The organism is Microbacterium yannicii (genome assembly GCF_024055635.1).
Taxonomy (GTDB): Bacteria; Actinomycetota; Actinomycetes; order Actinomycetales; family Microbacteriaceae; genus Microbacterium; species Microbacterium yannicii.
The window spans coordinates 1-57,671 of record NZ_JAMXMB010000027.1; the positions used below are offsets into that span (position 1 = coordinate 1).

Annotated in this window: 49 protein-coding genes (1 of these 49 running past the window's edge); 20 read left to right on the plus strand and 29 right to left on the minus strand. The window is 68.3% G+C overall.

What is annotated here, in order from left to right:
- Nucleotides 1-41 precede the first annotated feature (41 nt).
- The 3 genes from katG to NCG93_RS10985 all read right to left on the minus strand — a co-directional run bounded on the left by katG (nucleotide 42) and on the right by NCG93_RS10985 (nucleotide 4,007).
- Nucleotides 42-2,351, minus strand: a complete 2,310-nt coding sequence (katG, locus tag NCG93_RS10975; RefSeq protein ID WP_206687607.1) for a catalase/peroxidase HPI — start codon at nucleotides 2,349-2,351, stop codon at nucleotides 42-44.
- A gap of 43 nt (nucleotides 2,352-2,394) precedes the next feature.
- Nucleotides 2,395-2,880 carry a Fur family transcriptional regulator gene (locus tag NCG93_RS10980; protein ID WP_194414093.1) on the minus strand — a complete coding sequence of 162 codons (486 nt, stop codon included), beginning with the start codon at nucleotides 2,878-2,880 and terminating at the stop codon, nucleotides 2,395-2,397.
- Nucleotides 2,881-3,011: 131 nt separating this feature from the next.
- A complete protein-coding gene (locus tag NCG93_RS10985; protein WP_194414094.1) occupies nucleotides 3,012-4,007 on the minus strand; it encodes a stage II sporulation protein M in 996 nt (331 codons plus the stop codon).
- 16 nt (nucleotides 4,008-4,023) lie between these two features.
- Between NCG93_RS10985 and NCG93_RS10990 the strand changes: the two genes are divergently transcribed.
- Nucleotides 4,024-4,869, plus strand: a complete 846-nt coding sequence (locus NCG93_RS10990; RefSeq protein WP_194414095.1) for an RDD family protein — start codon at nucleotides 4,024-4,026, stop codon at nucleotides 4,867-4,869.
- A 16-nt stretch (nucleotides 4,870-4,885) separates the two neighbouring features.
- Here the strand turns inward: NCG93_RS10990 and ahcY are convergent, their stop codons facing one another.
- Together ahcY and NCG93_RS11000 are read right to left on the minus strand one after the other, a co-directional pair.
- A complete protein-coding gene (gene ahcY, locus NCG93_RS10995; RefSeq protein WP_194414096.1) occupies nucleotides 4,886-6,403 on the minus strand; it encodes an adenosylhomocysteinase in 1,518 nt (505 codons plus the stop codon).
- A gap of 22 nt (nucleotides 6,404-6,425) precedes the next feature.
- Complete coding sequence (locus NCG93_RS11000) at nucleotides 6,426-6,632, minus strand: DUF3499 family protein (RefSeq protein ID WP_194414097.1); 207 nt, start codon at nucleotides 6,630-6,632, stop codon at nucleotides 6,426-6,428.
- Nucleotides 6,633-6,915: 283 nt separating this feature from the next.
- Between NCG93_RS11000 and NCG93_RS11005 the strand changes: the two genes are divergently transcribed.
- Nucleotides 6,916-7,356 carry a metallopeptidase family protein gene (locus tag NCG93_RS11005; protein WP_194414098.1) on the plus strand — a complete coding sequence of 147 codons (441 nt, stop codon included), beginning with the start codon at nucleotides 6,916-6,918 and terminating at the stop codon, nucleotides 7,354-7,356.
- 107 nt (nucleotides 7,357-7,463) lie between these two features.
- Here NCG93_RS11005 and NCG93_RS11010 read toward each other — a convergent pair whose 3' ends face one another.
- The 4 genes from NCG93_RS11010 to manA all read right to left on the minus strand — a co-directional run bounded on the left by NCG93_RS11010 (nucleotide 7,464) and on the right by manA (nucleotide 13,612).
- Nucleotides 7,464-8,897, minus strand: coding sequence for a DUF5719 family protein (locus tag NCG93_RS11010; RefSeq protein WP_194414099.1), 1,434 nt, complete (start codon nucleotides 8,895-8,897; stop codon nucleotides 7,464-7,466).
- Entirely contained in the window at nucleotides 8,894-11,749 is a 2,856-nt protein-coding gene (locus NCG93_RS11015) for a glycosyltransferase (RefSeq protein ID WP_252787516.1), read from the minus strand. Before NCG93_RS11015 ends, NCG93_RS11010 begins: the two co-directional genes overlap by 4 nt.
- A gap of 203 nt (nucleotides 11,750-11,952) precedes the next feature.
- A complete protein-coding gene (locus NCG93_RS11020; protein WP_284445015.1) occupies nucleotides 11,953-12,279 on the minus strand; it encodes a WhiB family transcriptional regulator in 327 nt (108 codons plus the stop codon).
- A gap of 184 nt (nucleotides 12,280-12,463) precedes the next feature.
- Nucleotides 12,464-13,612, minus strand: coding sequence for a mannose-6-phosphate isomerase, class I (gene manA, locus NCG93_RS11025; protein WP_194414101.1), 1,149 nt, complete (start codon nucleotides 13,610-13,612; stop codon nucleotides 12,464-12,466).
- Nucleotides 13,613-13,739: 127 nt separating this feature from the next.
- On the opposite strand from manA, the gene NCG93_RS11030 reads away from it, so the two are divergent.
- Genes NCG93_RS11030 through NCG93_RS11040 form a run of 3 tightly spaced genes read left to right on the plus strand, consistent with a single transcriptional unit; the run spans nucleotide 13,740 to nucleotide 17,676 of the window.
- Nucleotides 13,740-15,275: an O-antigen ligase family protein gene (locus NCG93_RS11030; RefSeq protein WP_194414102.1), complete on the plus strand. Its 1,536-nt coding sequence runs from the start codon at nucleotides 13,740-13,742 to the stop codon at nucleotides 15,273-15,275.
- A complete protein-coding gene (locus NCG93_RS11035; protein ID WP_194414103.1) occupies nucleotides 15,272-16,630 on the plus strand; it encodes an O-antigen ligase family protein in 1,359 nt (452 codons plus the stop codon). The genes NCG93_RS11030 and NCG93_RS11035 overlap by 4 nt, the downstream gene beginning before the upstream one ends.
- Nucleotides 16,631-16,686: 56 nt before the next feature.
- On the plus strand, nucleotides 16,687-17,676 hold the full coding sequence (locus NCG93_RS11040) for a glycosyltransferase family 2 protein (RefSeq protein ID WP_194414104.1): 990 nt from the start codon (nucleotides 16,687-16,689) through the stop codon (nucleotides 17,674-17,676).
- Between the two features lie 646 nt (nucleotides 17,677-18,322).
- On the opposite strand, the gene NCG93_RS11045 is transcribed toward NCG93_RS11040, so the two are convergent.
- The 9 genes from NCG93_RS11045 to rfbA all read right to left on the minus strand — a co-directional run bounded on the left by NCG93_RS11045 (nucleotide 18,323) and on the right by rfbA (nucleotide 28,930).
- The gene (locus NCG93_RS11045) at nucleotides 18,323-19,303 is read right to left on the minus strand and encodes a GDP-L-fucose synthase family protein (protein ID WP_252787517.1); all 981 of its coding nucleotides are present in this window, start codon (nucleotides 19,301-19,303) and stop codon (nucleotides 18,323-18,325) included.
- Nucleotides 19,300-20,346, minus strand: coding sequence for a GDP-mannose 4,6-dehydratase (gmd, locus tag NCG93_RS11050; protein WP_194414106.1), 1,047 nt, complete (start codon nucleotides 20,344-20,346; stop codon nucleotides 19,300-19,302). Before gmd ends, NCG93_RS11045 begins: the two co-directional genes overlap by 4 nt.
- 160 nt (nucleotides 20,347-20,506) lie before the next feature.
- The gene (locus tag NCG93_RS11055; protein WP_194414107.1) at nucleotides 20,507-21,256 is read right to left on the minus strand and encodes an ABC transporter ATP-binding protein; all 750 of its coding nucleotides are present in this window, start codon (nucleotides 21,254-21,256) and stop codon (nucleotides 20,507-20,509) included.
- The gene (locus NCG93_RS11060; protein WP_194414108.1) at nucleotides 21,256-22,062 is read right to left on the minus strand and encodes an ABC transporter permease; all 807 of its coding nucleotides are present in this window, start codon (nucleotides 22,060-22,062) and stop codon (nucleotides 21,256-21,258) included. The genes NCG93_RS11055 and NCG93_RS11060 overlap by 1 nt, the downstream gene beginning before the upstream one ends.
- A gap of 246 nt (nucleotides 22,063-22,308) precedes the next feature.
- A complete protein-coding gene (locus NCG93_RS11065; RefSeq protein ID WP_194414109.1) occupies nucleotides 22,309-24,426 on the minus strand; it encodes an acyltransferase family protein in 2,118 nt (705 codons plus the stop codon).
- Nucleotides 24,423-25,559, minus strand: a complete 1,137-nt coding sequence (gene glf / locus NCG93_RS11070) for a UDP-galactopyranose mutase (protein WP_194414110.1) — start codon at nucleotides 25,557-25,559, stop codon at nucleotides 24,423-24,425. The genes NCG93_RS11065 and glf overlap by 4 nt, the downstream gene beginning before the upstream one ends.
- A 91-nt stretch (nucleotides 25,560-25,650) precedes the next feature.
- On the minus strand, nucleotides 25,651-27,063 hold the full coding sequence (locus NCG93_RS11075; RefSeq protein WP_194414111.1) for a sugar nucleotide-binding protein: 1,413 nt from the start codon (nucleotides 27,061-27,063) through the stop codon (nucleotides 25,651-25,653).
- Nucleotides 27,063-28,061 carry a dTDP-glucose 4,6-dehydratase gene (rfbB, locus tag NCG93_RS11080; protein ID WP_194414112.1) on the minus strand — a complete coding sequence of 333 codons (999 nt, stop codon included), beginning with the start codon at nucleotides 28,059-28,061 and terminating at the stop codon, nucleotides 27,063-27,065. Before rfbB ends, NCG93_RS11075 begins: the two co-directional genes overlap by 1 nt.
- Complete coding sequence (gene rfbA, locus NCG93_RS11085) at nucleotides 28,061-28,930, minus strand: glucose-1-phosphate thymidylyltransferase RfbA (RefSeq protein ID WP_194414113.1); 870 nt, start codon at nucleotides 28,928-28,930, stop codon at nucleotides 28,061-28,063. Before rfbA ends, rfbB begins: the two co-directional genes overlap by 1 nt.
- 86 nt (nucleotides 28,931-29,016) lie before the next feature.
- Between rfbA and NCG93_RS11090 the strand changes: the two genes are divergently transcribed.
- The 5 genes from NCG93_RS11090 (at nucleotide 29,017) to NCG93_RS11110 (ending at nucleotide 34,113) form a co-directional block, all read left to right on the plus strand.
- The gene (locus tag NCG93_RS11090) at nucleotides 29,017-29,958 is read left to right on the plus strand and encodes a glycosyltransferase (protein WP_252787518.1); all 942 of its coding nucleotides are present in this window, start codon (nucleotides 29,017-29,019) and stop codon (nucleotides 29,956-29,958) included.
- 122 nt (nucleotides 29,959-30,080) lie between these two features.
- Nucleotides 30,081-32,003 carry a DUF6541 family protein gene (locus NCG93_RS11095; protein WP_252787519.1) on the plus strand — a complete coding sequence of 641 codons (1,923 nt, stop codon included), beginning with the start codon at nucleotides 30,081-30,083 and terminating at the stop codon, nucleotides 32,001-32,003.
- 42 nt (nucleotides 32,004-32,045) lie between these two features.
- Nucleotides 32,046-32,792, plus strand: coding sequence for a glycosyltransferase family 2 protein (locus tag NCG93_RS11100; protein ID WP_194414116.1), 747 nt, complete (start codon nucleotides 32,046-32,048; stop codon nucleotides 32,790-32,792).
- Nucleotides 32,789-33,181: a DUF2304 domain-containing protein gene (locus NCG93_RS11105; protein ID WP_194414117.1), complete on the plus strand. Its 393-nt coding sequence runs from the start codon at nucleotides 32,789-32,791 to the stop codon at nucleotides 33,179-33,181. The genes NCG93_RS11100 and NCG93_RS11105 overlap by 4 nt, the downstream gene beginning before the upstream one ends.
- 2 nt (nucleotides 33,182-33,183) lie before the next feature.
- Nucleotides 33,184-34,113 carry a glycosyltransferase gene (locus NCG93_RS11110; protein WP_194414118.1) on the plus strand — a complete coding sequence of 310 codons (930 nt, stop codon included), beginning with the start codon at nucleotides 33,184-33,186 and terminating at the stop codon, nucleotides 34,111-34,113.
- Here NCG93_RS11110 and NCG93_RS11115 read toward each other — a convergent pair whose 3' ends face one another.
- Nucleotides 34,114-35,343: a lipopolysaccharide biosynthesis protein gene (locus NCG93_RS11115; protein WP_194414119.1), complete on the minus strand. Its 1,230-nt coding sequence runs from the start codon at nucleotides 35,341-35,343 to the stop codon at nucleotides 34,114-34,116.
- Nucleotides 35,344-35,401: 58 nt separating this feature from the next.
- Here NCG93_RS11115 and NCG93_RS11120 point away from each other — a divergent pair, with 58 nt between their 5' ends.
- From NCG93_RS11120 to NCG93_RS11150, 7 genes are all read left to right on the plus strand, one after another.
- Nucleotides 35,402-36,133, plus strand: coding sequence for a glycosyltransferase (locus tag NCG93_RS11120; protein ID WP_252787520.1), 732 nt, complete (start codon nucleotides 35,402-35,404; stop codon nucleotides 36,131-36,133).
- A gap of 77 nt (nucleotides 36,134-36,210) precedes the next feature.
- On the plus strand, nucleotides 36,211-38,655 hold the full coding sequence (locus tag NCG93_RS11125) for a hypothetical protein (protein WP_194414120.1): 2,445 nt from the start codon (nucleotides 36,211-36,213) through the stop codon (nucleotides 38,653-38,655).
- A gap of 189 nt (nucleotides 38,656-38,844) precedes the next feature.
- A complete protein-coding gene (locus tag NCG93_RS11130) occupies nucleotides 38,845-39,717 on the plus strand; it encodes a glycosyltransferase family 2 protein (RefSeq protein ID WP_194414121.1) in 873 nt (290 codons plus the stop codon).
- 43 nt (nucleotides 39,718-39,760) lie between these two features.
- Nucleotides 39,761-40,675, plus strand: coding sequence for a glycosyltransferase (locus tag NCG93_RS11135; RefSeq protein WP_194414122.1), 915 nt, complete (start codon nucleotides 39,761-39,763; stop codon nucleotides 40,673-40,675).
- A gap of 74 nt (nucleotides 40,676-40,749) precedes the next feature.
- Nucleotides 40,750-41,616, plus strand: a complete 867-nt coding sequence (locus NCG93_RS11140) for an ABC transporter permease (protein ID WP_194414123.1) — start codon at nucleotides 40,750-40,752, stop codon at nucleotides 41,614-41,616.
- 16 nt (nucleotides 41,617-41,632) lie between these two features.
- Nucleotides 41,633-42,340 carry an ABC transporter ATP-binding protein gene (locus NCG93_RS11145; protein ID WP_372495983.1) on the plus strand — a complete coding sequence of 236 codons (708 nt, stop codon included), beginning with the start codon at nucleotides 41,633-41,635 and terminating at the stop codon, nucleotides 42,338-42,340.
- A gap of 60 nt (nucleotides 42,341-42,400) precedes the next feature.
- Nucleotides 42,401-43,843 (plus strand): hypothetical protein, encoded by a 1,443-nt coding sequence (locus NCG93_RS11150; protein WP_194414125.1) that lies wholly within the window; start codon nucleotides 42,401-42,403, stop codon nucleotides 43,841-43,843.
- A gap of 9 nt (nucleotides 43,844-43,852) precedes the next feature.
- Here NCG93_RS11150 and NCG93_RS11155 read toward each other — a convergent pair whose 3' ends face one another.
- The 6 genes from NCG93_RS11155 to NCG93_RS11180 form a co-directional block, all read right to left on the minus strand.
- Complete coding sequence (locus NCG93_RS11155) at nucleotides 43,853-44,980, minus strand: glycosyltransferase (protein WP_194414126.1); 1,128 nt, start codon at nucleotides 44,978-44,980, stop codon at nucleotides 43,853-43,855.
- Nucleotides 44,981-44,983: 3 nt separating this feature from the next.
- A complete protein-coding gene (locus NCG93_RS11160; protein WP_252787521.1) occupies nucleotides 44,984-46,456 on the minus strand; it encodes an LCP family protein in 1,473 nt (490 codons plus the stop codon).
- Nucleotides 46,453-46,920 (minus strand): 5-(carboxyamino)imidazole ribonucleotide mutase, encoded by a 468-nt coding sequence (purE, locus tag NCG93_RS11165; RefSeq protein ID WP_194414930.1) that lies wholly within the window; start codon nucleotides 46,918-46,920, stop codon nucleotides 46,453-46,455. Before purE ends, NCG93_RS11160 begins: the two co-directional genes overlap by 4 nt.
- Nucleotides 46,921-47,116: 196 nt before the next feature.
- Complete coding sequence (locus NCG93_RS11170) at nucleotides 47,117-48,253, minus strand: 5-(carboxyamino)imidazole ribonucleotide synthase (protein ID WP_194414127.1); 1,137 nt, start codon at nucleotides 48,251-48,253, stop codon at nucleotides 47,117-47,119.
- A gap of 66 nt (nucleotides 48,254-48,319) precedes the next feature.
- Complete coding sequence (locus tag NCG93_RS11175) at nucleotides 48,320-48,904, minus strand: PH domain-containing protein (RefSeq protein ID WP_194414128.1); 585 nt, start codon at nucleotides 48,902-48,904, stop codon at nucleotides 48,320-48,322.
- Nucleotides 48,905-49,093: 189 nt separating this feature from the next.
- Nucleotides 49,094-49,921 carry a biotin--[acetyl-CoA-carboxylase] ligase gene (locus tag NCG93_RS11180; protein WP_194414129.1) on the minus strand — a complete coding sequence of 276 codons (828 nt, stop codon included), beginning with the start codon at nucleotides 49,919-49,921 and terminating at the stop codon, nucleotides 49,094-49,096.
- A gap of 183 nt (nucleotides 49,922-50,104) precedes the next feature.
- Between NCG93_RS11180 and NCG93_RS11185 the strand changes: the two genes are divergently transcribed.
- Together NCG93_RS11185 and NCG93_RS20345 are read left to right on the plus strand one after the other, a co-directional pair.
- Nucleotides 50,105-51,694 carry an acyl-CoA carboxylase subunit beta gene (locus NCG93_RS11185; protein ID WP_372495977.1) on the plus strand — a complete coding sequence of 530 codons (1,590 nt, stop codon included), beginning with the start codon at nucleotides 50,105-50,107 and terminating at the stop codon, nucleotides 51,692-51,694.
- Complete coding sequence (locus NCG93_RS20345; protein WP_252787522.1) at nucleotides 51,691-51,987, plus strand: acyl-CoA carboxylase subunit epsilon; 297 nt, start codon at nucleotides 51,691-51,693, stop codon at nucleotides 51,985-51,987. The genes NCG93_RS11185 and NCG93_RS20345 overlap by 4 nt, the downstream gene beginning before the upstream one ends.
- Nucleotides 51,988-52,487: 500 nt before the next feature.
- On the opposite strand, the gene NCG93_RS11195 is transcribed toward NCG93_RS20345, so the two are convergent.
- From NCG93_RS11195 to NCG93_RS11205, 3 genes are read right to left on the minus strand one after another with little or no spacing between them, the layout of a single operon-like run.
- Entirely contained in the window at nucleotides 52,488-53,597 is a 1,110-nt protein-coding gene (locus tag NCG93_RS11195; RefSeq protein WP_194414131.1) for a hypothetical protein, read from the minus strand.
- Nucleotides 53,594-54,844, minus strand: a complete 1,251-nt coding sequence (locus NCG93_RS11200) for an ATP-binding protein (RefSeq protein ID WP_194414132.1) — start codon at nucleotides 54,842-54,844, stop codon at nucleotides 53,594-53,596. Before NCG93_RS11200 ends, NCG93_RS11195 begins: the two co-directional genes overlap by 4 nt.
- Nucleotides 54,834-55,511, minus strand: coding sequence for a response regulator transcription factor (locus NCG93_RS11205; RefSeq protein ID WP_194414133.1), 678 nt, complete (start codon nucleotides 55,509-55,511; stop codon nucleotides 54,834-54,836). Before NCG93_RS11205 ends, NCG93_RS11200 begins: the two co-directional genes overlap by 11 nt.
- A 68-nt stretch (nucleotides 55,512-55,579) precedes the next feature.
- On the opposite strand from NCG93_RS11205, the gene pseI reads away from it, so the two are divergent.
- Nucleotides 55,580-56,635 carry a pseudaminic acid synthase gene (gene pseI, locus NCG93_RS11210; RefSeq protein ID WP_194414134.1) on the plus strand — a complete coding sequence of 352 codons (1,056 nt, stop codon included), beginning with the start codon at nucleotides 55,580-55,582 and terminating at the stop codon, nucleotides 56,633-56,635.
- A gap of 27 nt (nucleotides 56,636-56,662) precedes the next feature.
- Here the strand turns inward: pseI and NCG93_RS11215 are convergent, their stop codons facing one another.
- Nucleotides 56,663-57,671: the 3' portion of a GNAT family N-acetyltransferase gene (locus NCG93_RS11215; RefSeq protein ID WP_194414135.1), read on the minus strand. 422 nt of this gene lie beyond the right edge of the window; 1,009 of the gene's 1,431 nt are visible here — the last part of the coding sequence; the start codon falls outside the window, past its right edge; the stop codon is at nucleotides 56,663-56,665.

Sequence of the window (57,671 nt, forward strand, 5' to 3'; positions counted from 1 at the left end):
CCGCCCCCTTTCGGGGACGGGCCGCTCTTCTGTGTGTCGGATCAGACCAGGTCGAACCGGTCGAGCTCGGTCACCTTGCCCCACGCCTTGACGAAGTCACGCACGAACTTCTCGTTCGCGTCATCCGAGGCGTACACCTCGGCGACGGCGCGCAGCTCCGAGTTCGAGGCGAACAGCAGGTCGACACGGGTGCCGATGCCGACCGGCTCGCCGGAGCCGTCCTTCGCTCCCGAGAACGCGTGCGAACCCGGGTCGAGCGGCTTCCACGTGGTGCCGAGGTCGAGCAGGTTCACGAAGAAGTCGTTCGTGAGCACGCCCTTGCGGTCGGTGAACACACCGTAGTCCGAGCCGTCCCAGTTCGCACCGAGCACGCGCAGACCGCCCACGAGGACCGTCAGCTCGGGAGCGCTCAGCGTGAGCAGGTTCGCCCGGTCGATGAGGTGGTGCTCCTCGGGCATGAATGCCCGCGGCCCGTAGTAGTTGCGGAACCCGTCGGTGATCGGCTCGAGGAAGGCGAACGACTCGACGTCGGTCTGCTCCTGCGTGGCGTCGGTGCGACCCGGGTGGAAGACCACCTCGGCCTCGACGCCGGCGTCCGCCGCCGCCTTCTCGACCGCCGCGTTGCCGGCGAGCACGATGAGGTCGGCGAGCGACACTTTCTTGCCGTCGGTGCGTCCGTCGTTGAACGACGCCTGAATCTGCTCGAGCTTCGCGAGCACCGTCGCCAGCTGGGCGGGCTTGTTGACCTCCCAGTCCTTCTGCGGCGCCAGGCGGATGCGCGCGCCGTTGACGCCGCCGCGCTTGTCGCTGCCGCGGAACGAGGATGCCGCGGCCCACGTGGTCTCGACGAGCTCCGCGACGCTGAGACCCGAGTCGAGGATCTGCGCCTTGAGGGCTGCCGCGTCTGCCGCGTCGATCAGGTCGTGGTCGACGGCGGGGACGCGGTCCTGCCAGAGAAGCTCCTCGGCCGGGACCTCAGGTCCGAGGTAGCGGGCGATCGGGCCCATGTCGCGGTGCGTGAGCTTGAACCACGCACGTGCGAACGCGTCGGCGAACGCCTCCGGGTCATCCTTGAAGCGGCGCGAGATGGCGTCGTACGCCGGGTCGGTGCGCAGCGCGAGATCGCTGGTCAGCATGCGCGGCTCGCGACGGCCGTTGGAGTGGGCCAGCGGCACCATGTCGGCGCCGCCGTTGTTGATCGGCCGCCACTGGTGGCCGCCGCCCGGGCTGCGCATGAGCTCCCACTCGTACGCGTAGAGGATGTGGAAGAACTCGTTGTCCCAGCGGGTGGGGTGGTACGTCCACGTGACCTCGAGGCCCGACGTGATGGTGTCGTCGCCGTGCCCGGTGCCGTGGTTGTTCTTCCAGCCGAGGCCCTGCTGCTCGAGGCCGGCAGCCTCGGGGTTGTCCTCGATGTTGGTGTCGGGCGCCGCGCCGTGCGTCTTGCCGAACGTGTGGCCACCGGCGATGAGAGCGACGGTCTCCTCGTCGTCCATGGCCATGCGGCCGAAGGTCTCGCGGATATCGCGCGCCGAAGCCAGCGGGTCGGGGTTGCCGTTGGGGCCCTCGGGGTTGACGTAGATGAGGCCCATCTGCACGGCGGCGAGGGGCTTCTCGAGCTCGCGGTCGCCCGAGTAGCGCTCGTCGTCCAGCCAGGTGGTCTCGGGACCCCAGTACACGTCGGCGTCCGGCTCCCACACGTCGGGCCGGCCGCCGGCGTAGCCGAACGTCTGGAAGCCCATGGACTCGAGTGCCACGTTGCCGGCGAGGATCATCAGGTCGGCCCAGGACAGAGACTGGCCGTACTTCTTCTTCACCGACCACAGCAGGCGGCGAGCCTTGTCGAGGTTGACGTTGTCGGGCCAGCTGTTGAGCGGCGCGAAGCGCTGCTGCCCGGCGCCGCCACCGCCGCGACCGTCCGTGACGCGGTACGTGCCGGCACTGTGCCACGCCATACGGATCATGAGGGGGCCGTAGTTGCCGAAGTCGGCGGGCCACCAGTCCTGCGACGTCGTGAGGGTCTCGGCGATGTCGGCCTTGACCGCCGCGAGGTCGAGCGACTCGAATGCGGCCTTGTAGTCGAAGTCCTCACCGAGGGGGTTCGCGACCGCGGGGTTCTTGGCCAGGATCTTGAGGTTCAGCTGGTTGGGCCACCACACGCTGTTGGCATTGCCGGTCGTGGGATGGGGCTGGCCGCCGTGGATCACGGGGCAGCTCTCGGACTCGTTCGGGCGGGGGCGGGTCTCGCCGTCCTCGCGCTCGTCGACCGGGGTGTCGATCGGCGTGACCGCCTGATCGGCGTCGGTGGGGTTCTCGCCGATCTCCGGGATCGTGTCGTTGGTGTCGGTCATGAGCTTCCTTCCATCGGATGGGCTAACGGGTTCGGATAGGAGATCAGGATGCTGCGGGCACGCGCGCCGTGGCCTCGCGACGGTCGCCCGGTTCGTCGGCCGCCGCCGCGGCGCAAGAGGGGCACACGCCCCAGAAGGTCACCTCGGCGGCCTTGACCGCGTAGCCGTGGGCGTCGGACGGCGTCAGGCACGGGGCATCCCCGACGACGCAGTCGACGTCCTGGACAGCGCCGCACTCGGAGCAGATGAGGTGGTGATGGTTGTCGTCGACGCGCAGTTCGAACAGGCCCGGCCGGCCGGCCGGCTCGATCCGGCGGGCGAGCCCCGCGTCGACGAAGTCGCCGAGCGCGTTGTAGACCGACTGCAGGCTCGTGCCGGGAATCGTCCGGGCGACGATGCCGAACAGCTCCTCGGCGCTCGCGTGGGGGCGCTCCATGAGCGCTTCGACGACCGCCCGCCGGGAGTCGGTGACCCGCAGTCCCGCCGCGCGCAGCCGTGCCGCGGAGTCGAAGACGTCGGGCGGGTTCACTCCTCCAGCCTAGCGTTGTTTTGATCTATTCAAAACAGTGGTACGCAGCATCCGCCTCCCCTCTCCCCGGTTGACTTGCCCGGAGACGGAGGCGCGGCGGAACCGGGCCGCGGAGGCGCCCGGGGAGGAGCTCAGCCGGCGACGAGGGTCGGCGTGCCGGCTTCGTACTCGGTGAGGTCGCCGCTCTCGCCCAGGCGGTGCGCGCGACGCCCGACCACGAGCATGTAGACGAGGAACAGGGCCAGCGCGCTCGCGCCGATGCCGATCTTCACCGGCCACGGCCACGGCTGGGCGGTCACGAACCCCTCGATGATCCCCGAGAATCCCAGGGCGATGACGAGGCCGATCGCGATCGTGGCGAGCGATCGACCGGCGGCCGCCAGGGAATCGCCCCTCGAACGCGGGCCGGGTGCGACCCAGGCCCAGAAGATCTGCAGTCCCGCCGCCCCCGCCACGAAGATGCACGTGAGCTCGAGCATCCCGTGCGGGAGGATGTAGAGCACGAACACGTCGCCGCGGTCGAATGCGGCCATGATGGCCGCGGCCGTTCCCACGCCGACGGCGTTCTGCACGAGCACCATGATGGGCCACACGCCCGTGATGCCGAACAGCACGCACTGCGCTGCGATCCACGCGTTGTTCGTCCATACCGTGCCTGCGAAGACGGCCGCCGGGTTCTCGCTGTAGTAGTCCGTGAACTCGTTCTCGACGTAGTGCTCGAGCTGCGCCTGACTGCCGAGGCTCGCCACCAGCGCGGGGTCGCCCGCCACCCACAGCGCCACCACCGTCACGACCGCGACGAAGCCCAGCGCGATGGCGAGCGTCGCCCAGCGCACGCGGTACAGCGCGGCGGGCAGCTGCAGTGCGAAGAAGCGCGGAATCTGGCGCATGACGTTCTCGGGAGCACCGGTGAGGCGCAGCCGGGCACGCGCGAGCATCGTGGAGATGTGGTCGCCCTGGATGCTGCGCCCCGCGGATGTCTTCGCGTCCGCGAGGTCGGCCGATGCGGCGCGGTAGCGCGTCACGAGCTCATCGACCTCGGTCCCCGAGAGGCGTCGTGCACGGCTCAGCTCGTCGAGCCGCGCCCACTCCTCGCGCCGGGCAGCCGTGAGCGCATCGAGGTCCATGTGTTTCACTGTAGCCATGACCGCTGAGCGCCCCGCGATCGTCGACATCCACCAGGACGAGGTGCTCACCGGTGAGGCTGTCGCGCTGGACGTGCAGCCGCTCGGCTACTTCCTGCGCGCGCTCGGGGTGCTGATCGACATGCTGCTCGGGGTCGCCGTGCTGCTGCTGTTCGCCTGGGGTATCGGCTGGCTGCTAGGCCTCGGCGCCCTGGATGAGGCCATCGTGCCGATCCTCACGATCGTCGTGCTCGTGCTCGTCATGGTCGTGATCCCGACGGTGGTCGAGACCACCACGCGGGGGCGCAGCCTCGGCCGCCTCGCGGTGGGCGGTCGCATCGTCCGCGCCGACGGGGGCGCCGCCGGCTTCCGGCACGCCTTCATCCGCGCGCTCGTCGGCGTGTTCGAGCTGTGGTTCACCGTGGGTGCCGTCGCAGCCCTGGTGGGAGCGTTCACTCCGCGGTCCCAGCGACTCGGCGACCTCCTGGCCGGCACCTACTCCGAGCGCACGCGCACCCCGCGACTGCCCGACGTCTCGTTCGGCATCCCTCCCGTCCTCGCGGACTGGGCGGTGATCGCCGACGTCGCGCGCCTCCCGGAGCGCCTCGCCCGGCGTCTCGCGCAGTTCGCCCGCTCGGCCGCGAACATGGAGCCGGCCGCACGCGCGCGGGTCGCGGCATCCCTCGCCCGAGAAGCAGCCGAGCACGTCTCACCCGTGCCGGCCGTCGACCCCGAGACCTTCCTCATGGGCGTCGTCACGGTCCGGCGCGAGCGCGAGCTTCGCGCGCTGCGCCTCGAGACCGCCCGCGCCGACGCACTCGCTGCGCCGGTGTCGGCCCCGCCCCGCGGCTTCCCCGAGCGCTGATTCCGCGGGAGCCGCCTCAGTAGCGGTAGTGGTCCAGCTTGTAGGGACCCTCGACCGGCACGCCGATGTACGACGCCTGCTCGGGCGTCAGCTCGGTGAGCTGCACGCCGAGCGCGTCCAGGTGCAGTCGCGCGACCTTCTCGTCGAGGTGCTTCGGCAGCGTGTACACCGCGGTCGGGTACTCGTCGCGCTTGGTGAACAGCTCGATCTGCGCGAGCACCTGGTTCGTGAACGATGCGCTCATGACGAACGACGGATGCCCCGTGGCGTTGCCGAGGTTCAGCAGCCGGCCTTCGCTCAGGACGAGCACGCTGCGTCCGTTCGGCAGACGCCATTCGTGCACCTGCGGCTTGATCTCGACCTTCTCGGCGCCGGGCAGCGCCTCGAGGCCCGCCATGTCGATCTCGTTGTCGAAATGACCGACGTTGCCGACGATCGCGAGGTGCTTGAGCTTCAGCAGGTCGTCGGTGGTGACGACATCCTTGTTGCCGGTGCCCGTGATGACGATGTCGGCCTGTCCGGCGACATCCGTGAGACGCGCCACCTGGTAGCCGTCCATCGCGGCCTGCAGTGCGCAGATCGGGTCGACCTCGCCGACGATCACCCGCGCACCCTGGCCGCGCAGAGCTTCGGCGGCCCCCTTGCCGACGTCGCCGTAGCCGCACACGAAGGCCACCTTGCCGCCCATCAGCACGTCGGTCGCACGGTTGATGCCATCGGGCAGCGAGTGGCGGATGCCGTACTTGTTGTCGAACTTCGACTTCGTGACCGAGTCGTTCACGTTGATCGCCGGGAACAGCAGCTCACCGGCCGCCGCGAGCTCGTACAGCCGGTGCACGCCGGTCGTCGTCTCCTCCGTCACCCCGAGCAGATCCGCCGCCATCCGTGTGAAGCGCTGCGGATCGCGCGCGATCGACGCCCGCAGCGTGTCGAGGATGATCCGGTACTCGGCGTTGACAGCTTCTCCGGTCCCTGAGCCTGTCGAAGGGTCCGGAACCGAACCCGACTTCTCGAACTCGACGCCCTTGTGCACGAGGAGGGTCGCGTCACCGCCGTCGTCGAGGATCATGTTCGGCCCGTCGAAGCCCTCGGCCGACCAGTCGAAGATGCGGTCGGCGAGGCGCCAGTACTCCTCGAGGGTCTCGCCCTTCCACGCGAACACCGGGATGCCGGCGGGGGCGTCGACCGTGCCCGTCGGACCGACGACGACCGCTGCGGCCGCTTCGTCCTGCGTGGAGAAGATGTTGCAGCTCGCCCAGCGCACCTGTGCGCCCAGCGCGACGAGAGTCTCGATGAGCACGGCGGTCTGCACCGTCATGTGCAGCGAGCCGGCGATGCGCGCGCCTTTCAGCGGCTGCGACGGGCCGAACTCGTCACGCAGCGCCATGAGGCCCGGCATCTCGTTCTCGGCGAGGCGCAGCTGATGCCGTCCCGCCTCGGCGAGCGAGAGGTCCGCGACCTCGTACTCGAACCCTTCAACGGGCTCCGGGAGTGCGGACGTGGAAGGCGCGGCGACGGGAGTGTGGGTCGGCATCCGCCCATTCTCCCACGCCGGCTCAGGCGCGGAGGGTCTCGTGCCGTACGACGACCCAGCCCTTGGGCACCGAGAGGCGGTCGGTGTGGATCGCGCACAGATCGTGCGCGTGCGGGTCGCCGCCGATGCCGAGCGGACCGAGTGCCGCCATCTGGTCGCCGTAGTCGTAGGTGAGGGTCGACACCGCCTCACGGGCGCAGCCGACTTTGGAGCACACTCTCTCACGCATCGGCTCGACGCTACCGTGGCCGAGCAGCGAGGAGACGGATGCCGCGCCGCGGCGCCTCAGCCGCGTGCCGGTCCGCTCAGCCGCCCGGGCTCGGAGATCCGCCCAGAGTCGGATCAAGCGCCGGGAAACTTCCGACTCGCGGCAGATCCCCGGGCACCCGGCATCCACCCAGGCCCGGGGATCCGCCCAGAGTCGGATCCAGCGCCGGGAACCCCCGAACCACGGCAGATCCCCGAACGAGGGCGGATGCCGCTCCCTGAAGCCGCGGTTCTAGGATGGGGGCATGGCGTGGCGGCGGACCCGGACCAGCGAACGCACGCAGGCGCGTGCGTCCCGTCACGGACGCCATGGCCGCGAGGGCCGAAGCCCTGTCGTGCGGCCGCCCCTTCCGCCGCTGGACACCCGCGTCGACCGCTTCGACCTCTCCGTCGGCACCGCGGCGGAGTTCCTGCGCTCCGCATGGCCCGAACTGCGCGACGTGCGCTTCGAGGTGGCCGACATGCCGGCCGCGACAGATGACGACGGCATCCCGCGCTGGACCGTGCTGCCCGACGCCGGGCGCATCATCCTGTACCGCCTGCCGATCGAGCGTCTCAGCCATCTGCACCGCGATGACGAGCTGCACCGGCGCATGCTCGTCGAGGGCGCCGTCTTCCGCGCGGCGGCGGAGTACCTCGACCGCGACCCGTGGGACCTGGGCCCGGAGCGCTTCCGGTACTTTTGACGCGGCTCGGATCAGTGCGAGCGCTAGCGAGCGTTGATGCGAGCCGGGTCAAGGTTGAGCGAGCGAAGCGAGACGAAACCCCGCGCCGTGGGATGCCAGAAGGCGACTCAGGGGTAGACGACGATCTCGGCCGTCGCGACGTCCGACGGCCACACCGGCACACCCGCCAGCGCCCCGTCACCGGCGAAGGATAGGCCCGCCCGCACCGGCGCCTCCGGCTCGAACCGGTACACCGTGCGCGCCGAGAGGCGCACGCTGACCGACCCGCTCGCGGGGACGGTGACTTGCAGCGGCGATCCGCCGTCGACCGCGGTGACGGTGACCGCGACCGGCTCACCGGACGGGTTGACCACCGAGAGCGCCGGCGTCGGTCCGCCCGGCGTCGCGAACAGGGAGCTCACCGACACCTCCGGCGCCGGGGTGTACCACGCGAAGTCGTCGCCTGCGCCGACGCCGGTCGCCTGCCACACCGCGGCCACCACGGGGGCGTCGGCGTCGATGGCGACGGTGTACGACCCGGCGGTCAATCCGTCCAGTGCCAGCTCGATCGGCTTGCCGGCCTCGAGCGCGACCTCCTGCGGATCGCGCAACTGCCCGGTGCTGCCGACCGCGGTCACCGTGACATGGGCGGTCGCGGCAGCGGAGGGCGACAGCATCCGCAGCACCGTCACGTCGTCGTCGGCGTCCGGCGCAGGGCTGCCCGCGGCGCCGTCCTCGGCACCCGACCGACGCGACACGGTGATGCCGGTGATGACCTCCGTCGTATCGGCCTGCGCCACGGGACCGACCTGGTCGACGCCGCCGGGGGTGAGCGTGCGCGTGATGCTCGCCTGCAGCGACGCGCGGATGGGCGCGCCCACGGCCGAGACGCGCACCACCGGGGTCTCCTCGCCGAGCGCGATGCCCGCGAGCGGGACCACCCGCTGCGTGCCGGGCGCGACCACGAGGTCGACACCGCCCGGCGGCGTCTGCGCGCCGGCCGCGCCGAAAACGGTGAGCTGCACCGTCGCCGGAACGGTGCCGGGGTTCGCGAGCAGCACGAGGTCGGCCGCGCCGGTGGCGCCGGAACCGCCCACCAGCCACGAGTCCAGCAACGGCGGGCGGCACGCTGAGGCAGCGAACCCGGCGAGGTCGTCGGCGGACGCCGTCGCCGCCCCGCTGGCCGCCACGTCCACCGCTTGGTCGTCGATCGGCGGAGCCGTGTACGCCAGCGGCCCCGGTCCGACATCGGTCGTCTCGAGCCGCTGCTCGGTGGGCGGCGCTCCTTCGGCCACGCCCACCACGACCGACTGGGGGGCCGCGATGGAGATGTCCGCGGCATTCGTCGGATCGCGTCCGATCGACAGCAGCGCGCCGTCACAGGCGACCACGGAGGCTGCAGGCGCCGGAGTGGCGGGCACGCTGAGCGGCTCTCGGACCACCGTCGGCCACGGCACCGATACGGCTGTGACCACCGCCACGACCGCGCAGATCGAGATGATGGTGCCGATCAGGAGACGGGCACTCGTCGGCGCCCAGCGGAAAACGCGTCGGTCGCTCATCGGCCCTCCTGCCAGTGGGGTCCTACCACGCGCGGGGTTCTTCGCGCTTCGCGGAGGGAGGTCGCCGTCGGCAGCGCGAGCAGCAGTGCGATGCCGAGGATCGCGAGCTGTCCGAACGCGATCCACCGCGCGAGGGTCGTGGCCGAAGGCGCCTCCGCCGGCCGCGGCCCGATCTGGTCGACGACGCGCCAGAGTTCGCCCTTGGCGGTGTCGCCTACGACGACGAGCGTGTCGCGTTCCCCGAGGGCCGTCATCGCCGAGAGCCGCATCGTGCGGGCGGCATCGCTCTCGGGCGGCGTGGTCGGCGCCAGCAGGATGAACCGGATGCCCCGGTCGCCGAGCTCTGCCACGACGTCCTCCGACGAGGGGGTGACCAGATCGGCGGCGAGCGCGGCGAGCTCCTCGTCCTGCGGTGAGGCCTGGGTGCGCGTCGACAGCAGCGTTGTCTGGCCGCCGATGGTCTCGCTCGCCCCCCACACCACCTGGGCCGCGACGCCGGCGTCCGCCTGCGGAGTCAGCACGATGGTGCCGACATCGGCGTTCTCGCGCCCTTCGGCGGCGACGAAGGCGGGGAGGGTGCTCGCCGGGCCGTTCGCGATCGTCGCCGTGCCCTGAGTGAACGAGACGAGCGACGGCACGGCGAGCGTCACCGCGGCCGCGAAGACGAGTGCGGCCGCGAAGCCGCGCAGGAGTGCGACGCGCGGCGCGAGGCCGGCGTCGAGTGCGACGAGGGCACCACCGACAGCGCCCAGCCACGCCAGGCTCAGTCCCGTGCCCGGCCAGAGCGGCACGGTGAGCGACTGCACGACCGACACCGACACGCCGACCGCCGCGAACGCCGTGCCGAGGCCGAGCGCCGTGACGACGAGCAGCACGATCCCCACCGCCCACCGCTGCGTCAGCGGCGCGGCGAGCGCGAGCAGGGCGAGCGGCACGCTGAGCAGCGGCACCCACCAGGTCGGTCCGTCGGGAAGCAGGGTGGTCCATCCTGCGAGGTCGGGGGTGGGGATGCCGGCGGCCAGGAGTGCCCGGCCCGACGCGTCTGCGGCGACCTGAGGCCCGGGCCAGGGCACACCGGGGTCGGCGAGAAGCCCCCAGGCACGCCCGTGCGCGAGCGCGTTCCATACCAGCGGCAGCGCCACCGCGAGCGACGGGATCAGCGTCCACACCAGACGGGCCACCCCGCGGCCGGCGCGCAGCACGACGGCGAGGAGCACGGCTCCGAACCACAGCACCGCCATGGCCGGAGTCAAGGACGGCGCGGTCGCGAGCACCCCAGCGAGAAGGAGCGAGGCCGCACCCGCACCGGCCCACGACCGGTGGGCGACCGCGCCCGCGTAGAACAGCCAAGGCAGAAGCAGATGCAGAAGCACCCCGGTCGGACGTCCCTGGGTGAGTGCGACGAGGAGGGCGGGCGACAGCGCCCACACCGCACCGCCGAGCAGTCGCAGGCTCGAGCGCTCGGTGACCCGCGTCGCGGCGAACCAGCCGCCGAGCGCGGCGAGCGGCAGCGCGAGGACCCACAGCAGTACGAGGGCCCGCGACGGCGCCCACGGCCAGAGCGATCCGAGCACAGCCACGACGGCGGCGAAGGGATCAGCGGGACCGACGGTGTCGAGCCCGAGCGCGCGCTGCCCGTACGCGGCGTCGTTCCACAGCTGCCCGACGGTGTTCGCGAGCGGCTGGAGGGCGCCCCCGCCGAGCACGGGCCACGCCAGCAGTGCGGGGAAGGCGGCGACCGAGACGGCGAGCGCGGCGAGGACGAGCCAGGCGCCGCCTCCGGCGAAGAACCTCAGGTCGCTGCGCCGATGGCCGCCGATCGCGACCTCGGGATCGTCGTCGAGCCGCTCCCGGAGTTCGGCCTGCGTTGTCCGCAGCGGCGCCAGCTGCGCCCACGATGCCGTGCGAGCCCGCGCGATGCGCCGACGCGCACGCCAGACCGGCACGATGCCGACGAGCGCCACGGCCGCCGCGGCCCACTCCGAGGCGATGCGGCCCGGCTGCTTGCGGACGAGATCCACGATGGTGCGCCACAGCGCGAGCGGCAGGAGAGACAGCCAGTGCAGCGGAGTGGCGACGGCGGGCGCGTACGCCATCCGTCGGCGGAGCTGCGCGACCCGCTCGGCGTAGACCGCACGCCGCCGGCGCTGCGGCGTCAGCGGGACCGGCAGCCCCGCCACACCGTCGCCCGCCGTGGCGACGAGCGCGCTCGGCACGAGCGACACCCGCCCTCCGGCACGTCGCGCCCGCACTCCGAGATCGAGCCCCTCGTCGGCACCCGCCAGCCCACGATCGAGACCGCCGAGCCGGATCCACGCATCCGAACGGACGAGGATGCCGCGCACGTCGGCGCCGAGCACATCCTCCTGTGCGTCGTGCTGGCCCTGGTCGAGCTCGTCGTCGGCGAGACCCACCGCGCGGCCGAACCGGGTCATGCTGACCCCGAGCGAGGCGATCTCGGAACGGTCGTCCCACCGCACCAGTTTCGGCGCCACGAAGGCGACCGACGGCGACAGCTCGAGCGCTCCCGCCAGCCGGGCGAGCGCGTCGGGCTCCGGCGCCGTGTCCTGAGCGAGCAGCCAGAGGGCTCCGGATTCGCTCTCCCCCGCGCGTCCAGCCTGGGCAGCGCTCTTGGGCAGAGACGCGAGCGCTGTCGCCGCAGCGAAGCCGGTCGAGGCCGGAGCCTTCACGACGGACGCCGCGCCCGCGGCATCCGCCAACTCGAACAGGCGCTCGTCGCCACCGCACACCACGATCGTGAGAACGTCGACCGGCCGCGTCTGCTCGGCGAGCGCCGCGAGAGTGCGTCGCAGATGGAAGGCCGCCGGCGTACGGCCGTCGGGACGCACCACGAGCACAGCGTGAATCCGATTCGACGACGGACTGGACGACGGCACCGTGCTCGACGGCGGACTGGACGACGGCGCACTGGTGCTCGACGGCACAGGGGTCGGTGCTGCGGTGGGCATGTCCTGGTCAGCCTAGGCGCGGGTGTCCGTGACCCCGGGCGAACGCGCCGGGTCGGCCGGATCGAACCGGCCGACCGGCGTGCGTTTCAGCCCGCTCGACGCTTCAGCTTGCGACGCTCGCGCTCGCTGAGACCGCCCCAGATGCCGAACCGTTCATCGTTCTGCAGCGCATATTCGAGGCATTCGCCTCGCACGTCGCACGACGTGCAGATGCGCTTCGCATCACGCGTGGAGCCGCCCTTCTCAGGGAAGAACGCCTCCGGATCGGTCTGCGCACACAGTGCGTCGGTCTGCCATGCGAGCGGATTGTCCTCTTCCGCGCCGATGTTGCGGCGAACCCCCGGTACCCCCAGTTGAACCGGATCGACGAACCAGTCGTCGGGAACGCCGGAACGGTATTGAGAAACCGTCATGTCGTTCTCACCCCCCGTGATCCTGCTCCACGCTGGTGCGTGTACGGATAATTACACCCGTGTAGTTCACGGAGGTCAAGTCGCAGATACTAAACGCTCAACCAACTCTTGAACCTTCACGACGCGCCGACGGCGTGTCGCGCTGTCATAACGGTCCGATGAGAAAGCGCGGGGGTGAGCCCATTCAGCGCCCCGGGAGGGCGATGAACAGCTCACCCTCGCCCGTCACGCGCAGTCCGCCCTCGTCGGGAGTGACCAGCACCGCAGCCCCCGGAACGAGCACGCTCGCGCTGCCCGACGCGAGTCCGGCCACCTCGGGAGCACCGTCCGTGGCGACCGCGATCGCCGGTCCCGCCAGCGTCACGTCGACGCCGTCCGCCGCTGCGGTGACGGCGAGAAGGGCGAAATCCTCGACCGGCACGTCGTACTGACGGATGCCGCGACCCAGCGTCCGCGCATGGATCACCGGCGGCACCCCCGGGGTCGGGTCGAGCACGCTCACGAGCTCGCTCGCATCGACCTGCTTCGGGGTCAGGCCGCCGCGCAGCACGTTGTCGCTCGCCGCCATCAACTCGACGCCGAGTCCGTCCAGGTAGGCGTGCAGCACGCCGGCGGGAACGAACAGCCCCTCCCCGCGGCGCAGTGTCACGAGGTTCATGAGCAGGGCGACGACGATGCCCGGATCACCCGAGAACCCCGCGTCCAGCGTGCGCGCCAGTTCCAGCTCCGCGGCGAACTCGTCGGACTCGCCCGCGACGGCGGCGGCGATCACGTCGCGCGCGACATCGGCGCCGTCCGACAGGAGCCAGCCGATGACGGCCGAGAGCGAGGCATCCGGTTCCGCCAACCGCTCGGCCAGCGGCGCGGCGCCCGGGCCCAGCGCGGCGATGAGGCGGCGCGTCGCGTCGAGCTCGCGCAGTCCCGCAAGCGCGCGGAAGGTCTCGCTCAGCGCGACGATCAGCTCCGGCTTGTGGTTGTCGTCGCGGTAGGTGCGCTCGGCGGCGTCCCGCGGGATCCCGGCGGCCTCCTCGCGCGCGAAGCCGGCCTCGGCCTGCGCCTTGGAAGGGTGCGCCTGGATGGAGAGAGCGGATGCCGCCGCCAGCAGCTTCAGCAGATACGGCAGCGGGCCGTCGATCCCCGACGCGGCGCCGTCGTCGGCGATCCAGCGGTCGAGCGTACGACCGTCCCACGTCTCGGCAGGGTCGCCCGGGTGATCCCCGAACCACACCTCCGCCTCCGGATGATCGGCGGGCTCTCGCCCCTCGAGATCGGCCAGCAGAGACGTCGAGCCCCAGGCGTAGTCACGGGGCTCGTTGGCGAGTGGGATCAGCACCCGAACAGCCTAGCCAGCGGGCCGGCATGCGGCTCTCGCCGGCGCCGCGTGCAGGCGTTCCGTCTCCCCCGTTCCTCTCTCATTCAACGAACGGATTCGGCGAGGGACGCACGGTACCCTGAGTGCGATGGCCGTCCACTCGAAGCACCCGGCGTCGGCACCCCCGGGACCGCCGGTCCGCGAGAAGACCGGCCACCTCATGCTGCGCGGCTGGTGCATCTTCGTGCTGTTCATGTCGTTGTCGGGCACCGCCTGGGTGCACGCGTTCGGCGAGCTCACCGCCACCGTCATCACGATCGCCGGCGGTCTGCTGTCGGTCGTGCTGTGGATCGTCCTGCGCCCACCCGTGCAGTGGCGGCGCCTGCCGTGGTTCGTGGTCGCCTACGTCGCCTGGGCCACACTGTCACTCGCGTGGTCGGCGTGGCCGGCGGCGAGCGCGCTCACGCTGCTGCTGCTCTGGATCACCACGGTGCAGGCACTGTTCATCGGCACCGTGCTGACGTGGCGTGAGCTTGTGCGAGCGGTGGCGTCCGCGCTCAAGTGGGTCATGGCGCTGTCGATCCTGTTCGAGCTCTGGGTCGCCGTCTTCATCGGGGAGCCGATCCTTCCGGGCTTCGTCGTCGCCGAGGCGGACGACCCGATCGAGTACTGGTCGCGCAACAACCTCTTCGACTTCCCGGGGCGGCTCCAGGGGATCATGGGAAACGCGAACCTCCTCGCGCCCGTCGCGCTGCTCGCGATCATCGTGTTCGCGATTCGCCTGGCCTCCGGAGCCCCGCGGCGCACGTTCCTGTGGATCTGGATGGCGCTGTCGGTCTATCTCTTCTTCCGCGCCTCCTCCGCCACCGCGTATCTGGCGGCGGCGGCCGTCGCGGTCGTCCTCGTCACCGTGCTGCTCATGCGCACCGCCACCAGGCCCGGAGAGCGCACCAAGTACTACGTCGGCTATGCGGCCGTCGGCATCGGCGGCCTCCTGGCGCTGTGGCTGGCGCGGGACGCCATCTTCACCGCCCTCGGCCGCAGCGCCGACCTGACCGGCCGCGAGGGCATCTGGGAGGCCGTGCTCGCCCGGGCGGCGGAACGCCCCTGGGTGGGCTGGGGCTTCGCGACCCCGTGGGTGCCGTCCGATCCGGCGTTCGACAAGTGGATCATCGACCACGGCCAGACGGTCATGCAGGCCCACAACATGTGGGTCGACGTCGCGATGCAGCTCGGCATCATCGGCGTCGTGCTGCTGGCGCTCCTCTACTTCGCTTTCGTGTGGCGGGCGTGGTTCTTCGCCGTCGACCGGCCCCGCTGGGACCTCCGGGCCGACCGCCCCTACTCGCCTCTGACGCTGCTGCCCACTCTCGTGGGTGCGATCCTCCTCGTGCAGGGCCTCGCGGAGTCGACTCCCCTGCTGCTGTGGGGTTGGCTCTTCGTCGTCATGCTCGGCGCGAAGATCAAGCAGTCGCCGCACGTCGGGGTGGGCCCCGCCGAGCAGAGCGCCGCGATCGAGCGCGGCGATGCCGTCGACAGCGACGAGTCCGCACCCCGCGAGCCCGGCGGGCGGCGCCGCGGGCGCGCACGGCAGGCACGCGGGCGCGCCGCCGACGCCGAGCCGAGCGCGACCCCCGGCGCCACCGCCGTCGCCGAGGGCGACCTGGCAGGGCACGACGCGTGACCGACACGCCGCGCCCCGCACCGCCCGGGTGGCTGGGTGCACTGCTCGACTCGGCCTCCTTCGCACGCGCCTTCACGCTCGTCGTGTTCGCCACTGTCTTCTCGGCGTACGCGATCGAGCGGATCGCCGGCCACGTCACCTACGTCACCATCGTGGCGGGGCTGTGCGTCCTCGGCGCGGGTGTCATGGTGGCGCGCAGGCGTGAGATCTCGCTGCTGAGACTGGTGCCGACGACCGTCCTCGTGTTCGTCGGGTGGGCGCTGGCCAGCATCGCCTGGAGCGGCGACCCCGCCACATCGTTCTGGAGCTGGGTATCGATGGCGGCGCTCGCGTTCCTCGCCGTCGTCATCGGCCACGTGCGCGACACCCTGCAGACCGTCCGGGCGCTCGGCGACGTGCTGCGCGTGCTCCTCGGCGTGTCGCTCGCGCTCGAACTGCTGTCGGGGATCCTGCTCGACATCCCCTTCACCTTCCTCGGCATCCAGGCCAACATCGCGCAGCTCGGTCCCGTGCAGGGCATCTTCGGCACGCGCAACCTGCTCGGATTCGTCGCCGTGATCGCGCTCATCACCTTCCTGATCGAGTACCGCACGCAGTCGGTGCGACCGGGGCTCTCCGTAGCATCCGTGGTACTGGCGGGCGGCATGGCCGCGCTCAGCGACTCCCCCACCGTCGTCGTGCTGGCACTCGGCGTCGGGCTGGCCGTCGGAGCCCTCGCGCTGGTGCGCCACGCCCAGGCGGAGCGCCGCGCAGGCCTTCAGCTCGCCCTCGGTGCCCTCGTCGTCGTCGGCGTGTTCGTCGGCTACGTGGCGCGGCATCCGATCATCGCCCTGCTCGGCGCCGGCACCGACTTCTCCATGCGCGTCGAACTCTGGAACTTCATGGTCGACATCCTCCGCCAGAGACCCGTGCAGGGGTTCGGGTGGTTCGGTGTCTGGGACCAGCAGGAGTACCCGTTCAACGCCATCAACTTCTGGCTCCGCACCGACCACGCCACCGGCCTCAACGCGTACTTCGACGTCGCCCTGCAGCTCGGCTGGGTCGGCCTGGTGCTCTTCCTCGCGCTGTCGGCGCTGGCGCTGGCCCGTTCGTGGCTCGTGGCCGGCGAACGCCGCTCGGTCGTCTACGCCTGGACGCCGCTCGTCCTCGTCACGATCCTCATCGACTCCATGTTCGAGAGCTTCGCCCTGACCGGCCTCGGCTGGCTGATGCTCGTCCTGTGCGCGGTGCGGGCGGGCCAGTCACGTTCCTGGCGCGAGAGCCTCGGCAGCGGTGGCACGGATGCCGGTGGCGCAGGCGCTGCGGACGGCGCCGGGCTGCCGCACGCCCAGGGAGACGAGGGGGCGGCAGGGTAGGCTTTCCTCCGGCCCGACGTCTCGGCGCCCGCCGCCTTTCTCCGGAGATCAGCCCCGTGACCCACGTTCCGTCCGCCTCCGTGCAGTTCGATCCCACCACCGCGACCATCGCGGTCGTGACCTACAACCGCTCGGGCCTTCTCACCCGCCTGCTCACGAGCATCACCGAGATGGACCCGAAGCCGGGACACATCGTCGTGATCGACAACGCCTCGACCGACGACACGACCGATGTGGTCGAAGCGTTCCGCGAGCGCCTCGAGCCTGCGACGCTCGTCTACCGCCGCATGGAGACCAACACCGGTGGCTCGGGCGGCTTCAGCGAAGGCATGCGCGTCGCGTACGAGCTCGGCTCGCAGTGGATCTGGCTGATGGACGACGACGTCGAAGTGCTGCCGGACGGTCTCGCGAAGATGGGCAAGTGGGCGCCCCGGTTCAAGAGCATCCAGGGCCGTCGGTACGACTACGACGGCAGCGCCTTCTACTGGCAATACCGTGTCGCAGAGCCCCTGGCCATCCCGATCCCCTTCGCGCCCGCAGAGTTCGACGACTCCGGCTACAAGCCGATGAACTCGGGATGCTTCGAGGGCATGTTCATCCACCGCGACATCGTTCAGCAGATCGGCCTGCCCGACCCCCGGTTCTTCATCTACTGGGACGACCAGATGTACGGCTGGCTCGCCTCGCGCAAGACGAGGTCCGTCATCGTCGACGAGTTCGTGCTGCGCCGCACCCGCGAGATCAAGCAGTGGGACATGGGCATCCGTCACATGAATGCGTCGAGCAACGCGTACCGCTACTACATCATGCGCAATCGGGCATACATCAAGAAGTACTACCGCACTCTCGGCGTCTACAAGCCTGTGCTCTTCGGCCTGGGGACGAGTCTGACGTTCGGCAAGGAGTTGATTCGTCTGCTGTTCGTCGAGCGAACGGTGCGCGGCACGTCGCACCTCTTCCGGGGCCTGCGGGACGGACGCAGGATCGCGAAGGATGCCTCGTGGCAGCCGATGCCGCCGCTCCGGGCGGCGACCGCTCCCGCCTGAATCGGACGCCAGTCGGCTTCAGTCGGCGAAATGCCAAATCGCGCCCCTCAGCGCCGCACTCGGACCGCTGGCCAGCCAACGGTCCGCCACCTCCGTGCCGGACTTCATGGATGGACCGAGTCACTGCTCCCCGCGGCGCGGGTCTCTTGGTTCCGCTACGTGGTCGTACCCCAATGAACCTCGAGCTGGCGACCCGCAACGGCACACCATCGCTGCGTCTCATTCACCACAGGCCTCACAGATAGACAGCGGCCGAAGGATGAGGCTGTCGACTTCGCCTCAGTTCGCTGCCGTTGCCCTCCCTGAGTCACCATGGACGGGTTCTGAACACCCGTTCGGCAACCTGGTCGCAGCCGCGTGGGTTTCGTAGTCTCCGCCATGCCAATCCGAGATCTCGGACATCACTGCCGCAACGCGAGTGTGTTCGGGATCCGCGCGAAATTGTTCGAACGCACGCCTGTCCACGAAGGTTGCCTCCTGGACGAGTACCCGCCCTTTTCGAACGTCAACCGAGTGTTCGATGCGCTAGGACTCGATACCAGCAAAGGCGGCGAAAACCGACAGAGCTTCCGCTGCGCGATCGATCGCGCCTTCCGTCACGTGGTCGTGAATGCGGAAGAGGACGATGTGGCGGTAGGCCATGCGGTTATGCGCGGAGGGTGTCGGCGTGGTTGCGGTACCAGGCGACGGTGCGGTCGAGTCCGTCTTGCAGGGTGATTTTGGAGGTCCAGCCGGCGTCGGTGAGTTTGGAGACGTCGAGTAGTTTCTGCGGGGTGCCGTCGGGTTTGGTGGTGTCCCAGTCGGTGTCACCGTGGAAGCCGACGACGTCGGCGATGGTGTCGGCGATCTGCCGGATGGTGACGTCGGTGCCGGTGCCGACGTTGACCTGTTCCGGTCCGTCGTAGTGCTCGAGCAGGTGCAGGACCGCGTCGGCCATGTCGTCGGAGTGTAGGAACTCACGCCGCGGTGTCCCGGTGCCCCAGTTCGTCACCGATCCCGCCCCGGTCTTCGCGGCCTCGTCGTAGCGGCGGATCAACGCGGGGAGGACGTGGGAGCCGGTCGGGGAGAAGTTGTCGTTCGGTCCGTACAGGTTGGTGGGCATGGCGGAGATCCACGGCAGCCCGTACTGGCGGCGGACGGCCTGGATGTTCAGGATCCCGGCGATCTTCGCGATCGCGTACGCGTCGTTCGTCGGCTCCAGGTGCCCGGTGAGGAGGGAGTCTTCCCGGATGGGCTGTTCGGCGTACTTCGGGTAGATGCACGACGACCCTAGGAACGCGACCCGCTCCACATTATTGGCGAGTGCCGCGTCGAGCACGTTCGACTGGATTCGCAGGTTGTCGCTGAGGAAATCGACCGGGTAGGTGGAGTTGGCGAGGATGCCGCCGACCTTCGCCGCGGCGAGCACGAGGTAACGGGGTTTGATCTCCCCCAGGTAGTCGAATACGGCGTCGCGGTTCTTCAGGTCCAGTTCCGCGGACGTCTTGCCGACGATGTTCGTGAACCCCGCCGCCTGGAGTCGGCGGACGATCGCGGAGCCCACCAGGCCGCGGTGTCCGGCGACGTAGAACGTCGCGTCCCGGTCCAACTCCGCCGGGGTGTAGTCGACGCCGTCGGTCGCGGTCACTTGATCACCAGGTCGGGGGCGGTCGTCCACGAGCTGAGGGTGACGGTGTCGATCCATTCCGGGCCTTCTTCCAACGCTTGCACGTCGGCGTCAACCATCAGCCTGGCCAGTTCCTTCCCATGCACACCCGGCGTCCAGCCCAGCTTGTCGGCCGCCTTCGACGGGTCGCCGATGAGGGCGTCCACCTCGGTGGGCCGCAGGTAGCGTTCGTCGAAGCGGACGTACTCCTGCCAATCCAGCCCGACGTGACCGAACGAGGTCTCCAGGAAGTCGCGGATCGTGTATCCGACGCCGGTGGCGAGCACGAAGTCCTCGGGCTCGTCGACCTGCAGCATCCGCCACATCCCCTCGACATACTCTGCCGCGTACCCCCAGTCCCGGATCGAGTCCAGGTTCCCGAGGTACAGGTCCTTCTGCCGGCCAGCTTTGATGCGTGCGACTGCACGGGTGATCTTGCGGGTCACGAACGTCTCACCCCGCCGCGGCGACTCATGGTTGAACAGGATCCCGTTCACCGCGAACATGTCATACGCCTCACGGTAGTTCTTCGTGATCCAGAAGCTGTACAGCTTCGCCGCCGCATACGGCGACCGCGGATAGAACGGGGTGGTCTCCGACTGCGGCGGCGGCGTCGCCCCATACAACTCCGACGTCGACGCCTGATAGAACCGTGTATCGATGCCCGACAGTCGCACCGCCTCCAGCAGCCGGATCGTGCCGGTTCCAGTGGTGTCGGCGGTGTGCTCCGGCTCATCGAACGACACCCGCACATGCGACTGCGCCGCCAGGTTGTACACCTCGTCCGGATTGATCTCCGCCATCAGCGTCACCAGACGGGCGCCATCACTGAGATCCCCGTAATGCAGGAACAGCTTCGCGTGCGGGTCATGCGGATCCACATACAAGTGATCAATCCGAGACGTATTGAACGTCGACGCCCGACGAATCAAACCATGAACCTCATACCCCTTACGGAGCAGCAACTCCGCCAGATACGAACCATCCTGACCAGTGATACCGGTGATGAGTGCCGTCTTGTTCATTAGCGCTTTCAGTGTCGTTGATGCGTCACGTGGAAGCATCGAAGTCGAGATCAAGCCTACCGGTCCAACTCTGTCGAGCAGCAGGGCCCGGGGCGACTGGCCCAGCCTCATCCTTACCGACAACTTGCGTTGACGGTTCAAGGCAAAAGCCCGCGGATCCTTAGACGCCCGTGGGGTAGTCCGCGTTGTAACGGTCAAGCACTTTGCCGATCGGGGCATCCATCGCCAGCCGGTGCTTGTCGAGGTAGAGCCCTCGCGTGCAGAAGCGACGCAGGTCGCGTTCGCTGTGTGAGACAAAGAAGAGCGTGCGCCCATCGGCGAGCAGTTCGTCGATGCGCCGGTAGCACTTCTCTCGGAACGCCTTGTCACCCACGGCGAGCACCTCGTCGACCAGCAGGATCGGCTCTTCGAGTTGCGAGACGACGGCGAACGCAAGCCGCACCTTCATGCCGTTGCTGAGGTGCTTGTAGGGCGTGTCGATGAAGTCCTCGAGTTCAGCGAAGTCGATGATGCCGTCGAAGCGTCGCGAGACCTCGGCCTTCGACATCCCGTGCAGACCGGAGGTGAGCCGCACGTTCTCGCGTACGGTGAGATCCCCGACGAACCCGCCTGTGATCTCTATCAGCGGAGCCACGCCGCCGTTGACCGAGACCGTTCCTTCGTCGGCAAGGAGAACTCCGGCGACGAGCTTGAGGAGCGTCGACTTGCCCTGCCCGTTGCGCCCGACGACGCCGATCGATTCGCCCGGTTTCACATCGAAGCTGACGTCGCGCAGCGCCCAAAACTCCCCCGGCTTCGCGCGTCGAGACGAGTCGGAGAACAGGTCCTTTATATTGCGGCGGCCGCGCCGGTTGCGGCGGAAGCGGACGCCGAGATCCTGCACCTCGATCGCGAGATCGGATGCCGTCATCACAGCTCCTTCAACATGGGACGTTCGAGCCGTCGGAAGACGGCGACGCCGAGGGCGAGGAAGAGGAAGGACATGACCGCGCCGATGCCGATGACCCACGGATCCCACTCCTCCGCGAAGAACCCGACCCGATAGAGGGCGAAGATCCCGGAGAGGGGATTGAATGCGGCGAGCGTCTCGAACACGCCTGGCAGGTCCTCCACGCCGTAGATCACCGGTGAGGCATAGAACAGCGCACGCAGGATGAGCTTCGTCGTCCGTTCCAGATCGGCCCAGAGCACACAGAGGGGGGCGACGAGAAGCCCCAGTCCCACCAGGAGAACAGCCTGCAGGCAGACCGCGACAGGGATCCACAGCAGACCCCAGTTGAGCTGAGCCGGGGCCTTGGTGAGCTCGGAGACGATCACGAACATTGCTAGCACCGGCAACGAGCACAGGAACTCGATGCCCTTGCTGAGCACGATGCGGTTGACCCAGATGGAGCGAGGTATTGCGGTCGATCGGACGAGGCGTGCGTCCTTGTTGAACGCGCGTGTGAAGTCCGAGACCGACGAGTTGAACCACACCCACGGCAGCAGCGCTGTGATGAGGAACACGATGTAGGGCTCGTGGCCCACCGTGCGTTGGAACACCTGCGTGAACACGAACCAGTAGATAGCGCTCATGACGAGCGGGTCGAGGACCGACCACAGATAGCCGAGCGCGCTCGTGGAGTAGCGCACCTTGAGGTCGCGCGCTGACAGCAGCCACAACGAGTGGAGGTAGCGCCGGGCGGATCCGGGAGCGCCGACGGCGGCTGTTGTCACGGAGATGAGTCTAGTTCGCAGGGACGAGCGATCCGTCCGCAAGCCCTGGGGCGAAACACGATCCTCCCGCGGACGCAGCTTCGCCACCCGCGAGGCCCCTGGAGCACGGCCGGGGGATGAGGTGACTCGGGAGTGCGCACCGCTGACGACCAGGCGATCGCGTCGGGGCGCTCCGTCCGTGGATCTCGCGCGGACGCGTCTCGTCCGGATCGAAACCGTGTAGGACGGCGAGGTGGACGCCTAGGATCACAACCCGTCTAGTGCCGCGGCGAGGTCCGGGGCAAGCATTCGTACGTATTGGAGGTTCAAATGGTCGGGATCGAAATAGACCGGCACTCCGCCCACGACGGCATAGCACTTCTGTGCGTCGCAGAATCGGTCTGTCAGATCGACGACGCCAATGCCGGGTCGGGCGATGCGACTACCGGCTATCACGATGGGGTCGGGCGGCTGCGCCTCGGAACGAGGTCGTGCACAGACGACCGGATCCGCCACGTTGAGCAGGACACAGTCGGTGCTTCGCACTTCGGCGTTGAAGGGCGGGTCGGCGATTCCGATGACGCGGACGCCTGCGTCCGCCCATTGAGTCCAATCCTTCATCAGTCCATCGACGAACTGATCCGCCGAAGGACGGCCGGATCCGTCATCGACGAGCTGCAAGCGGGCTGCCATCGCCGTGAAGACGATATCCGGCCTTGCATCGAGGATCGCGGCGGACACATTCCGCGACCACTCACGACAGGCAGCGGCGTCGCTAGGCGCCGCTGGTGAACGAAACCCGACGAAAGCGACGTCCGCCACCGGGCATCCACCCAGATAGCTAGTCGTCACGCGCCAGCCGCGCTCTCGTGCGAGTTCGAAGACGGCGCCCTGCCACTGTTGCGCGTGGGAATCGCCGACGAGCCAGACATCCTCTGAGGGAGTGTCGGGCCGTGAGAAGTCGCAGACGACGTGCTTGAGTTCGCGGCCGCCCGCCATCCGCGGCGACTCCGGCTCGCACTCAGGCGGAGCGTAGTAGTACTCGTTCTTCTTGGTCATCACTGCTGACGCGGGGGGGCCAAACGGATCCGTGCAGGTTTCAGCGTCGGCCAGCGCAGCGGGCCCGACGCATGACCCCGTGGACACCGGTAGTTCCGGCGAGTCCGAAGCGCTTTGCACCTGATAGCCGACGAACAGCGCGCCGGCGAGCGCCATTACTGTCGCCATTCCGGCGAGCATCAGGGACACCGACCTGCGCGTCGACGTGCTCCAGAACCTCCAAGTCCGACCACGGTCCTCGACGAGGAGCTTCGTCACCCAGGCAAGGGCGAGAGCGACCGCGAGCACGCTGATGCGGATCAACCCGGAGAGTTCGCGCTGCAGCGCGAACGGGGCAACGACGATCAGCGGCCAGTGCCACAGGTACAGCGAATAGGAGACTCCACCCAACCACTGCACCGGCATGCGATCGGTGACCCACGAGTGCCAGAGGCGCGTGTGCGCTGTGCCTGCCGCAATGATCGCCACGGTGCCGACGACGGGCAGCAGCGCGGCAACTCCGGGGAAGGGAGTCTGCGATCCGTACAAGAAGACCGACACGCCGATTGCCGCGAACCCGAGAAGCGCCACGATGTTGGCCCCCAGGCGCGGCATTCGGATACGTGCTCCGAGTACGGCGATCGTCCCGCCCGCAGCGAACTCCCACGCGCGGGTGAAGGTAACGAAGTACGCCTGATGCGGGGCAGCCGCGGTATAGACGACGCTTGCGGCCAGCGAGACCACGAGGATCCCGACAAGGACCGTCACCACCGTCCTGGTCAGGGCGACGCGTCTGCCGCGCCACGCCAGCGCCGCCAGGGTCAGCACGATCAGCACCGGCCAGATCAGGTAAAACTGCTCCTCAACCGACAGCGACCAGAAGTGCTGCGCGACGCTGGCCGAGTCGTTCGCTGCCGAGTAGTTGACGGACAGGTTTGCGAGCAGCCAGTTCTCCACATAGCCGGCGCTCGCGGCGATCTCCGCAGCGTTGCGCTCCCAACGCGGGTATGGGAGGAACACCCACACCAGCACCGCGGAGATCGCGAGCACCAGCAGCGATGCCGGCAGCAGCCTGCGGATGCGGCGCGCGTAGAACGCACCAAGACGGATTCGCCCGGTCCGGGTGGCCTCACCCACCAGGTGACCGGTGATCAGAAATCCGGAGATGACGAAGAAGACGTCGACACCGACGTAGCCGCCCCTGACGTACGTCGGCCACAGGTGGTTGAGCACCACCGCCCCGATCGCGACCGCGCGCAGCGCCTGGACGTCGAAACGGAAGCGCCGCACCTCGCGCGCGCCCGAAGGGGTCGCGAGGGCGACGTCGCCAGCGCTGCGGGTGCTCACGCGAGCTGGTTGTTCCACATCGACAGCGCGGAACCGATGGCCATGTGCATGTCGAGGTACTGGTAGGTGCCCAGGCGGCCGCCGAACAGCACGTCCTGCTCGCCCTTCGCCAGCTCCCGGTAGGCGACCAGGCCAGCGCGGTCCTCGGGCGTGTTCACGGGGTAGTACGGCTCGTCCTCGCGTGACGCAAAGCGCGAGAACTCCCGCATGATCACGGTCTTCTCGGCGGGATAGCGGTCCGCGCGCTCCGGGTGGAAGTGCTTGAACTCGTGGATGCGCGTGTACGGGATCCCGGAGTCCGCGTAGTTCATCACCGGAGTGCCCTGGTAGTCGCCGATCTCGAGCACCTCTTGCTCGAAGTCGAGCGTCCGCCAGGACAGCGCGCCCTCGGCGTAGTCGAAGTAGCGATCGACGGGGCCGGTGTAGACGACCGGCACCTGACCCACTGTCGCCTGCTTGTTGAGCAGCTGCGACTCGTCGAAGAAGTCGGTGTCGAGCTTGACCTCGATGTTGGCGTGGTCGGCCATCCGCTCCAGCCACGCGGTGTACCCGTCGGTCGGCAGGCCCTCCCACGTGTCGTTGAAGTAGCGGTTGTCGTAGTTGTAGCGGACCGGGAGTCGGCTGATGACCTCGGCCGGCAGATCCTTCGGATCCGTCTGCCACTGCTTCGCGGTGTAGTCGCGGATGAACGCCTCGTACAACGGGCGCCCGATGAGCGAGATGCCCTTCTCCTCGAGGTTCGCCGCCTCCTTGGCGTCGAACTCCCCCGCCAGCTCGTGCACCAGCGCTCGGGCCTCGTCTGGTGAGTAGGCCGACTGGAAGAACTGGTTGATCGTGCCGAGGTTGATCGGCATCGGGAACACGACGCCGTTGTGGTTCGTGTACACGCGGTGGACGTAGTTCGTGAACGTCGTGAAGCGGTTGACGTACTCCCAGACCCCAGGGTTCGAAGTGTGGAACAGGTGCGCACCGTAGCGATGCACCTCGATTCCGGTCGTCGGTTCGTCCTCGCTGTACGCGTTGCCGCCGATGTGGTGCCGGCGGTCGATCACGGTGACCTTGCGGCCGGACGCCGCGGCCCGCTCGGCGATCGTGAGGCCGAAGAAGCCGGAGCCGACGATGAGAAGATCCATAGTCCTCAGTGTTTTCGTTTCATCTGGGGGAAAGCGCGCCTCGCACGGCGCGCAGCACCCTAGGGTACCTGTGCCGGCTGTGCGACCCTCGTCAGTCGCGGGTGAGGTACTCGGCGAGCGTCGCGTCGGCCGACCGCGGCGCGTAGCCGGTCCGCTCGATCTTCGACAAGTCGAGCACGCTGTTCGCGGGGCGGGGCGCCACGGGAGCCGCCGCCCCGGCGAAGTACGCGGCCGTGCTCACACCGGTAACCCGGGCCGGGTCGTGACCCTTCAGCTCGAACACCCGGCGCGCGACGTCCGCCCAAGAAGTTGCCGCGCCTGACCCCGTCATGTTGTAGATGCCGAACGGAGCGCCGGATTCGAGGAGGTGCCGGATGCACCCGGCGATGTCGGCCGTGAAGGTTAGGCGGCCGACTTGGTCCTCGACCACATCGGGGTCAACCCCGCGCTCGGCGAGCGCGGCCATCGTGCGTACGAAGTTCTTGCCCCCTCCGACCACCCACGAGGTGCGGACGATGTAGTGCCGCGCGAGCGACGCCACGACCGCGTCCGCCGCAGCCTTGGTCTGCCCGTAGACGCCCAGCGGTGCGAGGGCGTCATCCTCACGGTAGGCGCGTTGGAGCGTGCCGTCGAAGACGTAGTCGCTCGAAACGTGCACGAGCGTGATCCCGTGCTCGGCGGCCACCCGCGCCAGCGCGGCGACGCCGCTGACGTTCGCCGCCCAGGCCGCGCGACGCCCGTCAGCCGTCTCGGCGGCGTCGACCGCGGTGTATGCGGACGCGTTGATGATAGTTCCGTAATCCCGCCAGCGCCTCAAGAAGGGGAGCTGCGGGTCGGTTAGGTCGAGCTCCGCCCGCGAGGCGAACTCCACGTGACTGGCTCCAGCGAATTGCTCACGCAGTGCGATCCCGAGCTGCCCATTTGCCCCGACGACGAGAACTTTGCGAGCCGGCACCGGCACCGCCTCGGTCAGGCGCGGGTGGCCCCGATCCTTCGCGGAGATCTCGGCCTCACGCAGGGGGATCGGCCATTCGATCGCCGCGGTCTCGTCGGCCAGATTTAGGAACGAGTAGGAGGCATCCGGCGACCAGTGGTCGTTGACGAGATATGTGTATGCGGTGTCGGGCTCGAGCGTCTGATAGGAGTTGCCCACGCCGCGCGGGACGAAGATCGCGCGCGACGCGTCAAGCTCCGCCGTGAAGACAGTGCCGAACGACGGACCCTCGCGCAAGTCCACCCAGGCCCCGAAGATGCGGCCGGTGGCGACAGACACCCACTTGTCCCAGGGCTCCGCATGGATGCCGCGCGTAGTGCCGACGGCGTCGTTGAACGAGATGTTGTTCTGCACAGGCCCGAAGTCGGGCAGCCCTGCAGCGGCCATCTTCTCCCGCTGCCAGTTCTCCTTGAACCAGCCCCGAGAGTCTCCGTGAACGGGCAATTCGAACACGAGCATGCCGGGGATCGGGGTCTCCGACGCGGTGAGAGACTTGCCGAACTCCGCCATCACTGCCCCTTCGACGCGTAGAACGCCTCGACGCCGTCCTTGGCGCCCGCCCACCACGACTCGTTGTCGCGATACCAGGCGATCGTCGCCGCAAGACCAGCTTCGAAGTCCCCGTAGCGCGGCGCCCAACCGAGCTCTTCGCGAAGACGTGTCGAATCGATCGCGTAGCGCAGATCGTGACCGGCGCGATCGGTGACGTGATCGTACGCGTCGGCGGGCCGGCCCATGAGCTCGAGGATCAGCTCGACGACGTCCTTGTTGTTCTTCTCACCGTCGGCGCCGATGAGGTAGGTCTCGCCGATGGCGCCCTTGTCGAGGATCGTGAGGACGGCCGCCGAGTGGTCGTCGGCGTGGATCCAATCGCGGACGTTCTCGCCCCGCCCGTAGAGCTTGGGACGGACGCCCCTCAGGACGTTCGTGATCTGCCTCGGGATGAACTTCTCCACGTGCTGGTAGGGCCCGTAGTTGTTGGAGCAGTTCGAGATGGTAGCTCGTACGCCGAACGAGCGCACCCAGGCGCGCACGAGCAGGTCACTGCCCGCCTTGGTGGACGAGTACGGCGAGGAGGGGTTGTAGGGCGTCGTCTCGGTGAACCGGGCCGGGTCGTCGAGCTCGAGGTCGCCGTAGACCTCGTCCGTCGAGATGTGGTGGAAGCGGCGATCGTGGCGGCGGGCCGCCTCGAGCAGCGTGTACGTGCCGACGATGTTCGTGTCCAGGAACGGCCTGGGGTCGTGGAGCGAGTTGTCGTTGTGCGACTCGGCGGCGTAGTGCACCACGGCATCCACCTTGCCGAACAGATCATCGACGAGCGGCGCATCGGTGATGTCGCCCTTCACGAACGTGACGCGATCCTCCGGCAGTCCGTGGAGCGAGGCGAGGTTGCCGGCGTACGTCAGCGCATCGAGGACCGTGACCTCATGGTTCGTGTGCTCTAACACGTGGTGGACGAAGTTTGATCCGATGAAACCCGCGCCTCCGGTGACAAGCAGCTTCGACATCAGCGTCCCCTCTCCAGGGTCTCGAGCAGGTACGTGCCGTATCCGGACTTGACGAGCAGCCCGGCGCGCTCGCGAAGCTCGGCGTCCGAGAGGAACCCCTGGCGCCAGGCGACTTCCTCCGGCACCCCGATGCTGAGCCCGGTGCGGCGCTGGATGGTCCGCACGTACTCCGCGGCATCCGTCATCTGGTCGAACGTGCCTGTGTCCAGCCACGCCGTCCCCCGCGGAAGCACTTCGACTCGCAGCTTCTCGCGCTCCAGGTAGGCCCGGTTGACGTCCGTGATCTCGTACTCGCCGCGCGGCGAGGGGGCGAGGCCGCGCGCGATCGCCACCACATCGTTGTCGTAGAAGTAGAGGCCCGGGATGGCGAAGTTGCTCTTGGGTACCGCCGGCTTCTCCTCCAGCGAGACGGCACGGCCCTCGTCGTCGAACTCGACCACACCGTACGCAGCCGGCTCGGCGACCCAGTAGGCGAAGACGGCGCCGCCGTCGATGTCCGCGTACCGCTTGAGCTGCGCGCCGAGGCCGGGTCCGTAGAGCAGATTGTCCCCAAGCGCGAGGGCGACGCCGTCGTTCCCGATGAATTCGGCACCGATGGTGAAGGCCTGTGCCAGACCCTCAGGCGACTCCTGCTGGGCGAACTGAAGACTGATGCCGAACTGTGATCCGTCTCCGAGCAGGCGTTCGAAGGCCGGCGCATCGTGCGGCGTCGTGATGACCAGGATCTCGCGGATCCCCGCCAGCATGAGAGTCGACAGCGGGTAGTAGACCATCGGCTTGTCGTACACGGGGATCAGTTGCTTGGATACTCCGAGAGTGATGGGGTGCAGTCGAGTTCCCGAGCCGCCGGCGAGGATGATTCCCTTCATAATCGTCGATTCTTCCATGGCACGTGGTGGTGCGCCGGCGCGGGTGTCCTCCCTCGAACGGGCGCACAGGCTCGCCGACTAGGATCGTGGAGTGCGAGACGGCAGCGACTCGCGCCCGCGGCATCGTCATACACGGTCCTGCACCTCGCCCGAGGGACGCTCGTTTGGCCCCGCGGTGCGCGACCCACCGACTTCCCACCAGAAGCCCCGAGAGAACATTGAGCAGAAGCAAGCCAAGTGTCCTGGTCGTCCTCCCCACTCTGGGCGACCGACTGGAATTCCTCGCCCAGACCCTCGCCTCCGTCCAAGCGCAGCGCTCAACGGTCGACCTGACGCTCGTCGTCGTGTCGCCACCCAGGGCGACACAGGCTCGCGAGCTAGCGAGCTCATACGGCGCCGTGCTCGTCGACGACCCTAAGCAGGGCATCTCGGCCGCCATCAATTGCGGGTTGCGCGCGCGCACCGATGAGCGTTACTACGCCTGGATCGGCGACGACGACCTCTTCCTGGACGGCGGCCTCGAACTCCTCCGCGATCTGCTGGAATCAGACGAGCGGGCCGTGGTCGCGTATGGCGGATGCGATTACATCGATTCCGCGGGCCGCACGGTGTGGACCAGCGCGGTGGGAAAGCTCGCCCGCTTCCTGCTCCCCTGGGGGCCCGACCTCATCCCGAACCCGTCTGCGATGATCCGATTCGACGCCCTAGAGGCGATCGGCGGCTTCGACGAATCGCTGCGCTTCGCCATGGACTTGGACGCTTTCCTGTCCCTGCGCAAGCACGGCCGCTTTGTCGCCACTCGAGTGCCCGTCTCGGCGTTTCGCTGGCATCCGGAGTCGCTGACGGTCTCCGACCGGTCCGGCTCGAGCAGCGAGTCCGAGGCGGTCAAACGACGCCACCTGCCTCGGTGGGTGCGTCCTCTGAGTCCGCTATGGGACGTGCCGGTGAGATTTGCGTCGCGTCGCGCTGCAAACAACGTGACGGCGACGGCCAAGGCTCTGGCGCATAAGAACCCCCCGGAGGCGTGACAGAAGCAGTGAGTTACGCTGGAGCGTTGCGTTCCGGCGGACGTTAGCTTTACCTGCCTCGAAACCAAGTCGAGCTCTGTCTCACGGAAGGTCTCAGTGTGCTCTGGCTGTCTTTGACTGCGGTGGCTGTCGTCACCGTGTTGCTCCTGCTCCTCATCGGCGTCCCGCTGGCGCGTCTCATCGGCCTGCGGGGCTTCACGTCGATCGCAGTCGGCCCCGCCTTCACCCTCACGATCATCTGCGGGGCGTCTCTCGTGCTCGCCTGGCTCGGCATCGCGTGGACGCCCCTCGGAGTCGTGGTCATAGCCTGCGTCGTCGGACTCGTCTTGGCCGGGGCCAGATCCCTGACCCGTCGATGGCGACCGGTGGTGGCGCCGAGTCCTGCCCGCCGATTCGACGCATGGCTGCTCACGGGCATCTTCGTCGCGGCCGCCCTGATCACCTGGCGCGTTGTCGCGGTGATCCAGGTGCCCGACAACATTTCGCAGACCTTCGATAATGTCTTCCATCTCAACGCGGTCCGCTGGGTCCTCGACACCGGCTCGGCCTCGGCACTCGAGATCGGCTACATGACTAATCCCGACGGACCGCCGGCCTTCTACCCGTCCGGATGGCACGGCCTCGTGGCGCTTGCCGCCCAGCTCACGGGCGCAGCGGTGCCCGTCGCGATCAACGGCGTCGTCCTGGCCATCTCCGCGTTCGTCTGGCCCGTCGGCATCCTGCTGCTCTGCCGCACGTTATTCGGCCGGTCCCCCGCGCTCTCGCTTGCCGCCGGCGTGGCGGCCGCCTCGGTTCCCCTGCCACTGCTGCTCATGGACTACGGCGTCCTCTATCCGTTCCAACTCGGAGTCGCGCTGCTGCCGGTCGCCCTGAGTATCACCGCTCGCCTGCTCCGGCTGCCCTCGGGGCCTGATCCCCTCGGTGCACTGTGGTGGAGTGTGGCGCTCGTCGGCGTGCTGCCGGGGATCGCGCTCGTGCACCCGGGTGCGCTCATGGCTTGGCTCGCGCTGTCGGCGCCGATGGCACTCGTGTTTGTCGTGACTCGGTGGCACAACGTCCCGTCACGTCGCGCGCGCACCACCCTGGTCGCGGCGACCGCGCTGTATCTGCTGATCGCCGCCGCGATGGTGTACGCGCTGCGCCCGCCCTCTGGCGCGCGCGGCTGGCAGCCCGAGGTGAGCGTAAACGACGCGATCGTGAAGATCCTGACTGCTGCGCCGTGGTATCCCCACGCGCCGATCGTCGTCGCGACCGCGGTCGTAGCCGGCATCGTCTGGGCGATTGTCGCACGAACGCGCGCCTCCGTCACGGCGCTCGGGATGTACGCGGTCGCAGGAATCCTGTTCGTCGTGGTCGCCGCGATCCCGTTCCCCGTCCGGGACCTGTTCACGGCGCCCTGGTACAACAACATCCCCCGCATCGCCGCCCTTCTGCTGGTAACGATGGTGCCGCTAGCGGCGTACGGCGCCACGGTGTCGTGGTACGCCTTCGCGCGCGCTCTGCGACGTCGCGGGGGCTCCTCCGCAGCCGTCCGCCTCGCCGGGATCGCCGCCGTGGTCGTGCTGGGGCTCCTCGCGCAGGCAGGACCGCTCTCGGCGATGCCCGAAGCTCAGCGCGTCGCCTCCGCATCCTTCGCCCTCACGGACGACTCGCCGCTGCTCAACAGCGACGAGGCCGGCCTCATCGCCCGGCTCGACGAGCATGTCCCCGCCGATGCCGTGATCGCCGGTAGCCCGTGGACGGGTACCTCCGTCGCGTACGCGCTCACCGGCCGCCACGTGCTCATGCCGCACATCCAGATGGAGATCTCGGACGCACTGGAGGCCGTGAACGACGATCTCAACGATGCGACTCCCGGATCGCCGGTGTGCGACGCAATCGCGGAGCTCAACGTGGGCTTCGTGCTCGATTTCGGATCGCGAGAGGTCCACGGCGCGAACCACGTGTTCCCCGGCCTCACCGATCTCGAGGACTCCGGAGCCGTCCGCCTCGTGGATCACGAGGGCGATGCACGATTGTACGAAGTGATCGGGTGCGCGCTGTGATGCGGCGCGAGGACGATCACCTCCCTCTAGGGTGTGTGGAGAATGACTGACTCGATCGAACCGACCCTCGTGATCGTTCCGGCATGGAACGAGGAGAAGAACGTCGGACACACCGTGGGCGAGATCCTCGCCGCTCGCCCGGGATATGACGTCGTCGTCATAGACGACGGATCGTCCGACCGCACGGCGGCCGTCGCGCGCGAAGCGGGAGCCACCGTGATCCAGCTGCCGTTCAACCTGGGCGTCGGCGGCGCGATGCGGACCGGCTTCACCTATGCGCAGCGCCACGCCTACCGTCGGGCGATCCAGGTGGACGCCGATGGGCAGCACAACCCCGCGGACATCGATGCCGTGCTAGGCGGTCTCACGCGCGCGGACATCTCGATCGGCGCGCGCTTCGCCGACGTCGGGGACTACGACGTGCGAGGTCCGAGGCGGTGGGCGATGATCGTCCTCGCCAAGACGCTCTCGCGCGTCGCCAAGACCCGCCTGACGGATGCCACGAGCGGCTTTCGCGCTGCTGGACCCCGTGCGATCGCGCAGTATGTGCAGTACTACCCGGCCGAGTACTTCGGCGACACCCTGGATTCCCTCGTGGCCGCCTGCCATTCGGGCCTGACAGTGACCCAGGTGCCGGTGGCGATGCGCGCCCGCATGCACGGCACGTCGACACAGGGGACCTGGGGGGCGATGGTTTACCTGCTGCGAGCGGTGTTCGCGCTGGGACTCGCTGTGATCCGGCCGCGTCGCGGTGCCCGCCCAGAACTGCCGGAGGAGCAGCAATCATGATCGTCATCCTGGGGGTCGGTCTGGCCCTGCTCATCTTGGCGATCGTGATCTGGATGCTGCTGACCCGCTCGTTGCAGGAGAAGTACGCGGTGATGTGGCTGATCATCGCGGTCGCCGTCCTACTCCTGGGGCTCTTCCCGCAGCTTCTGACCGCTTTGACGGACGTCCTCGGCGTTCAACTTCCGTCGAACCTGCTCTTCGCTCTCGCGATCGTGCTCCTCCTCGGCGTTGCCCTGCACCTGTCATGGGAGCTGTCGCAGGCGGAGAACGAGATCCGCCGGCTCGCCGAGGAAGCGGCGTTGGCAGGCACGGCGATCGAACGGCTTGAGCGCCGTGTCGCCGCCCTCGAAGCCGAGAACGCGCAGCGCCGGGCGCTCGAGGACGACTAACCGTGCTCGGCACCGTCTGGGTCGTCGTCACATCGTTCCGCCCGGACGACCTCGACGGCGTGGTGCGGGCCCTCGCAAGTCAGGTCGACGGGATCGTCGTCGTGGACGACGGGAGCGGCCCCACGGCCGCAGCACCTCTCGACCGAGCCCGCGAGCTCGGAGCGCACGTGATCGCTTTGCCCGATAATGTCGGCATAGCGGCGGCTCTCAACGCCGGAATCCGCCACGCGCTTGATTCGGGCGCCGACGCCGCGGCGACCTTCGATCAGGATTCCCATGTCGGCCCCGACTTCGTCGCCCGGCTCGTCGAACTCCACGACGACCTGCATTCTGACGGGATCACCCCTGGTCCGATCGTCCCGCAGTTCTTCGCGGACGTGAGCCAAGCGGCGCGCGCAGACTCCCAGGGACGGCTGCTCGCGGAGAACTCGATCCAATCGGGGATGCTCATCTCCCGGGCGCTCATCGAGCGGGTTGGCATGTTTCGCGAGGACTTCTTCATCGACCTGGTCGACACCGAGTACGAGCTGCGGTGCATCGATTCGGGCGTACCTGTGCGGGCTGTCTCGGGTCTCCGACTGGGGCACCGGCTAGGTGCCCGATATCGTCGCCGCGGACGGCTCCCCCTGCCGATCCCCCGGATCGTCACGTTGAGCTCACCCTTTCGCTATTACTACCGCATGCGAAATCGCATCCTGTTGGAGCGGGGCTATCGGCGGCGATTCCCGCTGCGCCTGCTCCGTGATGGACTCACCGATCGTCTCCACTTCATGATTGTGATCTCCCTCGCCCGCCCGCGACGCGACATGTGGGCGATCGTGCGTGCCGGCGCGCGCGCCGGTCGGCGTAGTGTCGGCGGCCGTGCACCGGACGAGATCCTACGCCGCGCGCAGCGCGTGCAGTGGGCCGCGGATCGCCTGGCCGACGACTGATCAGACGTCAGCCGGCGCACGCAGACGGCGATACTCGAGGATCGCCGCGGGTGTGAGAATCAGCAGCGCAGTGAACTCCGACGCGGCCACGCCGGTCGCGATGATGTTGGCCGAGCCCAGCTTTGCCCCCCAGAGCATAACGGTGAGACCAACGATCGCTGCGCCCGCGGTAGCTATGAGTACAATCCGGAATCGATCGGCCGGGATCAACAGATTCCGAATCAGCGGCGTCGCCAGGGAGATGCAGAAAAAGGCGATCCCGAAGAGAGCGCTGGGCACGGGCTGCGCCGCCACCTGCGCGCCGAAGACCAGACCAGTGACCCACGGACCGAGCACGGCGATCGCAGCACCTCCCACGACACCAAGGACCGCGTGGGCGGAGAGCGCGACGAGGTGCCGGCGACGCACGTCGCCGGAGTGCCGCTCGAGGACCCATGCCTGGAAGGCGTTTGCGATCGCGACCACCGCCAGGGTGCCGATGCGGTAGGCACGATCGGCGGAGGCGAAGGCACTGGCGTCCGCAGCGCTCAGCCCCGCGGTGGCAATCGGGATCGCTGTGGACCCGTACGCGTTGCCGGTCGCATCGATCGTGGCCGTCGGTACAAGCGAGCGCAGCACACGACGCACCGGACGGGGTAGATGGTCCGGATGCGAATGCTCGCTGATCGTGAGCCAGGCATGGACGCCGAACGCGGGAATCGTGAACACTAACAGCAGCGCGGGGTACCAGAGTACCTGGCCCGAGAATGCAAGGATGGGGAACGCGACAAGCGACGCGGCGAGCTTCGGAAGCGCGTCGAATAACATGACCCCACGGGGGTTGCCCTGGCCGATGCAGAACCACGCCGGGGTCAAGCCGCCCAACGTCATGGCAACTGCCACGGCCACCGATTCCAGCCGGTATGCGTCGCTGCATACCAGCCACGTGACGACGGCGACGACCGGCACGACGAACGCCGACAGGATGAGGCGGGACCTGACGCTCTCGCGGAGGATCGCGGCGCGTTCGTGCTCGGAGTTCGCGCGCGCTACCCGTACCGGACCGACCACCCCCCACCCGAACAGGATGCCGACCATGCCCAGGATTCCCACCGACTGGCCCGTGGAGAAGTTCGCCCATCCTGCCTCGCCGACGATCCGCGAAACAACGGGAAGTATGATGAAAGGAGCGAGCGCGGAGAGGATCGGTGCGCTGGTGAATCCCGCGAACCTGAGCATAAGCGACCGCACCGAAGCAAGTGTACGTGCCTTCCCGACACGTCCCACACCTGGAAGGTGACCACTCCCCGTGAACGAGCGTGTCAGCGTCTGCATGGCGACGTACAACGGTTCCGCCTATATCCGTGATCAGCTTCGGACGATTCTGGAGGAGCTCGCCCCAACCGACGAAGTGGTCATCGTCGATGACTCCAGCACCGACGACACCGTGTCGATCATCGTGGCCGTCGACGATCCACGCATCCGCCTGATCCAGCAGGAGTCCAACCAAGGGTATGTACGCACGTTCGAACGGGCGCTCAAGGAAGCCGAGGGGGACGTGCTGCTACTGTCCGACCAGGATGACGAGTGGATTCCCGGCCGACGAGACCTTCTCGTCCGTGCGGCGATGGGTTCCGGAATCGCCGCATCGAATCTCGTACTGCTCGAATCTGGCGAGTCCCTCAGATCGCCGCTTACCGGTAAGCCCTGGCGGCTGCAGGTGGAGGATTCGGGTCGGCGACTGCGCAACGAATTCCTCATCCTCATCGGCGACATCCCCTACTTCGGCTGCACGATGGCAGTGCGCAAGGACGTGCTGTCCCGCATCACACCGTTCCCGCCTTTTCTCACCGAATCGCACGATCTGTGGATTGCGACGGTCGCCAACCGTCACGGCCTGATGACCCACGTCTCGCCGCCGACTCTCCGTCGACGGGTGCACGCATCGAACGCGTCCACACCGAAGCCCCGCGCCCTATCGAAGGTGCTCCGTGCGCGATGGATGCTGTGGAAGGCCTATCTGGTCGCCAGCCGTCGCTAACCTGTCGGGATCGCCGGCGTGAACCCGTCACATTCATCACACTGGTCACATCTGCTTCCATCCGCCACAATGGGGGCGTGACATCGATCGGTTACCGCACCAGGGCTTTTCGCAGAACACTTGCGATCGTGGCCGTAGCAGCCGTGGTTTCGACGCTCGCCCTTTGGCCTGCGAAGTCGACCGCCGATGCGCGCCCGGCATCGGTAACCGACTCAGAGATCCGCTTCGCCGCGGACCTTTCGCAGTTCCGGCCGGGGCAGATCATCAGCGATGCCGTCTTCTTCGACTCCACCACAATGACGGAGGGCCAAATCCAGTCCTTCCTCGAGTCGAGGGTGGCGAGCTGCCGTGCGGGGTACACGTGTCTCAAGGACAAGTACGACACATCGCGGTCGATCGCAGGCGACGCGATGTGCGGCGCATACGTCGGTGGCGCGTCCGAGCGGGCGTCACGCATTATTTTCAAAGTCGCACAGGCCTGCGGGATCAATCCGCAGGTCATCCTCGTGACGCTGCAGAAGGAAAAGAGCCTGGTGACGAACCGGGAGCCGACTGCGGACCACTACAAGATCGCAATGGGACAGGGGTGTCCGGACACGGCAGGATGCGATTCGCGTTACTACGGGTTCTTCAACCAGGTGTACGGCGCCGCGTGGCAGTTCAAGCGCTACGCGAACCCGCCCGGCACCAGCCAGTACTTCACCTGGTATGCCCCGGGAAAGACCTGGAATGTGAGGTTCCACCCAAACACTGCCTGCGGGACGTCGCCGGTCTACATCGCGAACCAGGCGACGGCCAACCTCTACTACTACACGCCTTACCAGCCGAACGCTGCCGCGCTTCGGGCGGGCTATGGACTGGGCGACTCCTGCTCCGCCTACGGCAACCGCAACTTCTACAATTATTTCACCGACTGGTTCGGCAGCACGCTGACTCCCTACGGGCCTCTCGTGACCGGTCCGACTCGAGATCGCGCATACCTGCTCAACGCGGGGGTGAAGTTTCCGATCGGGTCGCCGACCGACTTGGAGGCGTTCGGTGCGGCACTCGGCGGACTAAGGACCGTCCCAGCGAGCTTCCTGGACAGCATGCCGACGGGTGCTACGGTCACCCGGTACGTGCACGACCCTCGCAACGGGACGCTCTACCTGCTTGAGGTGGATGGAACCAAGCACCGTTTCGCGACTCCCGAACAGGTGAGCCTGTTCGGATACACCTTCGACTCGTACGTCAACCTGGAGGCTCGCCTGGTCGACTCCTTCGCGACCGGCGGCGAGGTCGGACCCTTCTCGCGTGCGGCCGGCGGCGTCGGCGAGGTGTTCTATCTGGAAAACGGCGCGCTTCGCTACGTGTACGACACACCGGCGTACGCGTACGCTGCCCGAGGAAAGAGCAACTACATCGCGACGATGGATGCTCTCCCACACTCGCGCATTCCCCGTGGCGCGACCTTCTTCACGCCGAACACGCTTGTCAAGGGCAGTTCTTCGGGGGATGTACTCCTGACAACCCCGACGAGCAGTGTGGTCCGCATCCCCAGCTTCGCGCTCGCGGCCGAGTTCGGCGCTACCAGCTACAAGGTCGTCGCCGATTCGATGCTCGCCAAGAGCGTCCGCACGACCGACTCCCTCGCGCCGGTGATCCTCTGCGACACCCAGCAGTTCGTCGCCGCGAACGGTGCGATCCGCCCTCTCACCGGGTCGACAACGGGATTGGCGGTGGCGCGCCTCGCCGCGGCAGACTGCGGGGCGCTCACAAAGGGACCACCGGTGGAAGCACCGCTGTTCGTTCAGGCCACGACGGGCCAGGACGTCTACGCCGTCATCGAAGGAAGGCTTCGTCACGTCCATGGCTACTCCCAGCTCATGTCGTTGAACGGGGCTCGTCCGCTCGTCGTCCTCCGCTGGGGAGCCGACATGATGAGGACCCAGAGTTTCGGCGCACCTCTGTTGTTCGAGGGTGAGTTCATCAAGTTCGACGGTCGCGGTGAGGTGTACCGATACTCGAGTGACGCGCTCCATCACGTCGCCGACTACCCGAGCCTCGTCGCGCTCGGGGGCGGGAAGCTACCCGCGATCGCGGTCGTGGCGGCGGACTACTCCCAGTCTTATGCGTACGGCGATTCGATCGCCAACGTCCCGCCAGTCACCGAGGGGATGTTCGTTCGGTTCGCGGGGAGCGGTGAGATACACCGATTCCTCGATGGCCGCCTGCATCACGTCACCGACTACACAACTCTCGTCTATCTGGGCGGCGGAAGCGAACCGCCGATCATCATCGTTCCCGCCCTCGTGAGTTCCGCTTACCCGGTAGGTGCACCCATCAGCGGCGTGCCATCGCAGGCAGATGGCACCTTCATACAGTTCGCCGGTCGGCCCGAGGTCTACGTCGTGAGCAAGAACGAGCTCCACCACGTCCAGAGCCTCAATACGCTGCTCTCCCTCGGTGGCAACCGGATCCCCCCGATTCGTCAGCTGCCGCTGGACGACCGGGCGTCGTGGCGATTCGGCGCGCCGCTCTAACCGGCCCGTGCGGCGCTGTCCGGCGTGATCTCTAGGAGGTGATGTCCACGAGAAGCCGCGAAAGATGTCTACTGCCAGGCGTTCTTGGCTCTCAGCAAGCGTCGGATACAATTATCGCTTGTGCTCGCCGACAGTCGGCGTTGCCGTGCCAACCTGAGGTCTTAACGAGTGTCCCAGTATCGCGAGCGCGTGAGCGTCGTCATCCGTACGAAGAATCGCGAGCGACTGTTCGCTCGTGCCCTGGACGACGTCCTCGCACAGGAGTTCACTGAATGGCACCTCATCGTCGTCAACGACGGCGGCGCCTCGGCACCGATCGACACCGTGCTGGCGGACCGCGAGCGCGCTCTGAATGGGCGTGCCGAAGTCATCCACGTCGATGGAGGCACAGGCTCGATGGAGGCAGCCGCCAACCTGGGCGCGCAGCGAGCGCGGGGCGAGTTCGTCATCATCCACGATGACGACGACACCTGGGCGCCGCAGTTCCTCCGGGTGATGGTCAAGGCGCTCGATGCTGATCCCGATGCGGTGGCCGCCGCCGCGCGCACTGAGATCATCTTCGAGCGCATCGATGGCGATCGTTCGATCGAACTGGGTCGGGCTCCGTTCGTGCCGCCGGGTGAGATGGTGACGATCTACGACCTGCTCCAGACGAATCGCGTGGTGCCGATCGGCCTTCTCGTTCGCCGTCGCGTCTACGACGAGATCGGCTGGTATGACCCAGCACTCAAGGCGGTCGGAGACTGGGAGTTCAACCTTCGCCTCGTCCGCCACGGTCACGTCCCCTTGGTCGGCGAGGAGCCGCTCGCCTACTGGCACCAGCGACCGCACGCAACGGGCGCGGCATCCAACAGCGTCTTCGGTGAGAGTCTCGACCACATGCAGTTCGATCGACTCGTACGCGACAGGGCTATCAAGGAGTACGTCGATCGCAACGGCATCGGCGGCCTCCTCTACCTCTCGAAGTACATCGAGGAGACGGTGCGGCACTACTCACTGCAGCAGACCATCCGCCGTGCGATGAGCCGGTTGGGCGGCAATATTCGCTTCCGCCGTCGCTGATAGACGCGCCAACATCATCGCTCCACAGGAAAGGTCCCTCAGCGTGTCTAAACGCGTCGCCGCGGTCATCGTCACCTTCAATCGGCTTGAGAAGCTCAAGACCGTGCTCGACTCGGTCCGCGATCAGACCACTCCGCCCGAGTGGATCGTCGTGGTCGACAACGCGTCGAACGACGGCACCGCGGGCTATCTCGCCAGCTTGGACGATCCGACGCTGGACGTCACCCGCCTCGAGGAGAACACCGGCGGCGCCGGCGGCTTCGCGACCGGGATGAAGCGTGCCTACGATCTCGGCGCCGAACTCTTCTGGCTCATGGACGACGACTGCTACCCGGAACCGGAGGCGCTGAGCCATCTGGTCAGCGGTCACAGCGAGGCGATGGAAGCTATGCCCGGCGGAGTGCCGTTCGCCTGCTCGCTGGTGTACTTCGACCACGACGAGCTAGCAGAGATGAACATCGCCGCCCCCGATTGGAAGTGGGCACGCCTTTGGGCGCAGGGGCAGCGCGCCGTCCTCGTGCAGACGTGCTCGTTCGTCTCCGCGCTGTACTCACGCGAGACGGTCGAGCGGATCGGGCTGCCGCTGCGTGATTACTTCATCTGGTTTGATGACGCCGCCTATGCGCGCATGGCGGGCGTGGGTATCGGTCCGGGTGTATGCATCCTCGACAGCAAGGTAATCCACGATACGCCGACGAACGTCGCCGGCGACTTCTCCAAGGTCGACGAACAGAACATCTGGAAGTTCGCCTACGGTGCACGCAACGAAGGCTCATACCATTTGCACCACGAGTCGCTGTTGTCGTATGTCCGATTCTTCCTCCGCGTGCAGATACTCATGCATCGAGGCCGCGTCGCATGGCGCCTGCGTCGGCGGATCACCGGTCGACTGTTGGCCTCAATCGGCTTCAATCCGCAGGCGGAACGCGTCGCGCCGGTCCCTGCCGAAGTGCGCTGATCTTACGACCGCCTGATACTCAGTGCCGACCCATCTGCCCCTCACCGGGCACCAACCGCAGCCCGGAGGGACTCATGCGCCGCGATACAAGTGACGCCGCCGTGCTTGAAGAGCCTGGGCGGAGCCGCGGGCTCACCGACGTCTTCTCGCATCGGCACCTGCTCGCGTTGATCGTCCGCAAGGAGATCCAGATCCGCTACCGCGGATCGATCTTCGGCTGGCTTTGGTCGTATGTGAAGCCGCTCGTGCAATTCCTGGTGTTCTACGTTGCGCTGGGCGTCTTCCTAGCGCTCAACAAGAGCATCGACTTCTATGCGATCTACATCCTTGCTGGCATCACCATCGTTACGTTCTTCAACGAGGCCTTCTCCAACGGAACGCGCTCGCTCACAGACAACGCTGCCCTCATCAAAAAGATCTACCTGCCGCGGGAGATGTTCCCCATAGCGAGCATGCTCGTGGCGCTCGTGAACACCGTTCCGCAGATCATCGTCGTCATCGCAATCGCGTTGTTCTTCGGCTGGGCGCCGACGATCCTTCAGGTCGCGGCACTGCTGCTCGCGCTCCTCATCGTGGCCATGCTGGCGACCGGCCTAGGCATGCTCTTCGGCGCCGTGAACGTGACGTTCCGCGACGCTCAGAGCTTCGTGGAGATCATCGTCATGTGCGCCGTGTGGGCGTCGCCCGTGATGTACCAGTGGGAGATGGTGGCGTCGAAGGTGCCGGAGTGGCTCTTCGCGCTCTACCGCCTGAACCCGCTTACGCCGGCGGTGGAGCTCTTCCACTACGGAATCTGGTTCCCCCTCGATCCGCGCGGCGCCCAGCCGCTCCCCAATCTCTGGACCTATTCCGCGTGGGCGCTCGTGATTGCGCTCCTGATCTTGGTGTTCGGCCAGTTCGTATTCCGCCGCTTGGAGGGTCGCTTTGCCCAGGATCTCTGACACCACGTTGCCTCGCATCGTCGTGGACGCGGTCCACAAAGACTTCAAGCTACGCCACACACACTCGATCAAAGAGACTTTCGTCGCCGCGGTTAAGCGCAAGCCACTGACCACCGATTTCCACGCTCTCGACGGAGTCAGCTTCGAAATCGGCGAGGGAGAGTCCGTCGCACTGCTCGGTTTCAACGGGTCGGGCAAGTCCACGATGCTCAAGCTCATCTCCGGCGTGCTCACTCCCGACCAGGGCAGGGTACTGACCCGCGGCCGCGTGGCGGGGCTCATTGAGGTCGGCGCAGGCTTCCACCCCGACTTGTCTGGGCGCGAGAACATCTACCTGAACGCGGCCATTCTTGGGATGACGAAGAAGGAGACCGACGACCGGTACGAACAGATCGTCGAGTTCAGCGAGATCGAACAGTTCATTGATACTGAGGTCAAGCACTACTCGTCAGGAATGTTCCTCCGGCTCGCGTTCTCGGTGGCTATCCATACCGAGGTCGACATTCTGCTCATCGACGAGATCCTTTCTGTCGGTGATGAGCCCTTCCAGAAGAAGTGCCTGGCACGCATCCGGCAGCTGCATGATCAAGGCAAGACGCTGGTTGTCGTCAGTCATGATCTCGACATGGTGGCGTCGCTCTGCGAACGCGGTATCCTCCTCCGTGGCGGCAAGATCGCGTTCGACGGCGCCAGCGACGAGGCCGTGGGCAAGATGCGCGCCTGATTGGAGGAAAGCGCGTCTCCGCACGAACCCTCTCTACTCAACTCCGGATAATCTCGTGTGATGGCCACCTGGAACCCAGCAACGAGGGCCCGAAACCTCGTCACGCGACTACGGCGGCTGAGCGACGGTGTTGTCGCCATCCGCAGCGACTTGGACGGGCTGAGATCAGAGATCGATGCCCTACACGCAGAAGAGCACGAGACTCGTGAGCTCTTGGCCCAGATGGGCGCCGAGATACGTGCCGAGGTGCGTGCCGAGCTCGTCGCCGAAAGCAGCCTTGTGCGCGCCGCCGCAGATCGTGCCGCTCGCCGTGGGACTCTCCAGCGCGGGACGGTCCGTGTGGTCTTCCTTGTTCACAACAAGGACGCCTGGGACTCGATCGGCGAGGTGATCCAGATCATGCGGGCCAGCAGCGACTTCGAACCGGTTGTGGTCACGATCCCGCATCACTACGGAGGAGGAGATGAGTCTCGGGGTGAGGGTCGTATTCATCGATTCCTGGCCGAACGGGGAGTTCCGCATCTGCGCCTGCGCAACGATGAGCAAACGTGGGCACGCGAGTTGCTGCTGGCTCTCGACCCCGACGTGGTGTTCCGTCAATCCCAGTGGGACTCAGATGTGGACTCTGCCTTTTCTGCCGAGAACCTGGCGTGGGCGCGGTTGGCGTTGATCCCGTACGAGACGATGAATCCGACGAAGAACGTGCCATGGGACCATCCACCGGTGAACAGCGCACTCGACCAGCACTGGCATCGGGCGGCGTGGTTGGTATTCGTCGCAAACGAGGATGTCGTCGAGATCGCCCGAACAGACACATTGACGGGTGGCAGCCAGTATCGAGCAGTAGGGCATCCCAAGGCTGACGCGCTTCGCAAGATGGCGCCATTTTGGCCATCTCCAGAGGTTCCTGCAAAGCGGCGGCGAGTCCTGTGGTCGGCGCACCACTCGATCCTCGACGGGTGGAACGACTTCGGCATGTTCCCTCAGGTGAAAGACGACATGCTGCGCTGGGCAAGCGAAGATCTCGGAACCGAGTTCGTCTTCACCCACCACCCATACTTGCGAGGCACACTTCGGCGCCCCGAGAGCCCCCTCAAGTCCGCTGACTTCAAAGACTGGCTTGCCATGTGGCGAGCTCTCCCCAATACGGTCTACTGGCGCGGCGAGTACGCCCCGGTTCTTGCGGCGACGGACTTGCTGGTCACCGACGGACCCAGCATGATCACGGAGTCCCAGGTGCTGACGGTTCCCACGCTGTTCCTGGAGCGTGACGAGCATGTGGAGTTCAATCGCGTGGGTGAACGGATAGTCTCCGGAGTCCACCGCGTCCCGGACGTGGCCGCGGCCCGTGCCATCGCTGAGCTCATTTCTGAGAAGGGTGATCCTCTGGCAAGCACCCAGCGGGAGAACATTCGGAGGCTCTTCGGCGAACCAGGTGCCGCACAGCGGATCGTAGACACGATACTCGCGGAAGCGCAGATGGAGACGAGCGGCCTGAGATGAAAAACCCCGCTACAGCTCGGCGTGGAGCATCCACACCTTGTCGGCGGCCTCGCGCCAGGAGAATGCCCGTCCCCGATCCCCCGCGAGCACACCCAGCCGCTCCGCCGCGGCGGTCGAGCCGAGCGACGCCGCCAGCGCCGCACCGAGCCCGTCGACGACGCTCGACGCGTCGCTGCCCGTGATGAGGACCCCGCCTTCGACGACGACCTCGGCGTGCACGGCGGACGACGCCGCGATCACCGGCACACCGAGCGTCAGGGCGTCGACGACGCGCCAGGGGAACGCCCCACGCCGGGATGGCGCGACGAGCGCCACCGCGGCGCCGAACACGGCGGCGCGATCCTCCGCCGACAGCACCCCGCGCACGTGCATGCGCCGTTCGGGCAGGCCGGCCGCCGAGGCCAGCTCAACGACCGCCGGCTCGTGGCCTTCCTCGACGTCGATGACCACGACGGGCAGGTCGACGCGGGATGCCGCGACCGCGGCGAGTCCGGCATCCAGCCCCTCCGAAGCCAACGGGCCACCCGCCAGCAGCACGAAGCCCTCGGGCAGCCCCAGCTCGCGACGGCGGCCGACCTCGTCGACAGGCACCGAGAACCCCGACGGGGAGGCACCGGCGATCACCCGGAGCCGGTCACCCAAGGGGGCGATCTCGAGCAGCCGGGCGGCCAGCGAGTGGGTGGGCACCACGACGGCGTCCGCGTGCTTGACGGCGCGCTTCAGCATCGCCTTGTGCCACGCGACGACGGCACGCGGCAGCTCGGCGGGCGACTCCCACGGACGCAGATCCCATACCGTGACGACCGTCTGGTCGTTGTCGTGCAGGCGATCGTGCCGCACGAGCGGCGCGAACAGCGACGGCGAGTGGATCATGCCGCCGCCGATGCCGGTGCCCACGCCCAGTTGCAGGGCCGCGGAGAGTTCGCGGCGCTGCAGTGCGGTGCGACGCACGCCGGCCAACCCCGGCACCGCCGCCAACGCGTCATCCGCTCCCCCGGCGGGGGCGATGGCCTCGACCTCGCAGCCGGACGGCGCCGCGATCACCAGGGCCCGTGCGAGCTCGCGTGACGCCTCGGCGAGCTCGGGCTCGGTCGGTGCGACGAGCTGATCCAGCACGACGCGCAGCGTGGCGACCATGAGTCAGCCCTCGGGCGTCGGGGTCGGCGGGTGGAGCGTCGTCTGCATGAGCTCGGCGATGTACGCGTAGTCGGGGTCGAACTCGTCGATGCCCTCCGCCGGTGTCAGTTCGATCGTCTGGACCGGCTGCTCCTTGGCCTTCAGTCCGAGGTCCACGAGCGTCGGGATGAACGACTGCGGCAGATCGGTCTTGATGAGGTCGGCACCCGCCGCGGCCACATCCTGGAATCGCGTCAGCACGACATCGGGGGTGAACTGCGCCAGGATCGCCTCCTGCAGTTCCCGCTGGCGCCGCATGCGGTCGAAGTCGCTCGTCGTGTACCGCGAGCGCGCGTACCACTGCGCCGTGTCGCCGTCCATGTGCTGCTGCCCGGGCTCGATCCAGCCGATGGCCCAGCTGTCGACATCGTGCGGGTCGACCCCGTCGGGCGGACCGCCCTTGGGAAGGCGCTCGACCACATTGATGTCGACACCACCCAGTGCGTCCACGAGCGATGCGAAACCGTGCATGTCGACGAACACGTAATAGGGGATCTTGATCCCGAGGATGCCTTCGGCGGCGTCCTTGGTCGCCTCGATGCCGGGCTCCGAGCCGTTCGCCTCGGCATCCGGATACAGGTCGGCGCCGTTCTGACACACCTCGACCTCGGTGCGCAGCTGATTGATGCCACTCCCCCAGCCGCAGTTTGGGTCGGCGTGACCTTCGTGGCCGTCGGGGTAGCGTTCCTGCATCGGGCCTTCGGCGAACGGGAAGTGCGGCATATCGCGAGGGATGCCGGTGATCGTCGTCGCGCCCGTCTCAGCGTTGACCGACACGACCGAGATGCTGTCGAACCGCATCGAGTCGCGACCCTCTCCGCTGTCGGCGCCCAGCAGCAGGATGTTGTAGTACCCGTCGTCCGGCGCCACCGTGGGACCGCTGGCCCCGAAGATGGTGCTGATGGTGGCTCGGGTGGTTCCGACGTACTCGGCCGCCTTGGCGGCGGTGCCACCGGCCACCACCATGAGCGCGACGGCGACGATCGCGATGGCGAACCGCGCCCAGGGTCCCGTCTTGACCAGGCGCACGAGGCGCAGCGTGTCGATGCTCAACACGATCCACAGCACCGCGTAGCCGATCAGCAGCGCCTGGGCGATCAGCAGCGGGAGGGGCCGGAGCAGGGCCAGCCAGTCGGGCAGCCACGCGCTCGTCACGATGCTCAGTCCGGCGGTCGGCGCGAGCAGCGCGAACAGCACCGCGATCACGAGCAGCACCCACATCACGAGCGTCGCACCGATGCCGAACCGGCCGAGCCGGCGATTGCCGGCGAGCACCTGGGCCGACCCGGGGATCAGGAAGTTCAGCGCGACCAGCCACCAACCGCGGCGGGTCATGACAGCGCGGGACGCGGCATCCGGATACCGTATCGGGCGCTCTTCGACCACACTCGACCGGGTCGGACGAGCCTTCACGCTCGGTGGGCTCATGACGCTCACAGCGACTCCTTGAGCCGCCGGTTCTTCTGCTCGACCTGCGCTTCGAGGTCGCGGGCGTAGGCCTCGATGCGGTCAGCGACGGCCGGGTCCGAGGCGCCGAGGATCCGCGCGGCGAGAAGCCCGCCGTTCTTGGCGCCGTTGATCGAGACGGTGGCGACCGGGATGCCGGCGGGCATCTGCACGATGCTCAGCAGCGAGTCCATCCCGTCCAGGGTGGCCAGCTGCACGGGGACGCCGATGACCGGCAACGCGGTGAGGGAGGCCAGCATGCCGGGAAGATGGGCCGCTCCGCCCGCGCCGGCGATGATCGCGCGCAGACCGCGGGACCGGGCCTCACGCCCGTAGCGCAGGAGCTTGTCGGGAGTGCGATGCGCCGAGACGACCTCGACCTCGTGCGCGATTCCGAAGTCGGTGAGTGCCTGCGAGGCGTCGCTCATGACGCGCCAGTCGGAATCGGAGCCCATCACGACGCCGACGAGCGGCGCCTCCGAGGAATGGAGGGGCCGCGGATCAGCAGGGGGCGCAGTCACTCGTCAAGGGTAGGGGCGAAGGCTGGAAGATGCCCGCAACGGCGCGGACCCTTCGACAAGCTCGGACCGGTGGGACAGCCCATCGACACTGCGATCCTCGGCGCCGAGCCTGTCGAGGCGTCGCTGACGTTCAGTCCAGGAAGAAGGATGCCGCTGCCCGCGCCCGGTACGCCACGTCGTCGAGGTCGTCGCCGATGACGTTGACGTGACCGACCTTGCGTCCGGGGCGGGGCGCCTTGCCGTACGTGTGCACCTTCGCCTGCGGATGCTCCGCCATCGCTGCGGGGAAGCGCTCGTCGAGCGAGTCCTCCGTCGGCCCGCCCAGGATGTTCACCATGACGGACCACTCCGCGACCGGTTCCGTCTCGCCGAGCGGCAGATCCAGCACGGCGCGCAGGTGCTGCTCGAACTGGCTTGTCACCGCGCCGTCCTGGCTCCAGTGACCGCTGTTATGCGGGCGCATCGCCAGCTCGTTCACCAGCAGACGCTCGTCGGTGGTCTCGAAGAGTTCGACCGCCAGCATCCCGGTCACGCCGAGGCCCTCGGCGATCGACACGCCGATGCCGGACGCGACCTCCTGCAGCCGCCCGCTGGAGTGCGGAGCGGGCGCGATCACCTCGGCGCAGACACCACCGCGCTGCACCGTCTCGACGACCGGGTACGCCCTCATCCCCCCGGAAGGCCGCCGCGCGACCTGCTGGGCGAGCTCGCGCGTGAAGGCGACGAGCTCCTCGACGAGGAGCGCACCGCCGTGGGCGTCTTCGGCGAGCGTCGCGAACCAGTCCTCGGCCTCGGTGCCGGCCGACACCACGCGCACGCCCTTGCCGTCGTACCCGCCGCGCGGCGTCTTGACGACCGCGTGGCCACCGTGGTCGTCGATGAAGGCCTGCAGCTCCTCGGTGTTCGTGACCGCCGCCCAGTCGGGCTGCGGCATCCCGAGCTCCTGCAGGCGGGCGCGCATGACCAGCTTGTCCTGCGCGAACCTCAGCGCGTCGGGGCCGGGGTGAACGGCGACGCCCTCGGCGACGAGGGCCGCCAGGACGTCCTGCGGCACGTGCTCGTGGTCGAAGGTCACGACATCGACATCGCGCGCGAACGCGAGCACGGTCGCCGCATCGCGGTAGTCGCCGACGGCGGTGGCGGCGAGGGATGCCGACATCCCCTCGTCTTCGGCGAGCACGCGCAGCTCGACACCGAGCTCGACCGCCGGCGCGATCATCATGCGGGCCAGCTGGCCTCCTCCGACGACTCCGACTCGCAGCGCCATGCACTCTCCCTCTCGCCTCAAGACCCCTCCATCATCCCGCACTGCGGGGTGATGGACGAGCCGGGGTCAGGCCTGTGGGAGCGGCGGCCGGGGCGGAACGGCCGGCGGCTGGCCGGGCGGGAGCGGCTGCGCGTCGCGGTGGGCGAGGATCTGATTCACCTCGACCTGGTCGACAAGGGCCTCGTGCACGAGATCGGCGCTCGGGATGTTGGCGAGCCGCAGCGGCTCATCGACCCCGTTGCTGAGGGTGATCGTGCCGGCGCCCCACATGCGCTGCAGCACGCCGCGATGCACTTTGAGGGTGTACCCCCGCACGTGCGCCAGCTCCCGGCGCTTCGCGGCGAAGATGCCTCGACGCTCCATCACACGCCGCGTCGTGATCGTGTAGACGTGCCCGGCCCAGGCCAGGTACGGAACGAGCACGAGCAGCAGCACCACCGCGGCGGCCGCGGCCACCAGCATCCAGTTCTCGAACGGCGCGGGGAGGTTGCCGTAGAAGTATCCGCAGGCGCCGGCGACCGCGATGAGCACCAGCGCCGACCAGGCGAGCCGCCGGGCGTGCGGGCGGAAGCGCGCGACGAGAAGCTCCGGCGTGGGTGCACCGGGGGCCGGCGTGAGCGGTCTGCCGCCGTAGCTCGTCGGCTGCGTCATGCACCCATTGTGCGGCGAGCCGCCGACAGTTCGGGGTGCACCCGCCGTTTTCCGTCATCCGCGGTCGCGCAAAGGCCCCGTTGGACAGGGGTTTGGGGCGCGTCGCGCACGCTCGGGGCGGACGCGGTGCGCCCCGAATGCTCACGATGCGCCCCGAACCCGGAGAGTTCGGCCGAGATACCCTTCCCGTCAGGATCCCGACGGGCGCGGCCTCACGTGAACGACGTCGCCGGCCGATACGACGCTCTCGTACTCGCCGTCCTGTTCGACCACCAGGCGCCCGTCGTGGTCGATGCGCCGCGCGCGGCCCCACAGGGTCTGGCCGTCCGGCAGCGACACCGCCACCTCGCTCCCCAGCGTGCCGCAGAGGGCTTCGACCTCGCCGAGCACGCCCGATGCCGCGGCATCCCCTCCCGCGGCAGCGAGCGCCGTGAGCTGCTCATCGAGGGCGGTGAGGTAGTCGGCGAGCAGGCGGTCCTCGTCGCACGTCGCACCCACGACCGCGAACGACGTCGCCGTGTCGACGGGGAGGTCGCCCTGCGGCATCCGCGTGTTCACTCCCGATCCGATGACGACGACGTCGGGATGGCCAGGCACGACTTCGGCGAGGATGCCGCAGATCTTGCCGCCGTCGACGAGCACGTCGTTCGGCCACTTCAGCGTGGCGGTGTGCGCGCTCCCCGCCAGCTGCGCGGCGATCGCCCGCGTCATGGCCGCGCCCGCCAGCAGCGGGATCCACCCGCGGGCTGCAGCCGGAATAGCCGCGGCATCGATCACGACCGAGGCGGCGAGCGCGGATCCCGGCGGCGTCACCCAGGTGCGATCGAGGCGACCGCGTCCGGCGCGCTGGTCGGTGGTCAGCAGGAGCGACAGGTGGGGCCATTCGTGCGGTGCGTCGACGACGTGGCGCACGACATCGGCGTTGGTGGAGTCGGTGGTCTCCACCACCTGCACGCGCGGGCTGACGGCGGCGGTGAGCGGGAAGCCCTCGGACGAGTACGACGATGAGTGCGTCATGCTGCTCACGCTACGCCCGTCTCTGCCTGCGGAACTCTGCCCTTTCGCGATTCCGCGGCGCGGGGGGCCCCGCGACGGAGTGGGCTTCCGCAGCCAGATGCCCCGAGGACCGACAGCGGATGCCGCGACCCCTTGTGCGAACCCTCCAACAGATCCCCCGAGCCCGCCGATAGGGTGGAATCCGTGACCGATCAGCCCGACCTCTCGACGACCGCCGGCAAGATCGCCGACCTCCGCGCACGCTTCCAGGAGGCCGTCCTCGATCCCGAGGAGATCGCGAAGGAGAAGCAGCACGCGAAGGGCAAGGGCACCGCGCGCGAGCGCATCGAGATGCTCCTCGACACCGGCAGCTTCGTGGAGCTCGACGAGTACGTGCGCCATCGCACCACCGCCTTCGGCATGGATCGCTCCCGGCCCTACGGCGACTCGGTCGTCAGCGGCGTCGGCACGATCCACGGGCGCACGGTGGCGGTGTACTCGCAGGACTTCTCGACCTTCGGCGGGTCGCTCGGCGAGGTCGCCGGCGAGAAGATCATCAAGGTCATGGAGTTCGCGCTGCGCTCCGGCATCCCCATCGTGGGAATCCTCGACTCCGGCGGCGCGCGCATCCAGGAGGGCGTGGTCGCCCTCGGCAAGTACGGCGAGATCTTCCGCCTCAACACCCGGGCGTCAGGGGTGATCCCGCAGATCTCGATCATCATGGGCCCCGCGGCCGGCGGGGCCGTCTACTCCCCCGCCCTCACCGATTTCGTCGTCATGGTCGACAAGACGAGCCAGATGTTCGTGACCGGTCCCGACGTCATCAAGACGGTGACCGGCGAGGACGTCGGCATGGAGGAGCTCGGCGGCGCGCACACGCACAACACCCGCTCGGGCGTCGCGCACTACCTCGCCGAGGACGAGGACGACGCGATCGACTATGTCCGCTCGATGCTCGGCTTCCTCCCCGACAACAACATGGCGGAGCTGCCCGTCTACGAGAGCGGCTTCGAGTTCGAGACGACGGATGCCGACCGCGCCCTGAACGCGATCATCCCCGACTCGCCGAACCAGCCGTACGACATCCACCAGGTGATCCGCGGCATCGTCGACGCCGAGGACTTCCTCGAGGTGCAGCCGCTGTTCGCACCGAACATCGTCATCGGCTTCGGCCGCGTCGAGGGTCGCTCGGTCGGCATCATCGCCAACCAGCCCTCGCAGATGGCGGGCACGCTGAACATCGAGGCCGGTGAGAAGGCCAGCCGCTTCGTGCGCTTCTGCGACGCGTTCTCCATCCCGATCGTCACCCTGGTGGACGTGCCCGGCTACCTGCCGGGCACCGACCAGGAGTGGACCGGCGTCATCCGTCGCGGCGCCAAGCTGCTCTACGCCTACGCCGAGGCGACCGTGCCGCTGGTCACGGTCATCCTCCGCAAGGCCTACGGCGGCGCCTACATCGTCATGGGGTCCAAGCAGCTGGGTGCCGACGTGAACCTCGCGTGGCCGACGGCCGAGATCGCCGTCATGGGCGGCCAGGGCGCCGTGAACATCCTCTACCGCGGCGAGATCAAGCGTGCGGAAGAGGCGGGAGAGGATGTCGCGGCAGTGCGCACACGCCTGGCCAACGAGTACACCTACAACGTGGCTTCGCCCTTCCTCGCGGCCGAGCGCGGGGAACTCGACGGCATCATCGAGCCGGCGCAGACGCGCGTGTCGATCGCCAAGGCACTGCGGGCGCTCCGCGGCAAGCGTGCCAGCCTGCCGCCCAAGAAGCACGGGAACATCCCGCTGTGAGCATCGCGGATGGCCGAGACGCGTCGCCTGCCTCGCCCGGCGGCGGCGACCCGGCACGGCCGGGGTCGGCGCACTCGGAGACGTCGGGCGACAGCGTGACGATCGACATCCTCCGCGGCGCCGCCACGGAGGAGGAGCTCGCGGCGCTGATCGCCGTCGTCACCGAGGCATACACGGGTGAGGCGGCCGAGGCGGTCGCCGACGATCGCGTGCGCCGCACCGCCTGGGAGCTGTCGCAGCGCTCGCTGCGCGCGCCGCTCAACAGGGACCTGGGCTGGGGCCGGTTCGGCTGAACCTGAACCATGTGCGTGCGCGTTGCGGCACGGATCGTTGAGCGGAGCGCCACCAAGCCTTCTCGCCCGACCCGCGACACGTCCTCGAACGTTTCGTCTCGCTTGTTCCTCGCTCGCTCAGCGACCGGACGGTTTTGTCCCCCGAAATACCTACAGACACACCTGTTGCGGCCCGGAGATACTTGACTCGCTGGAACGCTTCTGCGTTCGGCCGATCCGACTCCGCTCTGCGGTTGCTTCGGGTCCGGCCATGCGGACGGTTTTCGGGTAACCGTCCGCGCAGGCGAGGGGCGGGCGGCTTCGCCGCCCCTCGCCTCCTTCGATCCCCGTTCCCCGCCTGGTATCCCCTCCCCCTCCGGGCGGGGAGCGAGTATGCCCGGCGCGGTGTCGTGAGCGCCTCGGGCGTCGCCCGCACTCGTCGGGTCGCACCCGTGGCTCTGCCTCACCCGTCGTGATCTTGCGCCTCGGTCTCGGTCCGGACGCGTCGTGCGCCCCGCGACTCAGGCCCTGCCCGGGTGCGGGATCTCCAACCACAGGTCGACGGAGTCCTCATCGCTGGGACCGCCGACGGAGGGCGAGCGTCCCACGACAGTGACCGCGACCCGCTCGTCGGGCGAGGTGCGGATGTACAGCCGGTCCGAGGCGGCCGATCGCAGCGCGTCCGCGAGCTGGGCCCGGATCACGCCGAGCTGCTCCTCGTCGACGCCGTCGAGCCCGCCCTCGTCGAGAACGGTGACGTTGGCGCCCCTGCGCCGCGCGCGCTCGAGCTCGGCGCGCACCGCATCGTCGAGCAGCCGGGGCCCCCGCATCTCGTCCCGGAGCTTGCCCTCCGCGATCCTCGCCTCGAGCCGGTCAGCGTCGGTCAACCGGCCCGCGTGCGCAACCGTTCGCGTGAGCACCGGCCCGGCGACGGCCAGCGCCTTCTGCACCTGCACGCGACGCTCGCGCTGACGGACCACCTGCGACGTCTGCCATCCGCTGGCGGCCCGCTGCAGCCGCGTGAGGCGCGAGGTGTCGCGTGCGGCCCGATCCATCGAGAACACGAGCAGCTGCGCGCAGGTCACCCACACGATGGAACCCACGAGGCCGAGCGCTAGCGCGTTCAGCGGACCCATCCAGACCATGGAGGCCACCGTGAGCGCGACGATGCCGGTCCAGGCGGTCCACGGCCGGCGCCGCACCATGACGATGGTCATGAGCGCGCCGATGCCTCCGAGGTACCACGTCGCGAACGGCTCCGTCCGCGACGCCGCTCCGACGGCGACCGAGATCGCGCTGGGCACGATCACCGCACACGCGAGGGCCAGGACCTGAGCGATCGCGGGGAGCGGCACGGGACCACGGATGCCCTCGGCCAGCGCCTTCGGGTCACCATCGGCACCTGCGCTCGCTGCCGCCGCACCCGCCCCCGCGGCACCCGTCTGGGGTGTCGAGCGGGTCGATGCCGGCTCCCAGAAGATGCAGAGCCAGGTGGTCGCCAGGTAGAACACGAGCGCGATCACCACGACGAGCGGCTGCGCAACCGGTCCGGTCCACGACAGACCGCGTGCGGCGAGGTACGCCGTGAAGGCGACGGCCAGCAGGACCAGCACGTTCTTGACACTGATCATGCGGTGGACTCCTGCCAGGTCAGTCGCACGACGGTCCCATGGGGGCCGGTCTCGAGGTCGGCATGGCCGCCGACGGCGGCGACGCGGGCCATGATCGACGCCCGGATGCCCAGCCGGTCGTCGGGGACGGCGTCGAGGTCGAAGCCTTCGCCGGCGTCGTGCACTTCGACGCGCACCCGCGCACCCGTCTCCATGACGGCGATCCCCAGCCCCGCTCCGCCGGCGTGCTGGAGCGCGTTGGCCACCGCCTGCGTGGCGGCGAGAGCGAGAGCGCGGGCCACCCGTCCGGGGATAGACGGCCCGGCACCGTCGAACTCGCGCTGGATGTCGACGTCCACGCCGAGCTCACCGGCCGCGGCGTCGATCTCCGCCGCGAGCGCCGCGAGATCCCACGGCTCGTCCGTGCCCTCGTGCGCGTCCTGTTCGGTGTTGGCCAGCCGGGTGAGCGCCTCACGGGCCATGGATGCGGCCAGGGTGCGCTCACGGGGCGTGCTGGCCCGCTCGGCGGCGATGAGCGCCGCCAGCACGCTGTCGTGCATCAGCGCGGCGACGGCGACGCGCTCCTGCTCGGCAGCATCCGCGGCCGCAGCCCGGGCGTACGACGCGACCGCGCGGGCGCGCGTCTCGTCGACGTTCACCGCCATCGAGCGGAACAGCCAGCCGAGGGTCAGGATGACCCCGCCCAGGATCAGGGCGAACGACACGTCAAGGCCGACGGTGAACCAGAACTCGCTCGCGAAGCCGACCTGCATGAGCCTGACCACGCCGAAGAGGACGGGCGCGAGAATCGTCCACCCGATCTGGAGCGGGAAGGGGAAGGCCAGAACGGCGGCGAGCGTCGCCAGGTTCAGGAGATACCAGATCCACGGCTCGTCGATGGACGTCGACACGACGCCCGCCGTGGCGATCGGCCAGGCGACGAGCGCGAGCACGTACACGAGGGCGAAGACGCCGGCCGCGACACGGACGCCGCGCCCGATGACGCAGGCGAGGATCATGACGGCGAGCGTGCCGAACACCGAGATCATCAGGGCCTCGTGCCAGCCAGGCCTCTCGTCGGTCGATCCGAGCGCCGTCAGGAAGGCCTGGAGGCCGAGGATCAGCGACCCGAACGCTCCGCCGACGAGCGAGATGATGCGCTCGACACGGGACCGCGTGAACGATCCGATGCCGACCGTGACCTGCGGGGAGTGAGGAATCTGACCCCACGCCGTGTCGAGCAGGCCGGTCTGCGCGTCAACGGCCACGCGTGCTGTCTCCCGGGTCGGCGGACGGTTCGACGAGGATGCCGTCCTCGACGGCGCGGTGCAGCAGGTCGATCTTGGTCGGCGCGGGGCGCCCGACTTCGACGTACTTGACGCGTATGCGCGTGATGTTCTCCTTCGCCGTGGAGTACGCGACTCCGAGCCGGTCGGCGACCACCTTCAGCGGGAGGCCTGCGGCGTAGAGCCGCAGCACGTCCCGCTCCCGCGCGGACAGCTGCGCGTCCGCGAAGGCGCGGTCGCCCTCGACGGCGCTGGCCCACTCGACGTTGTTGAGCGGCTCGCCCCGCGACACGGTGCGGACCGCCGCGATGACGTCGCCGATGGGTGAGGACTTGCTCACCACGCCGGCCGCGCCGGCTGCGAGGGCCTCACGCACCGCCGCAGGCCGGTCGGCGACGCTGTGGATGATGACGCTCGATCCGTCGAGCACCAGGCGTCGCACGTTCTCGGTGACCGTGGTGCCGTCGCCGAGCGTCAGGTCGAGCACCACGACGTCCGCCGGGGGGTGGCGCGACAACGCGCGCCACTGCACGTACTCCGTGACGGTGCTCCCGGAGAAGGCGACGTTCATCGCCTCGGCACGGAGGCAGGCCGCCTCGAGCCCGAGCCGAACCGACTCGTGGTCGTCGATGAAGGCCACCCGTGTCATTCGGCCAGCCTAGCCACGTGCGGCGCGCGACCGGCGACCTTGTAGCCTGAATGAGCAGAAAGGCGACCATGACCCCCCACGCTGTGATCATCGCCGGGCGACCCGTCGGCACCGAGCATCCCCCATTCGTGATAGCCGAGGTCTCGGGAAATCACGGCGGCGACCTCGATCGAGCCCTCGCGATCATCGACGCCGCTGCAGATGCCGGCGCGGACGCGGTCAAGTTCCAGACGTACACCGCGGACACCATCACGATCGACGTCGACGCACGCGCGTTCCGCGTCTCCGACGAGCACGGGCTCTGGGGAGGGCGAACACTCTACGAGCTGTACACCCAGGCGCACACGCCGTGGGCCTGGCATGAGGCGATGTTCGCACGGGCGAGGGAACGCGGTGTCATTCCCTTCTCGAGCCCGTTCGATGCCACGGCCGTCGCGCTGCTGGAAGGGCTCGACGCCCCGGCGTACAAGATCGCGTCGCTCGAGATCGGCGATACGGCGCTCCTGCGGACCGTCGCAGCGACCGGCAGACCCGTCATTCTGTCGAACGGCGCGGCCAGCTTGCTCGAGGCGACGCAGGCGATCCAGACGCTGCGTGACGGCGGCGCCGCCGAGATCATCCTCCTCTCATGCGTGTCGTCCTATCCTGCCGACCCGCGCGAGGCCAACGTCCGCAGCATCCCGACGCTGCGCGCCGCTCTCGATGTCGAGGTGGGCTTCTCCGATCACACCCCCGGAATCGGCGCAGCGCTGGCCGCAGTCGCCCACGGCGCGAGCGTGATCGAGAAGCATCTGACGATCTCGCGAGCAGATGGTGGGGTCGACGCTGCGTTCTCACTCGAGCCCGGGGAGTTCGCCCTGCTCACGCAGGAGGCACGGCATGCCTGGGAAGCTCTTGGCGACGCGACGCCGGGCTTCACGCCGGGCGAAGCTGAGAGCCGCAGGCTGCGCCGCTCGCTATGGGTGGTCGAGGACGTCCGCGCTGGGGCGGTCGTGAGCGCCGACAACGTCCGCTCCATTCGTCCGGCAGGGGGTCTCGCGCCCTCCGACTGGGCCACCGTTGCCGGCCGAACGTTCGCAAGAGATGTGCGGCGAGGGACGCCGCTGTCCTGGGACCTCATCTGATCGGCGCAGCGACATCCGTCTTCCCCGTCAGAGACGCTTGACCCACCGTTCCCAACCGTCTGCAGGCGAGTCGACGGCGATGAATCCGGACCGTCGGAAAAGTGCACGCGAGGAATCGTTGTCGTGGCGGAGCTCGGCAGTGACGGTGCGTCCGCCATCCCTGGCGAGCGTCGTCAGAGCGCGATCGATCATTTGGCTTCCGATACCGCGACCGCGCTGATGCGGTGCGACGGTGGCCGAGACCTCCCATTCCCCGGGTGCGGTCGCATCGAGCCGCACGGTGCCGACAGGACCGCCCCGATTCGCGACGTACAGTCGGCGTTCCGGCCGGTCGAGTGAGCGCCGCAGCCAGGACAGATGCTCCGGCCAGCGCACCGCCTCGATGTGGCGCGACTGCCGCCGAACGAGCGGATCGTTGCGCCACGCGTAGAGTCGCCCGGCGTCGCGCATCGCTGCGGGGCGGAGCTCCAGCGATGCCGAGACCCGATCCGCCGCGACAGCGTCCCAGACATCAACCACGCGGGCGGCCCCGCGACCGTCGACGATGCGGCGGGCTCGTTCGGCCATCCCCAGACGGGCGTCTGCGTCGGCGATGACTTCGGCAAGGTCGGCGACGGCGAGCTCGTCCTTCGACGGAAGGAAGCCTAGCCCGACCGCGGCACCCGCCGCGAGCAGCGTGTCGTAGTGATCTCGCTGGTTCTCCGCAACACCGATGAGGGCCATCGGCACTCCGAGCGCCGCCATCTCCCATACCGTCGTACCCGCGGCGGTGATGACGAGGTCCCAACCGTCGAGGAGCTCGGTCACGTCCGGACTCCTCGGAACAGGGATCACTCCCGGCGCCGGCCCAGGCGCGCCGACCAGGCCGACTCGTGTCACCCCCGCGACACCGGCAGCGGCCCGCGCGACTGCCGGACCGTAATCCGCAGCATCCGTTCCGCCCATCAGCACCAAGGCATGCACACCGCTCCGTCTGGCGGGACCCGCGTGCGTCGCAGCCGCGGAGAGTCCGCGTCGCAACAACGCATGATCAGGT

Excerpts from the sequence above, each read along its gene's own strand:
- NCG93_RS11000 (WP_194414097.1), bottom strand. The coding sequence starts at position 6,632 with ATGCGTGAGAGAGTGTGCTCCAAAGTCGGCTGCGCCCGTGAGGCGGTG.
- NCG93_RS11140 (WP_194414123.1), top strand. The coding sequence starts at position 40,750 with ATGCGCCGCGATACAAGTGACGCCGCCGTGCTTGAAGAGCCTGGGCGG.
- NCG93_RS11075 (WP_194414111.1), bottom strand. The coding sequence starts at position 27,063 with ATGGCGGAGTTCGGCAAGTCTCTCACCGCGTCGGAGACCCCGATCCCC.
- rfbA (WP_194414113.1), bottom strand. The coding sequence starts at position 28,930 with ATGAAGGGAATCATCCTCGCCGGCGGCTCGGGAACTCGACTGCACCCC.
- NCG93_RS11150 (WP_194414125.1), top strand. The coding sequence starts at position 42,401 with ATGGCCACCTGGAACCCAGCAACGAGGGCCCGAAACCTCGTCACGCGA.
- pseI (WP_194414134.1), top strand. The coding sequence starts at position 55,580 with ATGACCCCCCACGCTGTGATCATCGCCGGGCGACCCGTCGGCACCGAG.
- glf (WP_194414110.1), bottom strand. The coding sequence starts at position 25,559 with ATGGATCTTCTCATCGTCGGCTCCGGCTTCTTCGGCCTCACGATCGCC.
- NCG93_RS11005 (WP_194414098.1), top strand. The coding sequence starts at position 6,916 with ATGGCGTGGCGGCGGACCCGGACCAGCGAACGCACGCAGGCGCGTGCG.
- NCG93_RS11100 (WP_194414116.1), top strand. The coding sequence starts at position 32,046 with ATGACTGACTCGATCGAACCGACCCTCGTGATCGTTCCGGCATGGAAC.
- NCG93_RS11010 (WP_194414099.1), bottom strand. The coding sequence starts at position 8,897 with ATGAGCGACCGACGCGTTTTCCGCTGGGCGCCGACGAGTGCCCGTCTC.
- NCG93_RS11155 (WP_194414126.1), bottom strand. The coding sequence starts at position 44,980 with ATGGTCGCCACGCTGCGCGTCGTGCTGGATCAGCTCGTCGCACCGACC.
- NCG93_RS11205 (WP_194414133.1), bottom strand. The coding sequence starts at position 55,511 with ATGACACGGGTGGCCTTCATCGACGACCACGAGTCGGTTCGGCTCGGG.
- NCG93_RS10985 (WP_194414094.1), bottom strand. The coding sequence starts at position 4,007 with ATGGACCTCGATGCGCTCACGGCTGCCCGGCGCGAGGAGTGGGCGCGG.
- ahcY (WP_194414096.1), bottom strand. The coding sequence starts at position 6,403 with ATGCCGACCCACACTCCCGTCGCCGCGCCTTCCACGTCCGCACTCCCG.
- NCG93_RS11195 (WP_194414131.1), bottom strand. The coding sequence starts at position 53,597 with ATGATCAGTGTCAAGAACGTGCTGGTCCTGCTGGCCGTCGCCTTCACG.
- NCG93_RS11180 (WP_194414129.1), bottom strand. The coding sequence starts at position 49,921 with ATGACGCACTCATCGTCGTACTCGTCCGAGGGCTTCCCGCTCACCGCC.
- NCG93_RS10990 (WP_194414095.1), top strand. The coding sequence starts at position 4,024 with ATGACCGCTGAGCGCCCCGCGATCGTCGACATCCACCAGGACGAGGTG.
- NCG93_RS11170 (WP_194414127.1), bottom strand. The coding sequence starts at position 48,253 with ATGGCGCTGCGAGTCGGAGTCGTCGGAGGAGGCCAGCTGGCCCGCATG.
- gmd (WP_194414106.1), bottom strand. The coding sequence starts at position 20,346 with ATGAACAAGACGGCACTCATCACCGGTATCACTGGTCAGGATGGTTCG.
- NCG93_RS11175 (WP_194414128.1), bottom strand. The coding sequence starts at position 48,904 with ATGACGCAGCCGACGAGCTACGGCGGCAGACCGCTCACGCCGGCCCCC.
- rfbB (WP_194414112.1), bottom strand. The coding sequence starts at position 28,061 with ATGTCGAAGCTGCTTGTCACCGGAGGCGCGGGTTTCATCGGATCAAAC.
- NCG93_RS11105 (WP_194414117.1), top strand. The coding sequence starts at position 32,789 with ATGATCGTCATCCTGGGGGTCGGTCTGGCCCTGCTCATCTTGGCGATC.
- katG (WP_206687607.1), bottom strand. The coding sequence starts at position 2,351 with ATGACCGACACCAACGACACGATCCCGGAGATCGGCGAGAACCCCACC.
- purE (WP_194414930.1), bottom strand. The coding sequence starts at position 46,920 with ATGGGCTCCGATTCCGACTGGCGCGTCATGAGCGACGCCTCGCAGGCA.
- NCG93_RS11030 (WP_194414102.1), top strand. The coding sequence starts at position 13,740 with ATGGCCGTCCACTCGAAGCACCCGGCGTCGGCACCCCCGGGACCGCCG.
- NCG93_RS11055 (WP_194414107.1), bottom strand. The coding sequence starts at position 21,256 with ATGACGGCATCCGATCTCGCGATCGAGGTGCAGGATCTCGGCGTCCGC.
- NCG93_RS11020 (WP_284445015.1), bottom strand. The coding sequence starts at position 12,279 with ATGACGGTTTCTCAATACCGTTCCGGCGTTCCCGACGACTGGTTCGTC.